Genomic DNA, 54,889 nt, shown 5'->3' on the forward strand with positions numbered 1-54,889 from the left:
CTGGGAGATATTGTCGATCGCCGTCTCGAACAGCTGGTTCTGTTCGGCGAGCCGGGCGTTGGTGGCGCGGAGCGCCTCAAGCGCCTCGGAGAGCTGGTCGCGCGCGTTCCGCTCGGCAGTGATATCCGAGCCGACACCGCGGTATCCCTTGAACGCGCCCGCGTCGTCGAACACCGGCTGGCCACTTGTCGAAAACCAGCGGACCTGACCGTCCTTGCGTTTATAGGGATAGACGAAGTTGCGAAACGTCCGCCGGTTCAGGAGATCGTCGACGTGCGGCTGCCAGAATGCCTCGATCTCGGCATTGGCGGAGATCTCGACGCGGCTCTTGCCGATCTCCTGTTGCGGGGAAACGCCGGTAGCCTGCTCCAGGCTGCCGGAGAAGTAAGAGAACCGATAGGTCTCGTCCATTTCCCAGAACCAGTCGGATGCGAGTTCGGCGAAATCTTCGAGAAGTCGACCTGCCAATGGGAGGAGTCCGTCATTTCGGTGCGGGGCCGAAAAACCCCGCTCTATTGCCAAGCTGGCATCTGACCACCGAGTGCCTAAACAAAAGCTAATCCGGTCTGCCGGATTTGGACAAGAATTCAGCCACTGATCCCGAGGCGACGGGTCAGGAGGGCAGCGGGCCGACCGTCGATCGCCGCCAGGCCGATACCGATGAGAGCCATGCCGAGAAAGTCGTCGGGCCGGACGGTTTCGCCCAGCAGCATCACACCGAAGGCAAGCGCGCTGATGGGAATCAGGAAGGTCACGAGCAGGAGATTGGTGGCCCCGGCGGCACGCAGGATGCGGAAATAGATCACGTAGGCGAGCGCGGTCGAGACGACAGCAAGGCCGAGGATCGACGCGACGGCCGTGCCCGACGGCATCGCCTGCCGCCATGGCATGTCGACGGCCAGAACGATCGGCAACAGCAGCACCGACGAGGCCGTCACCTGCCCCGCGGCCACCACCATCGGCGGCTGCCCGGAGAAGCGCCGCCCCCAGATGCCGGCGAAGGCGTAGGAGACGGCGGCAGCAACACAGGCGAGCTGGGCGAACACGGCGAGACCGACCCCGTCGAGGGCATCAACGCCGATCAGCACGGCCACGCCGGCAAGTCCGATCAGCACGCCGAAGAGCTTCGCCGCCGTCAGCCGCTCGTCGCGCGTCAGGACATGGGCGAGCAGGACGGTGAAGAGCGGCGTCGCCGCGTTGAGGATCGCGGCGAGCCCGCTCGAAACCTCGGTCAGGCCCCAGAAGATCAGCGAGAACGGCACGGCATTGTTGACCGCGCCCAGGACGAGGAACGGCCCCCATTCGGCACCGCGCGGCATCGTTAGCCCCATGGCGCGAACCAGGACATAGAGCGTCAGCGCGGCGATGGAGACGCGCAGGAAGGCGACCGTCACCGGCGGCACCTCGCCGACGGCCACCTTGGCGAACAGGAAGGATCCGCCCCAGAGCAGCGAGAGGATCAGGAGCAGCGACCATTCGGTGCCCCCCATGCGCGGCGACAGTGCTTGCATATCGAGATGAACCCCAAGGCGCGACGTGCGTTTCCCATTATAGGAGCCCGAGTACTTCGAGGCCCCGCGCCCGGCCACCCGGTTCTTGCAACCGGCGCGACCGCAAGGCATTTCGATGGAGATACGCGATGCCACACAAGGCGAAGCACGGCAGGACCGATCCGAAGACGGACAAGAACGCGCCCAAGTCCCGGGAGAAGCGCAAGGAAAATCGCGAGCTCGACCGCGAGCTCGACGACTCCTTCCCCGCGAGCGACCCGCCGTCGATCACCCAGCCGGTGCCGGATCACGAGGACTGAGCGCCGGAGATTGCCGGCCCGTGATTGCAGGCCGGCGCACCGGGTATTATCAAGGCACCGTGCCATTCAGAGGGCGTGTGCCATGGACTTCGAGCCGAGCGAAGAACACCGTCTGATCCGCGACACAGCGCGGCGTATCGCGGCGGACCGCCTGGCCCCGCTTGCGGGGACGCTGGACGATGGCGGCGGGCGGGCGCCGTTCCTGGAAAACCTGAAGGTTCTCGCCGAGAGCGGCTTCATGGGGCTGAACGTTTCCGGTCATTACGGCGGCAGCGAAGCCGGATCGGTCGGCTTCGCGCTGGCGCTCGAGGAGATCGCGCGCGGCTGCGCCTCCACGGCGGTGACGACATCGGTCACCAACATGGTCGCCGAGATCGTCGAGGTGTGCGGCACCGAGGAGCACCGCGCGGCCTACCTGCCGAAAATCTGCGACGGCACCTATCCGGCCGCCGGCTTCTGTCTGACCGAGGCCGGCGCCGGTTCCGATCCCGCCGGCATGCGGACGTCCGCGCGGATCGACGGCAACGAATGGGTGCTGAACGGCTCCAAGCTCTACATCACGTCAGCCGAGTATGCCGGGCTGTTCGTGGTCTGGGCGGTGACGGACCCCGACGCGCCGAAGGGCAAGGGAATCACCTGCTTCCTGGTCGAGGCGGATGCCGAGGGACTGATCGTCGGCCCGGCGGAAAAGAAGATGGGCCAGACCGGCTCGGCCACCAATCCCGTCACTTTCGAGAACTGCCGGATCCCCGCTTCGGCCGTACTTGGCGACGTGAACGGCGGGTTCCGCATCGCCGTCGGCGAGCTCGCCGGGGGTCGCATCGGCATTGCCGCGACCGCGCTGGGAATCGCGCGCGGCGCCATGGACCTCGCCATTCGCTATGTGCAGGAGCGCGAGCAGTTCGGCCGCAAGATCGCCGACAACCAGGGCATCCAATGGATGATCGCCGACCGGGAGACCGAACTGGAGGCCGCCCGTCTGCTGATCCTGCGGGCAGCGACCTTGAAGGCGGCCGGCGAACCCTACGCCCGGGAAGCCTCGATGGCCAAGCTCTATGCCAGCGAGGCGGCGCAGCGGGCGACCTACACAGCGCTGCAACTGCACGGCGGAGCCGGCTATATCCGGGAAACGGGGCTGGAGCGGCTTGCCCGCGATGCGCGCATCACCACGATCTACGAGGGCACCTCGGAGATCCAGCGGCTGATCATCGCCCGCGAAACCCTGCGCTCGGCCTGACGCCTACTCCTTCTTCGCCAGATAGACCGTCTGCGTGAACGGCTCGTCCTGCAGCGGATTGTCGAAGGTCACCTCCTCGGCGCGGGCATCATCGAAGACCTGCCGCAACCGCGCGGTGAAGCTCTCGTCCGGGCGGTCGTTCGACCACAGGCCGAAGACACCGCCGGACCGCAAATGGGCGGCAAAGCGCGCAAGTCCCGCTTCGCCGTAGAACGCGGCGTTGTCCGGATCGAGCAGGAAATCCGGCGAATGATCGATGTCCAGCAGGACAGCGTCGAATACCCGGCCGGAGGTTTCGGGATCGAAGCCGTCCGCGGACGCAGCAAGCGCGAAGAAATCACCGTGCACGAAGCGGCAGCGCGGATCCGCGGTCAGGTCCCGTCCCAGCGGGACCAGTCCCTCCTCGTGCCAGTCGATCACCGCCTGCAGCGCATCGACGACGACGAGCGAAGACACCCGCTCATCCTCCAGCACGGCCTTCGCGGTGTAGCCCAGCCCGAGGCCGCCGACGACGACGTCGAGCCCTTTTCCCGCGCGGTCCGTGTCCACTTCGGCAAGACCGAGCTTCGCCAGCGCGATCTCGGATGCCGTGAATTGGCTCGACATCAGGTACTCGTCGCCGAGCTTGATCTCGATGACGTCGACGCCGAGCCGCAGGTCCCGCCGCCGCCTCAGGCTGAGCGCGCCGATCGGGGTCGGGCGAAAGTCCAATTCCTCGAAGAATGCGCTCAAGTTCCTACTTTCGCTCCCCGGTCGCCCCCCGGTCGACATCGCAAACACGGATTATATGCCAACCAGTCGATACGACGGCGCTGACCTTTCATAAAGCGGCGATCCCAACATTTCGTGCAAGTCCCCCCCCCCCCCCGCATGCATGATCGTAGGGGCAGGCATGACACCATTCGTTCATGCCGTTGACCACGATCAAGGTTCCGGCGCACTCTCACACGCAAGATGCCGACGGGCTGGGGCTGAAAACTCTGGAGGCGTTTCGATGGTTCGCAAACTGGTGACCTGGATTCTCGTGGCGGACGGAGCGCATGCCCGCATTTTCGTCAATGACGGCGTGGGCAAGGGCGTGAGCGAGATTGGAGACCGCGCATTCCTCGGCGACCGGCTGCGCGATCGCGACATCCAGGCCGACAAACCGGGACGCGCCTTCGATAGCCATGGACAGGGCCGCCACGCGATGGAACCGCGGACCGACCCCCAGCAGCATCAGGAGCGCGAATTCCTGAGAGGCGTCGTCGAATGGGTCGCGGCCAAGCCGCAGGAAGAGCAGTTCGACCGGCTCGTGCTGATCGCCGCGCCGCAGGCACTCGGCGATCTGCGCGATCTCCTGCCCAAAGGGCTCTCCGCAAAGGTCACGGCGGAAATCCCGCGGAACCTGGTGAGATCAAGCGAAAAGGACGTCGAAAGCCATTTGGCCGACGTGTTGGCGGTCTAGCCTAAACCGGCACTATTCCTTAACGGTATTGGGCCTTAACAGAACGGTCGTCCGAGGCATGGGCGAAGAAGGGAAAACGGAGCAACCTCATGGCATTCAAGGATATTCTGGTGCACCTCGATTCCGAGGCGGGCAGCGGCGCGGGCGGGCGCAGGCAGGCCTTCGCGATATCGCTGGCAGCGGCTCATAACGCGCACCTGACCGGCCTCATCTTCGCCCTGGAGCCGACGATCCCGCCGATGATAATGGGCGAGGTGCCCGGCTCGTTGCTCGAATCCCAGCGCACCCGCGCCATAGAGGCCGCACAAGAAGCCGCCGACGCGTTCACCGAAGCGGCAAACCGCGCCGGCATCCAGTCGGAAGTACGCGTCGTCAACTGCACGGAAGCAGCGGCAGGCCCCACGCTTGCCATGCACGGGCACACGTCGGACCTGATCCTTGTCGGCCAGCCGGAGCCCGACGACGTCCTGGCGATCCGCGAACTGTTGGTCGAGGCGGCCCTGTTCGAGTCGGGCCGCGCCACCCTGGTCGTGCCCTATATCGGACCGGGCGAGGCGAAACTCGACCGCGTCATGGTCGCCTGGGACGGCCGCCGGCAGGCGAGCCGCGCCGCCAACGAGGCCATGCCGATCCTGAGGGCGGCGGAATCCGTCTCGGTCGTCATCGTCGGCGACAACGTACCGTCGGCCCATGGCGGCGAGCCGGGCGCCGATCTGGCGCTGCATCTCGCCCGGCACGGGCTGAGCGTCGACGTCAAACGGGTCGGCAGCGCCGGCATCGACGTCGGCAACGCGCTCCTGTCGCATGCCGCGGATTCCGAAGCCGACCTGCTCGTCATGGGTGGCTATGGCCATTCCCGTTTCCGCCAGTTCATGTTCGGAGGCACGACGAACTCGATCCTCGACAGCATGACGATCCCGGTGCTCATGGCGCACTGACCCCACGGTCGTTTCGGGCGGCTGCGACATGTGGCCGCCCTGTCATGGCCCCGTCGCTGCGGGTGCGATAGAAATAGGGATCTTTTCGCACCCGCAAAAACACATGGTGCCGCTATGACCGTCCGAAATCTCGAAGCCGCCTTTTCGCCGAAATCGATCGCGCTGGTCGGCGCGAGCCCGCGCGAAGAATCTGTGGCACACGTCGTCCTGCGCAACATGCGGGATGCGGGCTTCGCGGGGCCGGTCTACCTGGTCAACCCGAAATACACCGAAATCGAAGGCCAGCCCTGCTACCCCGGCGCCGCCGCGCTTCCCGGGCCTGTCGATCTCGCCATCATCGCCACGCCGCCGCAAACGGTGCCGGGCCTCGTCGCGGAGTTCGGCGCCCACGGCGCCCGCGCCGTCGTCGTGATCACCGCGGGTTTCGGAAACGGTCCCGGTTCGCTGCGCCAGCAGACGCTCGACGCCGCCCGGCCGCACACGCTGCGGGTCTTCGGTCCCAACACCGTCGGCCTGCTCGTGCCCGGCATCGGGCTGAACGGCAGCTTCGCGCACGCATCGCCCCTGAAGGGCGACCTGGCGCTTCTGTCGCAGTCGGGGGCGGTGATCGTCACCATGATCGACTGGGCGAACGACCGCGGCATTGGGTTCTCCTCGATGGTGTCGCTCGGCGACATGGCCGACGTCGATTTCGGCGACCTGCTCGACTGGTTCGCGGCCGACGTGCACACCCGCGCGATCCTGCTCTATGTCGAGGGCATCACCAATCCGAAGAAGTTCATGTCGGCGGCGCGCGCAGCGGCGCGGGTCAAACCCGTCGTCGTGGTGAAATCCGGCCGCCATGCCGAAGCCGCCAAGGCGGCGGCCTCGCATACCGGGGCGCTCGCCGGCGTCGACGCGGTCTATGACGCCGCCTTCCGCCGCGCCGGATTGCTCCGGGTCTTCGACCTCGACGAGCTGTTCGACTCCGTCGAAACGCTGAGCCGCGTCAAGCCGTTCCACGGCCGGCGGCTGTCGGTCTTGACCAATGGCGGCGGCCTGGGCGTGCTCGCCGTCGACCGGCTGGTCGACTTCGACGGGTCGCTGGCCCCGCTGTCGGAGCAGACCTTCCTCCGGCTCGACCAGAACCTGCCGCCGACCTGGTCGAAGAGCAATCCGGTCGACATCATCGGCGATGCCCCGCCGGAACGGTATTCGGCGGCGCTGGAAGCGCTGCTCGACGACGAGACCACGGACGCGGTGCTGGTGATGAACTGCCCGACCGCGCTGTCCTCGAGCGACGCGGCGGCCGCAAGCGTCGCCGAGACGGTCCGCAGTCACGAGAGCAAGGTCTGGCCGCGCAAGCCGGTCTTCGCCGCCTGGCTCGGCGGCGCGAAGGCGGCGGACGCGCGCAAGGTGTTCGATCCGGTCGCGGTTCCGGTGTTCTCGACGCCGACCGCGGCGGTGCGCGGCGTCAGCCATCTGGTCCGCTACTCGGAGGCGCAGGACATGCTGATGCAGACGCCGCCGAGCCTGCCGGCGGATTTCACGCCGGACGTCGAGACCGCCCGCGCCGTCGTCGCCGACGGCCTTGCCGCCGGCAAGACCTGGCTCGACCGGCCCGAGATCGCGAAGATGCTGACCGCCTACGGCATTACCGCCGTCGCGCCGGAAACGGCGGAAACGGCCGCGGGCGCACGCGAGATCGCCGCGCGGCTGCTGCCGGAGTTCGGGGCCTGCGCGGTGAAGATCAATTCGCCCGACATCCAGCACAAGAGCGACATCGGCGGCGTGCGCCTCAATATCGAGACGCCGCACGCCGCAGAGGAGGCGGCCCAGGAGGTCATCGCCGCAGCGCGCGCCGCGGTGCCGGACGCCAGGATTCTCGGCGTGACCGTGGAACCGATGATCCGACGGCCGGGAGCCCGCGAGCTGATCCTCGGTCTCGCCGACGACAAGCTGTTCGGTCCGGTGGTGCTGTTCGGACAGGGCGGCACCGCGGTCGAGGTGATCCGCGACAAGGCGCTGGCGCTGCCGCCGCTCGACCTGACGCTCGCCCACGACCTGATCGGGCGCACCCGCATATCGCGCCTGCTGAAAGCCTTCCGCAACGAGCCGGCCGCCGACATCGACGAGGTCGCGCTGACGCTCGTCAAGATCGCCCAGATGGCTGCAGACATCCCGGAGATCCGCGAGCTCGACCTCAATCCGCTGCTCGCCGACAAGGATGGCGTCGTGGCCGTGGACGCGCGCATCCGCATCGAAGTGGAAACCGGAACCGACCGGCACGGCCTCAACCCGCGCTTCGCCATCCGCCCCTACCCCAAGGAATGGGAGCGCGAACTCACCCTCAACGACGGCACGTCGGTGCTCGCCCGCCCCGTGCGTCCGGAGGACGAGGCGCTCTACAACGCCTTCTTCGCCAAGGTGGACAAGGAAGACCTGCGGCTGCGCTTCTTCACGCCGAAGCCCGACCTGTCGCACCGCTTCCTCGCCAGGCTGACGCAGATCGACTACGCCCGCGCCATGGCCTTCGTGGCGCTCGATCCGGACACAGGCGAACTCCTGGGCGTCGTCCGCATCCATGCCGATCCGGACCACGAAAAGGCCGAATACGCGATCCTGGTGCGCTCCGACCTGAAGGGACGGGGCCTGGGCTGGGCGCTGATGCAGCTCATCATCGACTATGCCCGCGAAGACGGGCTCAAGACGATCCACGGCGACGTGCTGGTCGGCAACCGGTCGATGCTGTCGATGTGTCGCCAGCTCGGCTTCGCCGAGGTCCTGACGGCCGCCGATCCCGACCTGGTCACGGTGACGCTGTCGCTCGACTGACCCCCCAGGGCGGACCGCTTGATTATGCCCGCCGCATGGGAGACCCTGACGGTTCCGATCGGACGGGGATGACGCGATGGCGCGGCCGGAAGTGCAGGCTTGGCAGTTCTGGGCGCTGCTGTCGGCGGCGTTCGCGGCGCTGACGGCGATCTTCGCCAAGGTCGGCGTCGCCAACGTCAATTCCGACTTCGCGACCCTGTTCCGCACCGCGGTCATCCTGCCGACGCTTGCCGTCCTCGTCCTCGCGACCGGCCAGATCCCGTCGCTCGCATCGGTCTCCGGACGGACCTACCTGTTCCTGACGCTGTCGGCGCTGGCGACCGGCGCGTCGTGGCTGTGCTACTTCCGCGCCCTGCAACTCGGCGACGCGGCGCAGGTCGCCCCGGTCGACAAGCTGAGCGTCGTGCTGGTCGCGGTGTTCGGCGTCGTCTTCCTCGGCGAAAGGCTGACCGGGCGGGGCTGGCTCGGCATCGCCTTCGTCACGCTCGGCGTGCTACTGATCGCCTGGAAGCGCTGACGACCCGACCGGGGACCACATTTCATGCTCGATACGACGACCCTGGTCATCGCCATCGCGCTCGCCTATCTCGGCGGCGGCATCATCAAGGGTGTCATCGGCGTCGGGCTGCCCACCATCTCGATCGGCGTCTTGAGCCTGTTCATCGCGCCGGGGCAGGCGGCGGCCTACATGGTGATCCCGGCCTATGTCACGAATATCTGGCAGGCCTGGCACGGCCCCTATCTCCGGGCCCTGCTGAAGCGGTTCTGGTCGCTCTACCTGGCCCTGTTCGCGGGGTCGTGGATCACCGCCGGTATCCTCGCCAACGAGAGTTCCGGGCTCGCCGCCGGCATCCTCGGCATCCTGCTGTCGATCTACGCGGTATTCGGCCTGACCAATCCCAGGATCCATATCTCGAAACGGGCGGAAACCTGGCTGTCGCCGCTGGTGGGCCTGACCATGGGCATGGTCGTCGGCGCGACCGGCATCTTCACCATGCCCTCGATGCCCTACATGCAGGCCCTCGATCTCGACCGCGACGAATTCGTCCAGTCGATCGGACTCCTGTTCACCTTCGCCACGGTCACCCTGACCAGCATCCTGCTCGTGCATGGCCTGCTGCCTACGCTGACGCTCGGAATGTCGGCCATGGCCGTCGTCCCCGCGATCATCGGCATGGTCCTCGGCCGGAAGCTGAGAGGCCGGATAGATCCGCCGCTGTTCAAGCGGATCTTTCTCGTCGGCATGCTGTTGATCGGCCTCAACCTGGCAGCCCGTTCGTTCCTGTACTGAAGCCGCGCCGGCCCGAAAAAGCGCCGGGCAGCCATAGGTAGCGCGGAGCCGGTAGTCCCGGCCTGCCGGGGCAGCATTTAGGGGAATTGCCGTCGCCGCCCGAACGCGCAATCATTTTGCCGCTTCAGCAACGGGAGGCGGCACTGGATCCGTTCGACCAGCCCATCGATACCGCACTTGCTTGGTACAGTCAGGTCGCACAGCTCGTCGCGCGGCCATCGACGCTGTTCCAGGCCGGTCTGATCGCCGCCGCGTTCGTTCTGGCCTTCCTGGGCGGGCGCCTGCTGGAGCCGCGACTGGAAGACAGGCTTCGGCAGGTGCGCGAACGACGCGGGCTTCTGCGGTTCCTGGCCATCCTGCTGCGGCGGCTGACGTGGCTGCTGTTCCCGGTGTTTCTCTGGATCGAATTCGCGGTGCTGCGGGTCGTCACATGGCCGAGCCGCAGCTATCTGATCGGTCTCGTCGCGACGCTGGCCACCGCCTGGATCGTGATCGCCGTCGCCGGACGGACGATCCGCAACCGCTTCCTGGCGCGGGTGACAACGGCGTTCGGACTGGCGCTGGCGACGATCCTGATCCTGGGGCTGTTCGACGAGACGACGACGTTCCTCGACTCGGTCGGCATCTCCATCGGCGACCTCAGGCTGACGCTGCTGTCGCTGGTCAAGGCGGCGATGCTGCTCGGGATCTTCCTGTGGGCGGCCAAACTCGCGGCCGGTCAGGCAGAGCGATGGATCGAAAGCAACGAGGACCTGACGCCTTCGTTGCAGGTTCTGCTGTCGAAGTTCGTGCGGATCATGCTCGTCACGGTCGCGCTGCTCGCGGTGCTCGGCTCGATCGGCATAGACCTGACCGCGCTCACCGTGTTCTCCGGCGCGGTCGGCGTCGGCATCGGCTTCGGCCTGCAGAAGGTCGTGTCGAACTTCGTCAGCGGCATCATCATCCTGATGGACAAGTCGATAAAGCCCGGCGACGTCATTTCGCTCGGCGAGACGTTCGGCTGGATCCGTCTGCTCAGGGGCCGCTATGTCTCGGTCGTTACCCGCGACGGGCGCGAGTACCTGATCCCCAACGACGATTTCATAACCGGTCAGGTGGTGAACTGGTCGTTCACCGACCGGCTGGTTCGGCTCGACGTACCCTTCGGCGTCAGCTACGGCAGCGATCCGCATGTCGTGCGCCGGATCGCGGTCGACGCCTGCAAGAATGTCGATCGCGTCTCGGTCGATCCGCTTCCGGTCTGCCACCTGACCGCGTTCGGGGACTCGTCCCTCGATTTCCTGCTGCGGTTCTGGATCGCCGATCCGGAGAAGGGGCTAACCAATATCCGTGGCGCGGTGATGCTCGCCCTGTGGGACGCCTTCCACGAGAACGGCATCAAGTTTCCCTTCCCGCACCGCCATCTCATCGTGGAGAATCCGGTTCCCGTGGAGATCCGCGAGGCAAAGAAGCCCGCGCAAAGGGGCGGGCGAAAGCGGGCGGAGCCCTAGCCTATCCCGCCAGCGCCTTTTCGCGAATTTCAGAAATCGTCGTCGTCGGCAGGATCGCCTCCGGGTCGACCTTCAGGTGGATCAACGCGGGCTTGCCCGAGGCCACCGCCCGCTCGAAGGCGGGCGCGAAGGCCGCGGTCTCCTCGACGGTTTCGCCGTGCCCCCCATAGGCGCGGGCCAGCGCGGCGAAATCCGGGTTGTCGAGCGGGGTGGCGATGACGCGGCCGGGATATTCCCGCTCCTGATGCATGCGTATGGTGCCGTACATGCCGTTGTCGACGACGATGACGAGGATCGGCAGCGCGTACTGGACGGCGGTGGCGAACTCCTGCCCGTTCATCAGGAAGCAGCCGTCGCCGGCAAACGCCAGAACCATCCTGTCCGGCTCTAGCCGCTTGGCCGCGACGGCGGCCGGCACGCCGTATCCCATCGAGCCCGACGTCGGGGCGAGTTGGGTGCCGAACCCGCGGTAGCGCAGGTAGCGGTGCAGCCAGGTCGCGTAGTTGCCGGCCCCGTTGCAGATGACGGCATCGGCGGGCAGCCTGTCGCGCAGCCAGGCGACGATGGCGCCATAGTCGCAGGCGCCCGGCAGCGGCGGCGGGGTGCCGCTCCAGGCGTGATAGGCGGCATTGGCCGCACGCGTCTCATCAGACCACGGACGGCGCGCCGGGGCGGGAAGCGCCGCGGCGGCGGCGGCGAACGACGCCACATCGGCGTGGATGCCGAGCGCCGGCGCGTAGACGCGGCCCAGCTCCTCGGCGCTGGCGTGGACGTGAACCAGCGTCTGCGCCGGCGTCGGTATGTCGATCAGCGTGTAGGAGGAGGACGGCATCTCGCTCATCCGTCCGCCGACGAGAAGCAGGACATCGGCCTCGCGCACGCGTTTGGCGAGCGCCGGATTGGGGCCGATGCCGACGTCGCCGGCATAGTTCGGGTGGGTGGAGTCGAACAGCATCTGGCGGCGGAACTGGCAGCCGACCGGAAGGTCGAATGTCTCGGCGAACGCACGGATGTCGTTCAGCGCCTGCGGGGTCCAGCGCGTGCCGCCGAGCACCATCATCGGCTTCTCGGCAGTGGCGAGCAGACCGGCGAGCCTGTCCATCGCGGAGGGGGCCGGCGCCGTCGGGATCGCCTCGGCATAGGGCGTGGCCGGCGCGATCGCGTCTCCCGCCAGCATGTCCTCAGGCAGGGCCAGCACGACGGGACCGGGACGGCCGTTCATCGCCGTCATGAAGGACCGGTGAACGAACTCGGGGATGCGCGCGGCGTCATCGATCTCGGCCGCCCACTTGGTCATGGAGCCGAACACGGCGGCGTAGTCGACCTCCTGGAAGGCCTCGCGGTGGCGCATGTCGCGGCCGACCTGGCCAATGAAGACGATCAGCGGGTTGGAATCCTGGCCGGCGATATGGATGGCGGGCGACACGTTGGTGGCACCGGGGCCGCGCGTGACGAAGCAAATGCCCGGGCGCCCGGTCAGGCGCGAATAGGCATCGGCCATCATCCCGGCTCCGCCTTCCTGGCGGCAGATGGTGATCTCGACATCGGTGTCGTAGAAGGCGTCGAGCGCGGCCAGGTAGCTTTCACCGGGGACGCAGAAAACGTGATCGACGCCCTGGGCGACAAGCGCGTCGACGAGGATCTGTCCACCGGTGCGGGCCGGCATGTTGGTAGCGTCCATTCGGCATCCCTCCAGAAGGCCGGCACATCTTAGCGGGTGCCACCGGCGGCGCCAGCCTCTGTCCCGCTGCGTTTCAGTACAACGGGTCGGCACAACGGGGCGGCATAGCGTGCCCGAAAAGTGAAGAAGCCCCCTCGCCTGCGCGGCGACGGGGCTTCGTCAACTCCGGACGAACCGCTACTTGGCGGTCTTGATCGCGATTTTCCTGGTCTTCTTCTTCGACTCGGCCGACTTGGGCAGGCTGATCTTGAGCACGCCTTTCTCGACCCGGGCCTCGACCTTGTTCGGGTCGACCTCGTAGGGCAGCGTGAACGAGCGCTGGAATGCGCCGTAGGAGCGCTCGGAGACCATACGGCCTTCCTCGCCTTCCTTGCGCTCGGACTTCTTCTCGCCCCTGATGGTGAGCAGGTTGTCGACGAGCGTCACCTCGACGTCCTTCTCGTCGACGCCGGGCACTTCGGCCGTTACCTCGAGGCCCTTGTCGGTCTCGTGAACGTCGATATTGGGCATCAGAAACCGCCCGGTCAGGGCACCGACGCTCGGCCAGGTCTTGGTAAAATCGTCGAAGACCTTCTCCACCTCGCGGTGCAGGGCGCCGAACGGGTCGTCCTTGTCACGACCCCAGAGTGCTGGAAGACGCATGATCAGACCTCCTTTCCCAAGGTGTCCGCCGCGTCTTCCGGCCCTCTGCCGGCTTCTTATGCGCGCGGCGGATCGTTCCGAACGAAGCTAAGAAGCCAATTCCGCTGTTTTGAGGGCATACCTCCTGCGACCTCAGTCCCGATGGCTCAGGCGGGCTCGACCGAAACCACCTGAAAGGTGTGCATGTCGCCGTCCTCGTCGCGGATCGACACGTACTCGCCAACGCGGAACGCGTGGCTGGCGAAGCGGTACCCGGCCTCGTCGTCATCGTCGGTGGTGTCGTCGTAGTCGAAGACCCAACGGGCATACTCAGCGCCACCGGGCTTGTGGACAAGCTTGCCGATCTCGTCCTGTTCGCCCGCCCAGAAGCGGCGGACGATGCAGCGATCCCGCGCCTTGCGCCAGACCTCGGCGTCGATATGGCCGTCCGAATCAAGGGGCGCGACGAATTCGTAGCCGTGATGGTCGCTGCCGTTCGGGTGATCGTGGCTGCGCGCGAGGTTGAGCCGGATGCGCTTGAGATGCAGCGAAGAGTTCGTCATTCGGTACCACTCCTTGAACCATTTCGTCCGGCGATAGCCTGCCCGCCCCTCGAGAGCAAGCGTCACGGCGATCATATCCGGGCAGCATACCATCGCCTATCTTGTCCGCGAAAAGCCATCTCGCGGCGTTGACAAAGCTCAACCGCATGGCCACTCCGGGACGGGAAACACGAAGGGCCGCAATGACCGCCACCACCGAAGACCAGGCCTGTCAGGCCGAAGTCACCGCGTTTCTGGCCGATCCGGCGACCTATGGAACCGGTCTTGCCGCGGTCGAGCGGATCGACACCCATGCGGCGATCGTCTTCCTGGCCGGTGACACGGTCTACAAGATCAAGCGTGCGGTGCGCTTCCCCTTCCTCGACTTCTCGACACTGGATCGCAGGAAGGCGGTCTGCGAGCGCGAAGTGGCCGTCAACCGGCTGACCGCGCCCGAGCTCTATCTCGGCACCGTGCCGATCACGCGCGAGGCGGACGGAACGCTGGCGCTCGGCGGACAGGGGGTGCCGGTCGAATGGGCGGTGCACATGCGCCGTTTCGACGAGACGAAGACGCTCGACAAGCTGACGGCGACGGGCGGCCTCGACAACCACCTGATCGACGAACTGGCCGAACGGGTCGCCGACCTGCACGCCAGGGCGCCGGTGGCGCATCCCGCCGATGCCGCCGGCGAGGTCGCCCGGGTCGCCCGGGAAAACTGCGCCGAACTCGCCGGGCATCCCGACCTGTTCGCCGCCGACGCCGTCGCCGATCTGCTCGAGCGCACCGACGACGCGCTCGCCCGGCTCACGCCCCTGATCCGGTCGCGGGCGGCGGCGGGGCAGGTGCGACGCTGCCACGGCGATCTGCATCTGGGCAACGTGGCGCTGATCGACGGCGCTCCGGTCATCTTCGATGCCATCGAGTTCGACGAAACGCTCGCCACCATCGATATCCTCTACGACCTCGCCTTCCTGATCATGGACCTGTGGCAGCGGGGCCTGCGCGCCCCGGCGAATCGGGTCTTCAACCGCTGGCTCACCGAACGGCGCGATCCGGACGATCTCGACGGACTGGCGCTGCTGCCGCTCTTCCTGTCCATGCGCGCGGCGATCCGCGCCAAGGTCGCGGCCCCGCGCGCGGCGCACCTGACGGGCGCGGCGCGGCGGGAAGCCGAAGAGGAAGCGCGCACTATGTTCGAGGTCGCACGCGGCTTTCTCGACCCGCCGCCGGCGCGGCTCGTCGCCATCGGCGGGCTGTCGGGCAGCGGAAAGACCACCGTCGCCTACGCCGTCGCGCCCCATATCGGCCCGGCGCCGGGCGCCGTGGTGGTGCGCAGCGACATCATGCGCAAGGTATTGTTCGACACCTCGGAAACCGAACGGCTGCCGGACGAGGCCTACGCGCCGGCGGTCGGCGCCCGGGTCTACGCCGAGATCGAGGCGTGGGCCGCCCGGGCGCTCGCCGCCGGCCACGGGGCGATCCTCGATGCCGTCCATTCCAAACCCGCCGAGCGCGATGCCGCCCGCGCCGTCGGAACCGCGGCCGGCGTGGCTTTCGACGGCCTGTGGCTTCAGGCAAATCCCGAAACCATGATGCGACGAGTCACGGACCGGACGGGAGACGCCTCCGACGCCACGGCCGAAATCGTCAAAAGGCAGCTCGCATACGAGACCGGTCCGATCGACTGGACAATCGTCGATGCCGGCGGCGGACGCGAGGATGCGATCGCCCGCGCCAGGCAGGCCCTTGCTATCGATTTATCAATACCCTCGAATTGACCATAGGACCCGTCGGATCCTCGAACCCCGTCGGGTCCACGAACAAGGAGACTTCCATGCCCCGCTTACCCCTCGTGCTCGCCGCTTTCGTCCTTCTCGCCGCTCCGCGGCTTGCCGGCGCCGAGGAGATCGAGGCCGTGTTCAACTGCGACGGCGATCTCACGCTGAACGTGGTCTTCGACAACGACGCCGAGCCAAACACCGCCGTCGTGACGATCGAAGGCCAGGATCCGATCACCCTGCCGATCGCCATATCGGGCTCGGGCTACTACTATACGAACGGCAAATACGGTCTGCGCGGAAAGGGCGACGAGGCGACCTGGGAAGTCGGCAGGATGGCGCCGATCAACTGCACGGCCGAAGAGTAACCACGCCAGCAACCGACCGGAGGACGGGATGGGACCAGTTCGACGTCTAGCGCTTGCGGTCGCAGGCACGGTGGCGTGCCTGGCCCCGGCGCAACCGGGCCAGGCCGGCCAGACCAGCGTGGTCTATGGCTGCGAGGGCCGGTTCAAGCTGCACGTCACCTTCGACAGCGACGCCGGCACCGCGACTGTGTCGGCGAGCCATCTGGGGACGCTGACCATGCAGGCCGTCCCGAGCGGCGATGGATTCCACTACAAGTCCGGCAAATACCAACTGCGCGGGCGCGGCAACCAGGCCTCCTGGCACGTCGGCATGAGCAAGCCGCTCCCCTGCGTTGCCGAATAGCACGGAAGCCGCAAAGCCGGGGCAGCCTCAGACATCGATCTGATACGCCAGGAACGGCGTCTTGCGACCGATGCGGTCGTAGAATGCCCGGGCACGGTAGTTGTCCTCCGCCGTCAACCAGCGAATGACCGCCCAGTCGCGCTGGCGGCATATCTCCTGCAGCGCCACCATCAGCGCTTCCGCGGCGCCGGACCCGCGCGCCTGCGGATCGACGAACAAGTCGTTCAGGAAGCAGGCCGTGTTGGCGCCGAGCGGCCGGGCGAAGGCCTGATAGTGGGCAAGCCCGATGGCCCGCCCGGCGTCGTCGAGGGCGACGATCGCCTCGGCTTCATGGTCGGGATCGAAGATCCAATGCCAAACGCGCTCGCGCATCTGCGGCGTCTGCGCGACCTTGTAGAACGCGGCGTATCCGGCGAACAGCCGTTCCCAGTCCTCGCGGTGCTCCGGGGCGAGAGGGACGACGTGGACATTGGACTTCGGCTGCATGGAGGGCTCCTCGATGTGGCAGGACGTTAACGCTACGCCATCGGCGCATCGAGGGCGAACGTCATTCCGCGCGGAAATGCCGTCTCCTCGGGCGAGGCACACGAAATGCTCTACGGCAGCAGCACCGCCGCGCCGGTGAGCCGCCCGTCCCGCAGGCGGGCCAGTGCATCGTTGGCCTGGTCCAGCGGGACCGCCTCGACGGTCGTCTCCACCGGGACCTCGGCAGCGATGCGGAGGAACGCGTCACCGTCGGCGCGGGTCAGGTTGGCGACGGAACGCACCACCCGCTCACCCCACAGGATCGAGTAGGGAAAGGACGGGATATCGCTCATGTGGATCCCGGCGCAGACGACGGTTCCACCCTTGCGAACGGCTTCGAGCGCCGCCGGCACCAGCGCGCCGACGGGCGCGAAGATCACGGCGAAATCGAGCGGCTCGGGCGCCGGCTTGTCGGAATCGCCGACCCATTCGGCGCCGAGCGCGGCGGCGAAGTCCTGGGCGGCGGTGTCGCCCGGCCGGGTGAAGGCAAAAACGCGCTGGCCGAGATGGCGGGCGACCTGGGCCATGATGTGGGCGGCGGCGCCGAAGCCGTAGATGCCGATCGTCTCCGCGTCCCCGGCCATGCGGTGGGCGCGATGGCCGATCAGACCGGCGCACAGGAGCGGCGCCGCGTGCCGATCGTCGAAGGTTGCGGGCAGCGGGAAGCAGAAGCGGGCATCGGCGAGCATGTGCGTGGCATAGCCGCCGTCGAGCTGATAGCCGGTGAACCGGGCCCGGTTGCACAGGTTCTCCTGTCCCGACCGGCAATAGCGGCACGCGCCGCAGGTCCAGCCGAGCCAGGGCACGCCGATGCGATCGCCGAGCGACAGGCCGGCGACGCCCTCGCCCAGCGCGGCCACCGTACCGACGACTTCGTGACCCGGCACGATCGGATAGGGAATGTCGGGCAATTCGTTGTCGACAACATGCAGGTCGGTGCGGCAGACGCCGCAGGCGTGCACAGCGATCAGCACCTGGCCGGCGCGGGGCGCCGGTATCGGCCGCTCTCGCATCACGAGCGGCGTACCCGGCGCCTCCAGAACCATTGCCTTCATCATGCCTTCAGGCGCCATGGCGACAATCCGTCTGCGTGTTCGGTTCCGTAACGGCGACATTTGAAGCAAAACCGCCCGGCAGTTGAAGCAATTCCGGACGAGTTCGTTCAACACCGGTTAGCGCAAGTGCCCTACGCTGTGCAATGGAGGGGCTGCGGGGTGTCCCGGTACTGCGTACCAGGGTTTCGAACCCAGACGGAGGGACCTCGCGATGCTGGACATGCGTCAATTCGCGCTTCTCGCCGTGCTTGTCGGCACCATGGTTGCCGCGCTCGGTCCGGTGAGCATCTAGACCCTTGGTATCGCGGGACCGACGGCTGCAGCCCCAGTCCCGCGATACCGCGACGATCGACGCGGGTACTATCGCTCATCTGTAGCAGGTGCATTCCGACATCCGCCCCGGAACGGTCGTCCGCCACTCTCCCTGCCAGCGCCGGTTATGGCTCGTGCAGACCGCCGGACAGACGGTCTTGGCCTGCTGGTCGCTCCAGATCGGGCCGGCATCGAAGCTGCGCCCCTCGCGCCGGCCGCTGCTGCCGCCGCCGAACCGGCAACTGCAAACCGACATCCGCCCCGGAGCCGTGGTGTGCCAGCTTCCGTTCCAGGCCCCGCCCGCCCCCGCGCAAACGGAAGGACACTTGTTTCGGGCGTCCTGATCGCTCCAGATCGGGCCGGCGTTGATGTCCCTGGCCAGGACCGGTGCGGCGGCAACGACGCCGACGACGAAAAATGCCGCAGCCATCGCTGCGGCCAGGCGGTGAATCATGAGCGGCTCTCGTATGAACGGGATTCCCGACACCCGGTGAATCCCTGGAAGCTTTGACCGGATCGGGTTACGAAAGACCGACTTCGACCGTTCCGATTGTCCGAATTCTTCATGAGCACCCCCGCGGCGTCCAAAGAGCAACCCGCGCTCAAGCGCGGCCTCGGCCTGTGGCTGACATCGTTCTACGGTCTTGGCGTCGTCGTCGGCGCGGGCATCTATGTGCTGATCGGGGCGCTGGCCGGTATCGCGGGGACGGCGGCGCCCGTCTCGTTCCTGATCGCCGGTATCGTCGCGGGCATGACGGCGCTCTCCTACATGGAGCTCACAGCGCGCCTGCCGGAAGCCGCCGGCGAAGCGGCCTATGTGGCCGAAGGGTTCGGCTCGCCGACCCTGACGCTGATCACCGGCCTTGCCGTCGTCGTCGTCGCGACGTTGGCCGCAGCGACGATCGGCGCAGGTGCCGCCACCTACATGACGACGATCGCCGCCTTGCCGAACTGGGCTCTGGTCGCGGTCATCGTCATCGCGCTCGGCGCCATATCCGCCTACGGCATCGTCGAGTCGGCCACCTTCGCCGCCATCCTGACGGTCATCGAGATCGCCGGCCTGGTGCTCGTCGCCGTCTCCGCCCTGCTTGCCGAACCAGACCTCCTGACCCGGATCGGCGAGATCGCGCCGCCGCCGACCTGGGCGGCCTGGTCGGGGATCCTCGCCGGCAGCGTGCTCGCCTTCTTCGCCTTCCTCGGCTTCGAGGACATGGTCAACGTCGCCGAGGAGGTGGTCGAGCCGGAGCGCACCCTGCCACGCGCCATCGCGATCGTGATGGTCGTGGCCACCCTCATCTATCTCGCGGTCGCCGCGATCTGCGTGCTCGCTGTTCCGGTCGCCGACCTTGCGGCCGCACCGGCCCCGCTCGCGCTCGTCGCCGCGCGCGGACTGCCGGGGGCGGCGACGATCGTCACGGTGATCGCGATTTCGGCCGCGCTGAACGGGGTTCTCGTCCAGTTCATCCTGGCGCCGCGCATGCTCTACGGGCTGGCCAGACGCGGGCGCCTGCCGGGCTGGTTCGGCCGCGTCTCGGCGCGCACGCGGACGCCGGTCAACGCCACCGTGTTCATCGTCGTCATTGCCGGGTTCCTCGCCGCGACGCTGCCGATCGCCGATCTGGCGGCCATGAGTTCCCGGTTGATCCTGACGATCTTCGTCGTCGTCAATCTGGCGCTGGTCAAGATCAAGCGGCGCGGCGGGGCCCGCCCCGCCGTCACCGTGCCGTTCGCGGTGCCGGTGCTCGGGGCGATCCTGTCGGCGGCCCTGCTCTTGACGAGCTTCCTGCTTTGATCGTCTGCTGCGGGTTCACTGCAAAGGCCCACCCCCAGGAATCGCCATGCTGCGCTTTGCCGCCAACCTGTCGATGATGTTCACCGAGCTACCTTTCCTCGACCGTTTCGCGACGGCACGGGAGGCGGGCTTCAAGGGCGTCGAGTTCCTGTTTCCCTATGACTTCGAGGCGGGAGAGATCGCCGCGCGGCTCGACGATAACGGCCTGACGCAGGCGCTGTTCAACCTGCCACCGGGAAACTGGGAGGCTGGCGAGCGCGGCCTCGCCGCCATGCCCGGCCGCGAGGCGGAGTTCGACGCCGCGCTGGACACGGCGCTTGCCTATGCCGAGGCGCTCGACTGCACGCTGCTGCATGCGATGGCCGGCATTCCGGGCCCGGACATCGACCCGGACGCGGCGATGGACACCTACGTCTCCAATCTGAAGAAGGCAGGCGACGCGGCGGCGGCGCGGGGCGTCACCATCCTGATCGAGCCGATCAACCAGCGCGACAATCCGGGCTACTTCCTCTCGGACCTGGAAGCGGGGCGGCGGGTGATCGAGGCGGTCGGATCGGCGCATGTCCGCCTGCAACTCGACCTCTATCACCGCCAGGTCACGCGCGGCGACCTGATCCACGCGATCCGCGACTATCTCGACATCAGCCGGCACGTCCAGGTCGCCAATCCGCCGGAGCGCGCCGATCCCGGCACCGGCGAGATCAACTATCCCCATGTGTTCGCCGAACTGGAAAGGCGCGGCTATGCCGGCTGGATCGGCTGCGAATACCGCCCGCCGGCCGGGACCGCGGAGAGCCTGAACTGGTTCGAGCCGTACCGGGCGTGATCGGCCCCAGGCGGATCGGTTCGCCCGCAGGCGCGCGCGTCTAGCGGATCAGCAGCAACAGCGCCGCATAGGCCGCAGCCCCGGCGGCAAAGGGCAGGAAGCGGCTGTCCTTGTCCTCGGGCAGCTCCTCCTTCAGCGTGTTCATGATGACACCGCCGGCGAGGAACGCGAACAGGAAGCCGATGAGGATCGGCGGCACCTCCGTATCAAGCGCGCCGACGAGCCAGCCGACGGACACGCCGGCGGCGAGGACCCAGCGCGTTTCCGAATCGTAGTCCTCCGGGTGCTCCTGGCGCTGCCCGAAATCGCTGGTCGAAAGATGCAGCAGCATGGCGACCACGTAGATCGCCAGCGACCAATAGCCCGCCTGCTCGCGGTGCAGGAGCAGGTAGCCGATCAGGAAGTTGAAGAAGAAGAACGAGGCCAGATGCAGCCCCTTCACCTCGCGCTCGAGCCGGCTCTCGCCGGTTGCGGCAAGACGGCGGCCACGGGAGCGACGGGCGGCATTGTCCAGCCCGAAGAAGAAGACGAGGCCTGCGAGCGCGATCAGGTAGACCCAGGCTTCCGCCGCGCTGTCGCTCAGGTGCAGCTCGCGGGCGAAGGTGTGCTGGTGGCCGGCGAGCTCCGGCAGCACGTGCAGGAAGACGTAGGTGACCGCCACCCCGCCGGCGAACGACAGCAGCGCGTGGCGCGGCCTGCCTTCGAGAAAGACCAGGCGGCCTATGAAGAGATGGGCGGCGATGAAGGCGAGCGCGGCAAGGCCGCTGAGAATCAGTATCGGCGTGGTCATGGCGACGGCTTAAACCACAATCGGTAAGGACCGTCGCTCCGACAACGTCTCCAGCACCACCTCGGAGCGCACCTGACTGACGCTTTCGTGCGGCAACAGGACGTCGTTGACGAAGCGGGCGAGATCGGGGAGCGACGCGACCACGACCTTCAGGAGATAGTCGGCCTCGCCGGTCAGCGCATAGGCTTCCTGGACCTCGGGCGTCATCGCGGCGAGATCGCGGAAGCGGCGGGCATTGGCCGCGTTGTGGCGCGACAGCGTGACATGGATGAAGACGACGGTCGACAGGCCCAGTCGCTCCCCGTCCAGTTCGGCGCGGTAACGGCGAATGACGCCGTCCTGCTCGAGCCGCGCGCGCCGGCGGGAGACCTGCGAGGCGGACAGATGCACCCGCTCGGCAAGCCCCTGATTGGTCAGGTCGCCCTTCTCCTGCAGCGCGTCGAGGATGCGCAGATCGATCGCGTCGATATCCATCCTTATGCGTACTTTCCCCTATTTATGCATGAACTGTGCATACAGTGCGTGATGCTCGTCGATTATGCAAACACCTCGCGCGAGGCATGCGCGATACTCGCTACAACATGCATCGGCCCGGCTGCTCCGCCAGCACAGGGCCGCGACAGCGAGAGGAGATCGCCATGGGTCCGTTTCCGCACGACGCACCGGCCGCCAGGATCGACGACACGAATCCGATGGGCACCGACGGCTTCGAGTTCGTCGAGTTCGCCCACCCCGACGCCGCGGTCCTGAAGGACCTGTTCGCGCGCATGGGCTTTTCGCCGGTGGCCAAGCACAAGACGCGCGACATCTGGGTCTACCGGCAGGGCGACATCAACTATGTCGTCAACGCCGATCCCGACAGCTTCCCGGCGCAGTTCGTCGCGGCGCACGGGCCGTGCGCGCCATCGATGGCCTGGCGCGTGGTCGACGCGCAGCACACCTTCAAGCGCGCGGTCGAACTCGGCGCGACGCCCTATGAGGGCGAGGAGGGTGCAAAGACGCTCGACGCCCCCGCGATCCGCGGCATCGGCGGCAGCCTCATCTATTTCGTCGACAGCTACGGCGAGAAAGGCTCGCCCTATTCGGCGGACTTCGCGTGGCTCGGCGCGGAGGATCCTAAGCCGGAAGGCCACGGCTTCTACTATCTCGACCACCTGACCCACAATGTCCGGCGCGGCAACATGGACACGTGGTTCGACTATTACGTCACGCTGTTCAACTTCCGCCAGATCCGCTTCTTCGACATCGAGGGCAAGCTGACCGGCCTGTTCTCGCGGGCGCTGACGAGCCCGTGCGGCAAGATCCGCATCCCGATCAACGAGTCGGCCGACGAGAACTCCCAGATCGAGGAATATCTCAAGGATTACAAGGGCGAAGGCATCCAGCACATCGCCGTGGGCACCGAGGACATCTATGCCGCGACCGACAGGCTCGCCGACAACGGCGTGACGTTCATGCCCGGCCCGCCGGATACCTATTACGAGAAGAGCCACGAGCGCGTGCACGGGCACCAGGAGCCGATCGAGGCCCTGAAGACGCACGGCATCCTGATCGACGGCGAGGGCGTGGTCGACGGCGGCGAGACCCGCATCCTGCTGCAGATCTTCTCCAAGACCGTGATCGGGCCGATCTTCTTCGAGTTCATCCAGCGCAAGGGCGACGACGGCTTCGGCGAAGGCAACTTCCGCGCCCTGTTCGAGTCGATCGAGGAAGACCAGATCCGCCGCGGCGTGCTGAAGGCCGACGCGGCGGAATAGGCGGCCGGCGCTATCGCCCCGTATAGACGGGCGCGCGGCGGGCGATCCATGCATCGAGCCCCTCGCGCGCATCGTCCGTCGCGGCCATCCGGGCAAACTGTTCGCGCTCGATCAACAGCCCCTCGTCGATCGTACCGTTGATGCCGCGTGTGACCGCGGTGATGATGCGCGCGGCGGCCAGCGACGAATGTCGCAGTATGCGGCCCGCCAGGGCGAAGGCTTCGGGCAGCAGGTCGTCGTGCGGCACGACGCGATTGACCAGCCCGATCTCGCGGGCCCGTTCAGGGCCGAACGGGTCGCCGGTCAGCAACAGTTCCAGCGCGCGCTTGCGACCGGCGAGACGCGGCAGCCGCTGAGTTCCGCCGAATGTCGGCGGAATGCCAATGTTGATTTCCGGCTTGGCGAACAGGGCACGCTCGCTGGCGACGGCCAGATGCGCCGCTTCGGTGATTTCGCATCCGCCGCCGTATGCGATGCCGTTGACCGCCGCGATCACCGGCTTCGGAAACGACTCCAGACGCGCCGTCATTGCCTGGCCCCGGCGGCAGAAGTCGCGGACGGCGACATCGACGCCCGCCGCCACGCTGCCGGCGAATTCGGGGATGTCGCCTCCGGCGGAAAAGGCCCGCTCGCCCGCCCCGGTCAGGATGACGGCCCTGACGGCCGGATCGGCTTCCAGACCGTCCAGCACCGCCATCAGCCGGTCGATCAGCGCGTAGTTAAGCGCGTTGAGCTTCTCCGGACGGTTCAGCGTCACAAGGGCCAGTTCATTTCGGGCTTCAACGGTCACAAGTTCGGACATGACATCTCCATCGTCTTCCAGGTCCTGACAAACTTGCCGGGAGGCTGGCGCCGGGATAGTGTCCTGTAAACTCACTAGTCGGTATACATACGATGCCACGCGACAGCGCCGAAACGAGGAAACGCATCCTCAATGCTGCCAATCGGCTCTTCTATGCGCAGGGCATCCGGGCGGTGAGCGTCGATGCGGTGGCGGAGAAGGCCGGCGTCACCAAGAAGACGCTCTATTACCACTTCAAGAGCAAGGACGATCTCGTCACCGAGTACCTGACATCGCGCGACCAGCCCAACCTGGACACCTTCCGGAAATGGTTCGACGAGACCGACGGCCCCCTATCGGACAAGGTGTTCGCGATCTTCGAGGGCGTCGCCAAGGGGGCAAGGCACCCGAAGTGGCGTGGCTGCGGCTTCCTGCGCACCGCCGGAGAACTGGCGGCCATGCCCGGACACCCCGCCGTCAAGGCCGGTGCCGCCCACAAGAAACGCTTCGAGCAATGGCTGGCGGACATGTTCGCCGCCGACGGCATCGCCGCGTCCGACACACTGGCGCGACGGGTGAGCCTGCTTATGGAAGGCGCCTTCGCCAGCGCGCTCATCCATCGCGACCCGGCCTATGTCATCGATGCCGGCGAGGCCGCGCGGGACCTGGTGTCGCACCGGCCGTAGCAGCGGCGGCGCAGGCGCCTTTACCGACTGTTAACCAACGAAGTTCACAGTCGAAACACCTAGGACTTTTCTCGATCGAGACGGGGACGCCGGAAACCGGCGGAGACAGGCGGTGCCAGCCGGCGCCGCCTGTTCTTTTTCGTGCCTTCGCCTGCTTGAGCGGTCCGGTTTGCCGCCCTACTCTCGCCGTGACACGACCGGGAGGGAGGACGTCCATGACGGTGGCGGCGACGATCGACAGCGGGCTCAAGGCCTACGGCAACATCATCGGCGGCGACACGGTGGCGGCCGCCGACGGGCGCACGATCGAGGTGCTGTGCCCCTCCGACGGCGTCGCCTTCGCGTCGATTGCGCGGTCGGGTCCGTCGGATGTCAGTCGGGCCGTGTCGGCTGCGCGGGCCGCCTTCGACGGCGCCTGGGGCACGATGCCCCCGCACGAGCGCGGACGCCTGCTGATGGCGCTCGCGCGCGCGATCCTCGACCACTTCGACGAACTCGCCGCGCTCGAATCCCGCGATACCGGCAAGCCGGCGCGCCAGGGCAAGGCCGACATCACCGCGGCGGCGCGCTACTTCGAATTCTACGCCGGCGCCTGCGACAAGCTGCACGGCGACACCCTGCCCTTCCTGCCCGGCCACATGGCGCTGACCCTGCGCGAGCCGCACGGCGTCACCGGCCACATCATCCCGTGGAACTATCCCGCCCAGATGTTCGGCCGCTCGGTCGGCGGGGCGCTGGCGATGGGCAACGCGGTGGTGATCAAGCCGGCGGAGGATGCCTGCATGACGCCGCTGCGCCTGACCGAACTGGCGCTCGAGGCCGGCTTCCCGGCCGGCGCGATCAACGTGGTGACCGGCTATGGCGAGGAGGCCGGCGCGGCGCTGGCGGGCCATCCGGACATCGACTTCCTGTCGTTCACCGGCTCGCCGGAGGTCGGCACGCTGGTGCAGGCGGCGGCGGCGAAGAACCATATCGGCGCGACGCTGGAGCTCGGCGGCAAGTCGCCGCAGATCCTGTTCGCCGACGCCGATCTCGACGCGGCTCTGCCGATCGTCGTTTCGGCGATCATCCAGAACGGCGGCCAGACCTGCTCGGCCGGCAGCCGCGTGCTGATCGAAAAGGGCATCTATGATGTTGTCACCGCGGACCTCGCCGCGCGGTTCTCGACCCTGCGGGCCGGGCCGCACCAGGCCGATCTCGACGTCGGTCCGCTGATCAACGCGGGCCAGCGCGACCGGGTGGCCGGCTTCGTCGCCCAGGCGAAATCGGACGGCGTCCCTCTCCTGGCCGAGGGCGGCATCGCCCCGGACGCGCCGGCCGGCGGCTTCTATGCCGCGCCCGCCCTGTTCGGCCCGGTGCCGCGCGAGAACCGGCTTGCCTGCGAAGAGGTGTTCGGCCCGGTGCTGTCGGCGATCCCGTTCGACGACGAGGCCGATGCGATCCAGCTCGCCAATGCCTCCGACTACGGCCTCGTCGCCGGCGTGTGGACGGCGGATGGCGGCCGCCAGATGCGCGTCGCCAAGGCGCTTCAGGTGGGCCAGGTCTTCGTCAACTGCTACGGCGCCGGCGGCGGCATCGAGCTGCCCTTCGGCGGGCGCAAGAAATCCGGCCACGGCCGCGAAAAGGGCTTCGACGCGCTCTACGAGTTCTCGACCACCAAAACCGTGGTGTTCAAGCACGATTAGAGGCGCCGTCGTGGCGCCATCGGCAGCGAAAGCCGTGCTTTTGCAAGGGCTAAGCCGCCCGCGCCCTGCCACCGCGCGCGATCAGCGGGACCAGCACCGCGCCGACCGCGCAGGTGATCAACAGGTACCACATGGCGCCGTGATAGCCGGCCATGAAGGCGTCGCGGAACAGCGGCAGGATCTTCTCCTCCAGGCCCGGCGTCAGCGCCCCCAGCGCCGTCGTCGCCTGGCTCGGATCGGACAGGAGGCTCGCCACCACGTGACGGTCGGCATCGGTCAGGGTGATGGCTTCGGCCGCGAGAGCGGCATCGAGGCTCGCCTTGTCGAGCACTTCGAAGATCAGCCCGCCGATGGCCAGGGCAAGGCTCGAGCCGACATTCCAGATCGAATAGAGCACGCCGATGACGACACTCGCGCGCGCCGTCGGAAACGGCGCGGTCGCGGCGAGCGTCGCGGTCGCCTGCTGCAGCCCCCAGCCGAGACCGAACAGGCCGAGGCCGAACAAGACGAACGGCACGGCGCTATCCGGCGCGAAGAAGATCTGCGCCAGCGCCGACAGAACGAGCCCCACCTGACCGAGGGCAATGAAGCGCATCGGGCCGTGCTCGTCGGCCAGCCTGCCGATGAGCGGCGGCACGACCACCACCAGTGCGGAGATCGGCAGAAGCATCAGGCCGGCGACATAGGGCGCCTCGCCGCGCACGGTCTGCAGGTATTGCGGCGCCATGAAGCTGCCGAGCCCGATGAAGCCGCCGAGCGTCAGGGCCACCACCGTGCAGGCCAGAAACACGCGGTTGCCGAACAGCGCGAAATCGATGATCGGGAACGCCACCCGCCGCTCGACGACGAAAAAGACGGCGAGCAACACGATGGCCGCCGCCGCCGTCGCCAGGAACAGCGGTGAGGCCCAGCCCCATTCGTTGGCCTTCATGATGGCGACGACGAGCCCCGCCATGCCCGGCGTCAGGAAGGCGAGGCCGAGCCAATCCACCTTTTCCCCGGTCTGCGGCGGCGTCTCGATCACCGCATCGAAAGCGACGAGGAAGCCGACGACCACCACCGGCACGTTGACGTAGAAGGCCCAGCGCCACGAGAGCGCCGACATCAGGACGCCCCCGATCAGCGGGCCGACGGCCATGCCGAAGCCCGTGACGCTCATGAACACCGCCAACGCGCGGCCCCGCTCGGCCTCGGGGAAATGGTGGTTCACCAGGCCGATCGAACAGGTCAGAAGGGCGGCCCCGCAGATGCCTTGCACGAAGCGGCAGGCGATCAGAACCTCCGCGCTCGGCGCGGCCCCGGCCACGAACGAGGCGATGGCGAAGACGACGACGCCGATATAGAGCGCCTTGCGCCGTCCGTAGATGTCGCCGAGCCGCCCGTTCGTGACCATGAACACCACCAGCATCAGGAAGAAGGCGTTCATCACCCACTGGAGCTGGTCGTTGGTTGTCCGCAGGTCGCGCTGGATGCCGGGCAGGATCGTGTTGACGACGGTGAAATCGACGAACACGACGAAGCACAGGATCGAGATCCCGACGAGCGCCCGCCACCGCTTTTCGTAAGGCTGGTCCGGCACAGCCGCCATAGTACGCCGCCTTCCGATCTTTGATGCCGCACCGTAACCGGGCTACCCTGCCCCCACAAGGCAAGCGGCGAGAGGAGGCTGCCATGATGGACGCGCCCAAGTCCCTTGTGGGGCTCAGCATCGAATGGACCGGCGTGCACCATTCCGAGCACGGCGACTTCACCGACATCTCCGTGCACACCGTCACCTACGAGACCGAAGACCACTGCTATGTAACGGCGGGCGGCCAGCGCGTCGGCGAAGCGGCCTATGTCTACAAGCGGCTGGATCAGCGCATGGGCATCGTCATCTACCGGCCGCGCGCCTATCAGGGCCGCGACGACGTCGTGCTCAACGCGATGTTCGACTTCCACGAAGGCACCGACCGCGCGGTGCTCACGGCGGGCGGGGCGCCGTTCGCGGTGGCGGTGGGAACGATGCGGGTGGTGGATACGGCGGCGCGGCCGTGAGGGGCGGCGCGCTTCGTCACGCCCGCAGCTTGCGCCGGATCACCAGGAAGGCGCGGCGGTAGTTGAACAGGCCGCCGAGCAGGAACAGCGCGCTGCCGATAACGAACTGGGCGGCGAGAAAGGTGAGCGTCCGCGTCTCGTCGGCAGACGCCGCGAAGCGCCACAGATAGGGCACCGAGGCGACGGCGAAGAGCACCGAGCCGATGACGTAGGTCACCGCCGTCAGGTTCATGAGCTGCATCGTGACCAGGCTCTCGGCCTCGACGATCTGCAGGATGTTGACCGAAGCACCGACGACGAACAGCAGGCTGCCGACGATGAAGCACCAGGCGCCGCCGACGACCCAGTCGATCGCGGAGAGAAACAACACGCTGCCGACGATGAACAGCAGCGAGCCGAGGACATAGGCGCCGACCGCAAGCGCCTCGAGCGTCAGCTTGGCGACCGTCCAGTTCAGTCCGGTGCGCTGCGGCGTGTGCCGTGTCTCGCGACGGTGGCGCACCACCTCGGCGACGTCGTGGAGGTTGACGGCGAGATACATCAGCGAGCCGACGACGAAGAGCCAGGCGCCGACATCCGCCCAGGCCTCAAGCTGCGGAAAGAACATCACGCTGCCGACGATGAAGACGACCCCGCCGAGCTTGTAGGTGACGGCGTTGATCGTTTCCCAGCGGAACTGGTCGCGCGCGCTCGGATGCGCCCGGGTCAGATCGTACAGGCGCGGCCGGTTGGCGATGAGATGGGGCATGGAACGCGATGCCTCCGGCGAACGGGATCGCGAGGCAGGCTAGCGCGCCCCGGCCGCCGGGGCAAAACGCCCGGCCGATCCCGCACAGGATCGGCCACCACGCGGCACCACGGAAGACCCGACCGCCGTTGCGGCGGCCGGGGGCTTCCGATTGCGGGCCTTTGGGTTGAGGCGCCGGGCCGGCATTTCCGATTGCGGCCGCGCCGCGGCCTCAGGCGCCGCCGTTTCTCTGGATCGCCCTGACGTCGTCGGCGGTGATGCCCTTGCCGCCGATGCCCCATTCGCCGCTGGCGACCTCGTGCACCCGCACCCAGGTGACGCCGCGCATGGCCTCGCCTTCAATCTCGACCATCGCCTCGGTGACCTTGGCAATCATCTCCTGCTTCTGGGCCTTGTCGAAAACGCCTTCGATCAGCTGGATATCGACGAGCGGCATGGTGTTTCCTTTCCTCTTGCGTCCTCGCGCCGGGAGGATCCGCGGCGCCTGGACGAAACCTCTCCCACCGATCGGCCGCCGCCGGCCAGTTCACGAACTGAATCGACCCGGTACAGAAACTGAACTGGCCGAAGAAAAGCCGGCGCACTAGGCTTCGACGACAGAGGCAGGCAGACACGCCGCATCAAGGGAGATGAGCATGGCGGAAGGCAGCTACAACCAGTTTTGCCCGGTCGCGATGGCCGCGGAAATCCTGTGCACCCGCTGGACCATGGTGCTGCTGCGCGAGCTGGTGGCCGGATCGTCGCGGTTCAACGAGCTGCGCCGCGGGGTGCCGCGCATGTCGCCGGCGCTGCTGTCGAAGCGCCTGAAGGACCTGGAGGACGCCGGCATCGTCGAGCGGCGGCCGGTGCGCGGCGGCGAGGCCATCTCGGAATACGCCCTGACGCCGGCCGGGCGCGACCTGCAGCCGGTGATCGAGGCCGTCGGCGTGTGGGGGCAGAAATGGGTCGAGACGAACGCCTCGCTGGAGAAGCTCGACCCCAGCCTGCTGATGTGGGACATGCGCCGCAACATCGATCCCTCGCCGATGCCCGATAGCCGAAGCACCATCCAGGTGATCTTCAGCGACCAGCCGGAGGCACGGCGCAACTGGTGGCTGATCGTGCAGCAGGGCGCAGACGTCGACCTGTGCTCCGTCGATCCGGGCTTCGACGTGGACCTGTATCTGGCCACCGACCTGCGCACCATGACCGAGATCTGGATGGGCTATGTCGGCGCCGACGCGGCGAAGGCCGACGGCCGGCTCATGGTCACCGGCAGCCGCCGGCTGGAGCGCGATCTCAAGACCTGGTTCGGCCTCAGCCCGTTCGCCAAGGTGGACAAGCTGGTGGCCTGAACGCCCGGCCCGCAAGACCGCGCCCGCACTGCGCCCCCCGCGAAGACCGGCCCGGCGACCGGTGCGGCGGGCTACATCTCCGCCTTGATGTAGGCCACGAGCTGGTCGACCATCGTGCCCCAGCCCTCTTGGAATCCCATCTCCTCGTGCTGCTTGCGGGATTCCGGATTGCCGTGGATGGCGAGCGCCTTGTAGTGCGTGCCGGTATTCGTCGGGCTGAGCAGCAGGGCCCCGGTGAAGAAGGGCTTCGGCGAGGGACGAAAGCCGGCCAGCAGCGCATCGGTGAAAATCAGCTGCTCCTGCGGAACGACGTCGAGAAAGCAGCCGAAGTTCGGGAATTCCTCGCCTTCGGGAGATCGCATGACGGAGTTGAAGGCGCCGCCGGGCCTAAGGTCGATCTCGCAGGAGGCGAGCGACCAGGGCTTCGGGACGAACCAGTGCTTCAGGTGGGCCGGCGTCGTCCAGGCCTTCCAGACGAGGGCGACCGGCACGTCGATATCGCGCTCCAGAACGAGATCGCGTTCGGGATCGGGGGCCAACAAGGGGGACGTCATTCGCTGTTCTCCTGCTGCATCCGCAATGCGTAGGCATCGAAGCGACCGGGACCGCGTTCGCGCATGGTACGCGGCCTGCCTCGCCCGCCCTAGCCCCGCTTCATCCGGTCCAGGTACGTCCGGATCATCTCGCGCGAATACAGCGCCATGTGGCGCGGCGGGAAGCCCATGTCGTCGGGATAGTCGCGCAGGGAGAGGATCGGCGCATCGAAACCGAACGGGGCCTTGCGGAAATCGAGCCGGCGGAAGTTGCCGTCGAAGATATCCTTGTTCGTGAAGCCGTCTTCGGTCGGATAGGTCGTCATCAGGACGTAGGGCACGGTCGAGGCGGCGAAGTTCTCCAGCGAGCGGACGATGTTGTCGAAGGAGAGATGGATGTGGCAGTCGCGCACGTGCCAGATATCGGCCTCGACGAAGGCGTCGCGGGTGATGTCGAAGACCAGCAGGTCGACGTCGCGGCCGGCATACTTGCGCTGCAGCGCCGCCATCAGGTCGGGAACGATGTCGCCGCCGCTGTAGCGGATGCCCGGCGCGAAGGCGATCGGCTCGATCCACTGCATGTCGCCGCAGGGGGCATCGAAGATGCGGATGTCGCCGTCGGCCCCGACGATCTCGCGGGCGGGGCCGGACAGGAAGCGGCGCAGCTCCTCGACGTAGATCGGGGTGTACCACGACGACGAGCCGCTTCCCGACACCGAGTCGATGCCCTTGCCGGTCCGGGCCGCGACACCCTGATACTTGTCGTCCTGCCAGAACTGCCCGGCATAGATCGTCGAGAACTTGTCCTGCAGGCTGTCCTTGCGGCGGATCTCGCCGAGTTCGCGCCTGAGCCGGCGCTTGCGCGCGATCGTCTCGATCCGCCCGCGCAGGGCGGCGGCGAGGCCGGCGAACCCGGCCTCGCGCCAGGCCCGCCGCGCGGCGTCATAGTCCTTGGCCAATCCCATGTCGGTCCCGCATTCGTCGGCGGACGCGCGATTGCGTCCGCCAGCCCCCTTTAGCGGGCGACGGCGGCAAACGCCAGACGGGCCGGCAGGCGCCGGCATGACGGCCGCCAGATCAGAGCGCGTCGCGCTATAGTAATTCCAGAGACTATCTCGCCGCCTCCGCGAAGCGGCAACGTTGGGGTTTCCACAGGCCAAAGTGGGTCGCGATTTGACGATCACGACGCCAAGGTCCACGCTTAGATATCCCCAACCGCGCTGATTTCTTTCATCGCTCCGGAGTCCTTCCGGGACGGCAAGGAAGGCGGCCAGACTTGTCGGCCACAGTGAATCAACATCGAGAGGACGCGCGTCATGTATAAGAAGATCATGGTGCCGGTGGACCTTGCCCATGTCGAAGTGCTCGGCAAGGCGATCGATACGGCAACCGACCTGGCCAAGCTCTACGCGATCCCGGTCTGCTTCGTCGGCGTCACCGCGGAGACACCGACGTCGGTGGCGCATACGCCGGAGGAATTCGCCCGGCGGCTGAAGGCGTTCGGCGAAAAGCAGGCCGCCGCGCACGGTCTCACCATCGAGACGGCGGCCTATCCCAGCCACGACCCGTCGGTCGACCTCGACAAGACGCTGATCGCCGCCGCGCACGAAACCGGCGCCGACCTCGTCGTCATGGCAACGCACGTACCCGGCGTGCTCAAGCACATCTTCTCGACACAGGGCGCCCAGGTGGCCTCGCACGCCGACGTGTCGGTGTTTCTCGTGCGCTAACCGGGACAGGAGACGAACATGAGTGACGAAGGCATCGCCGCGCCCGAAGGCGCAGCCGACATCATCGACACCGACTATACGGTCGGACAGGACAACATCCAGGCGCAGGTCGGCCCGTTCGGCCTCGACATCCACAACCCCGTGTTCCTGATCTCGGGGCTGTCGATCGTCGCCATCGTGTTCCTGACGCTGGCGCTGCCGGATCAGGCAGGCACCTTCTTCGGCTGGCTCAGGCCCGCCATCACCTCGACCTTCGACTGGGTGTTCCTGCTGGCCGGCGACATCTTCGTGGTGGTCGCGCTGGCGCTGATCGTCACGCCGCTGGGCAGCGTGCGCATCGGCGGGCAGGAGGCCACGCCCGACTATTCCTATACGGGCTGGTTCGCCATGCTGTTCGCCGCCGGCATGGGCATCGGGCTGATGTTCTACGGCGTGTCCGAGCCGATCTCGCACTACACCACCTCGCTCGCCGAGGACGCGGGTTCGCCCGACAGCTGGGCGCCGCTGGCCGGCGCCGCCGGCGACGAGGCGGAAGCGCTCCGGCTCGGCATGGCCGCGACCATCTTCCACTGGGGCCTGCACCCGTGGGCGATCTACGCCATCGTCGGCCTGTCGCTGGCGCTGTTCGCCTACAACAAGGGCCTGCCGCTCTCGATCCGCTCGATGTTCTATCCCGTCTTCGGCGACCGGGTGTGGGGCTGGACCGGCCACGTCATCGACACGCTGGCCGTCTTCGCCACGCTGTTCGGTCTGGCGACGTCGCTGGGCTTCGGTGCAGAGCAGGCCAATGCCGGCCTGGAATTCCTGTTCGGGGTGCCGGTCAACGACGTCTCCAAGGTGATCCTGATCACGGCGATCACCGGCGTCGCGCTGATCTCGGTGATCGCGGGCCTCGATGCCGGCGTCAAGCGGCTGTCTGAGATCAACATGGTGCTCGCCGCGCTCCTCTTGCTCTTCGTCATCGTGATCGGTCCGACGGCGGCGATCCTCAGCGGCTTCTTCGGCAACCTCGTCGCCTATGCCGAGTACCTGCCGGCGCTGTCCAATCCGTTCGGCCGCACCGACACCAACTTCAGCCAGGGCTGGACGTCGTTCTACTGGGCCTGGTGGATCTCCTGGTCGCCGTTCGTGGGCATGTTCATCGCCCGCGTCAGCCGCGGCCGCACCGTGCGCGAGTTCGTGGTCTGCGTGCTGCTGATCCCCTCGCTGGTGTCGGTCCTGTGGATGACGGCCTTCGGCGGCACGGCGATCACGATGCTGAGCGCCGGCGCGCAGGAGATCGCCGACGCCTCGCTGGAGCTGAAGCTGTTCACCATGCTCGACGAGCTGCCGCTGGCGGCGATCACCTCGTTCATCGCCATCGTGCTGGTGATCGTGTTCTTCGTCACCTCGTCGGACTCCGGCTCGCTGGTCATCGACACGATCACGGCCGGCGGCAAGATCGACGCACCGCTGCCGCAGCGCGTGTTCTGGGCGACGTTCGAGGGCCTGGTGGCGATCGCGCTGCTGCTCGGTGGCGGCCTGGGGGCGCTACAGGCGGCCTCGGTGTCGACCGGGCTGCCCTTCACCCTCGTGTTGCTGGTCGGCTGCTACGCCCTGATCAAGGGGCTGATGTCCGAACCGCGCGGCAAGAAGACGTAGCGTTCCGCAAGACCGCGGCCCGGCGTTCGCGCGCCGGGCCGCTCTTTGCCCTCGACTAGGGTCTCGGGCGCCACTGCGACGCATTCGAACGCGTCGCGTCTACGCCCTTCGGAAGCAATGCTTCCGCTGCCGGCGTCGCCGGCACCGGGCTGCGACCATCGCTCGAAATGCGGTGCATTTCGTCCGGCTGCGCCGGGCCGCTCTTTGCCCTCGACTAGGGTCTCGGGCGTTCGTCACTCGAAATGCGGTGCATTTCGTCCGGCTGCGCCGGGCCGCTCCTCACTCCTCCGGCTCAGTCGTGAACATCAGCGGGAAGCCGGCGCGCTTGCCCAGGTCCGTGGCCTCCGTCGCCTTGGTCTCGGCAACGTCGCGGGGGAAGACGGCGACGACGCAGACGCCCTTCTGGTGGGCCGTCAGCATCACCCGCTCCGCCTGGGTGTCGCCCATGCGGAACACCGCCCTCAGCACCATCACCACGAATTCGCGCGGCGTGAAGTCGTCGTTGAGCAGCAGCACCTTGTGCAGGCGCGGCCGCTCGGTCTTCAGCCTGGTCTTCGTGCGCCCCTTCGGGCGCGGCTTCACCGTGATATCGCTCATCGGGGCCTCCTGTGAGGCGGACCTCCCTTGAGGCGAGCCTCCCGAGAGGCGGGGCCTCCTGTGGGGCTCGAACCCGGTGACCTCAGAAAATAGCACCCGAAACCGCGCTGTCAGCCCCCGACGTCAAGTCGGAGCTGTGACGGGCCTTTAGGCCCCAGGGCCGCGCCTAAAGGCTTCGCCTCAGGGTCGCGCCGGCCTGCCGAGCCGCCACTGCAGCGCCAGCAGGGCCAGGCCGAACAGCGGGATCAGGATATCGGTCCAGAAGATGATGCCGGCGTTGCCGGGCGCGAAGTTGTGCGCCTCGACCATCTGCCGGACATGGCCGACGGCGGCGCCGAGGGTGAAGATCGACGGCGCGAGGATCGCGGCGAGCCGCAGGTCGAAGCTGCCGAACGCGGCGATGAAGGCGACCACGGCGAAGCCCAGGCTCGCCGTACCGACCTCGAACTGGAACGGGCTGTCGGCCCAGCCGATGAAGGCGGCCGCCATCTTGCCGAAGAAGACGTGCATGACGAAGTTGTAGAGGTAGGACACGCCGATCGCGAAGAAGATGTGCCAGGACAGCAGCTTCTCGACGACGACCGCCGTGCTCACCGGCTTCGGCGCCCGGGCAATCGCCACGAACGAGAAAACGAGCCCGAGGACCAGAAAGGTCAGGGTGAAATTGGACAGTACAAACGTGATGATCGCCGCAATCATGCCGCCCCCCAATAAGCGCGAATCAATCCCGCAGGAGATCTTAGCCGGTCAATCGAGGGTGCGCCGATAGCGGAGCAGCGCCACCAGCCCGACCGCGAACCAGAAGGCGGTGATCGCCCAGAGCTCCGTCACGATGTCGGGGAACCCGTTGCCCTTGAGCACGATGCCGCGGACGATGCGCAGGAAATGGGTGAGCGGCAGCACCTCGCCGATCCATTGCGCCCAGACCGGCATGCCCCGGAACGGGAACATGAAGCCCGACAGCAGGATCGAGGGCAGGAAGAAGAAGAACGTCATCTGCATCGCCTGCATCTGCGTGCGCGACACCGTGGAGAAGGTGTAGCCCAGCGTGACGTTGGCGGCGATGAAGATGAGGAGCGCGAACAAGAGAACCGTCAGCGAGCCGAGCATCGGCACCTCGAAGATCGTCCAGGCGGCAGCCAGAATGACGAAGACCTGGATGAAGCCGAGGCCGATATAGGGCACGATCTTGCCGACCATGATCTCGACGGGCTTCGCCGGCATCGCCAGCAGGTTCTCCATGGTGCCGCGCTCGAGCTCGCGGGTGAGCGCCATCGCCGTCATCAGGATCGTCGTCATGGTGAGCACCACGCCGAGCAGGCCCGGCACGATGTTGTACTGGGTGATGATCTCCGGATTGAACATGCGGTGGATCACGACCTCGACCGGCGGGCGGCCCTGCTTCAGCGGCTCCAGCGGACCGCGCAGGTCGTGCTCCAGCCCCGAGTTTACGATCTGCGCGATCGCCCCGACCGCGCCGGACGCCGCCGCCGGATCGGTCGCGTCGGCCTCGAGCAGCAGCGAGGGCGTGTCGCCGCGCATCAGGTCGCGGCCGAAATCCACCGGTACGGTGACGACGAAGGAGACGTCGCCGCGCGCCAGCATCTCGCGGGCCTGCGCCTCGCTCTGCGCGGTCTCGACGAACTCGAAGTAGCCGGAGTTCTGCATCGCCGCGAAGACGGAGCGGCCGAAGCGGCTCGTATCCTGGACGATCGCCGCCGTCGGCAGGTCCTTCGGATCGGTGTTGATGGCAAAGCCGAACAGGATGAGCTGGATGATCGGGATGCCGACCATCATGGCGAAGGTCAGCCGGTCCCGGCGCATCTGGATCATCTCCTTCATCAGGATGGCGCCGATGCGGGAGAGCGAGAGGGCGGTCATTGCGCGACACCGTTGTCGCGGCCGGGTTTCCGGCCGGGGTCGCGGCTGGAGGCGATCGCGCGGGACCGCGAGCGTTCGTCGGGCGGCCGTCGCGAGGCGGGCTCGAACCCGCCCGGCGCGGCGCGCCGGGCAACCCCTCTCCCCATCCCTCCCCCACACGGGGGGAGGGAGGAGCAAGCGGCACGTCCCGGCGTCGATCCGATGGTCTGCGGTTCATCCGCTGGCCGGACCATCGCGAACCGGCACGGGCCGTCGCGGCGAATGGCCCCCTCCCCCCTTGTGGGGGAGGGATGGAGAGAGGGGGCGCGGGCCGAAGGCGCGCGGAGCGGCACACCGACGATGCCGCCATCGGGAGCGCCACAGGGCGCCCCGCCCGAACGGGACTGCCGAAGATCGAGAGGAAGCGCCGCGGTCATTGTTCCAGCGCCTGGGCGTCGGTCATCAGCTTGATGAAGACGTCTTCCAGGCTCGTCTCGCCGGGCTCCGCCTTCAGGTTGCGCTCCCGGGCGACCGCCGTGACGCCCTTCTCCAGCGCGCCGCCGTCCGAGCCGACGACGTGGATATCGGTGCCGAAGGGCGCGACCTGCTCGACGCCGGGCAGCGTCCGCAGCTCGTTCATCAGCCGGCCGGACCCGTCGCCGTGGATGACCCAGGTCTTCAGGCCGGATTCGGCGACCACCTGCGCGACGGTGCCACGGGCGACGATGGTGCCGTAGGCGATGTAGACGATGCGATGGCAGCGCTCGGCCTCGTCCATGTAATGGGTGGAGACGAGAACGGTCAGCCCCTCGTCTGCGAGCGCGTGAATCTCGTCCCAGAATTCGCGCCGCGCCTTCGGGTCGACGCCGGCCGTCGGCTCGTCGAGGAGCAGGAGCTTGGGCTGGTGCATGACGCAGGCGGCAAGCGCCAGGCGCTGCTTCCAGCCGCCCGACAGGGTGCCGGCAAGCTGGTTCTGGCGGTCGGCCAGACCGAGCCGCTCCAGCGTCCTGTCGATCGTTTCGCCGCGCGGCCTCAGGTCGTAGAGCCGGGCGACGAAATCGAGGTTCTCGCGGATGGTCAGGTCTTCGTAATAGGAGAAGCGCTGCGTCATGTAGCCGGTCTGCAGCTTGATCGCGGCGGACTCCGTGCGGATGTCGTGGCCGAGCGCGGTGCCCTCGCCCTCGTCTGCCTTGAGCAGGCCGCAGATCATGCGGATCGTCGTGGTCTTGCCGGAGCCGTTCGGCCCGAGGAAACCGACGATCTCGCCGCGCTTGACGTTGAGGTCGACATTGTCGACCACCGTCTTGGTGCCGAAGCGCTTGGTGAGGCCGCGAACGGCGATCACCTCGTCTGATGTAGCGGCGAAAGGCTGGTCGGAGGCGGGTGGCGCGGTCATGGCGCGAACCTCACGTCGACCGGCTGGCCGACATTCAGGCCGGCGGTGTCGTCCGGGTGGGCCTCGACCATGTAGACGAGCTTCTGGCGGGCGTGGACCGAATAGATCACCGGCGGGGTGAATTCCGCCGAGTCCGAGATGAAGGTGATCTTCGCCGGGATCGGCGCGGCGCAGCCGTCGCAGGAAACCGACACCGCCCCGCCGAGCGCCGCCTCGGCCAACCGGTCCTGGGGCACGAAGAAGCGGACCTTGAGATTTTCCGGCGGCAGCACCGAGACCACCGCGCGGCCGGCCGGCACCACCTCGCCGGGTTCGTAATAGGTATCCTGGACGCTGCCGGCCATCGGCGCGGCGCCGGTCAGCCGGGCAATTCGGGCGTCGATCCGGGCGACCGCCTGCGACGCGGCGTCGACGGCATCCTGCGCCGCCTTGATGGCGTCGGGGCGGGCGGCGAGCTTGGCGACATCGATCTGGGCGGCCATCGAGGCCAGCCGCGATTGCAGCGTCTTAAGGCGTTCCTCGGCGTTCTCGGCGTTCGCGTCGGAGACGACGCTGGCCTCGTGGAGGGTGCGGTAGCGCTGATACTCCCGGCGCGCGTATTCCAGGCTGGCCTCGATCTCGTCGTGCTGGGCCTGGAGCACGTCGAGCTCTTCCTTGCGCCGCCCCTTCTCCAGATCGGCGAGCTGGGCCTTGGCCTGGGCGAGCCGGGCCTCGGCCTCGGCGCGCGCGGCGCGGGCGTCGGTATCGTCGATGCGGAACAGTTCGGCGCCGGCCGTCACGGCGTCGCCGCGCCGCACGTCGAGGGCGACGAGCCGGCCGGTCTCCTCGGCGCCGACATCGAGGAAATCGCCCTCGACATAGCCCTGCAGGACATCGCTCTTTTCCTGCCAGAAGCAGCCGGACAGGCCGACCGCCACGAGCAGGAGGACCGGAAGCCGCAGGGGGCGCATCACGCCCTCCCCGCCTCGATCGTCGCGTCGAGGTGCTTGCGCAGCACCTCCCGGACAAGGCCGATTTCGGGCTCGCCGTAGCCCTTCCAGCCGAGGCGGCGATCGACCATGGCGCGGCCCATGCGGAAGATGACGAGCTGACCGAACAGCATGAACACCGCGGCGATGCTCTCGGGGGCGGATTCGGACTGACCGGTGGCACGGGCGTAGAGCGCGGTCATGGTCTTGTGCATGCGCTCCAGGAAGCCGTCGTAGATCACGTCGAAGGTCGGCGAGGGATCTATCTGCTCGCGCAGCACGAACGGCGCCCAGCGCGACGCCTCCGGATGGCCGAGGATGACCTCGACGGCATTGCCGGTGACCATCTGCAGCATGTCCCGCGCCTGCCCCGGGTCCACCTCCCCCCGGTCGAGCGCGGTCGCCACCGCGTCCACCGCCGGGCCGATGCGGCCGGCGACCTCGTCGACGATGTGCTGCGCCACCGCCTTGTGCAGCCCGTCCTTGCCGCCGAAGTGATAGGGGATCGCGGCCAGGTTGACGCCGGCGCGCCGGGCGATCTCGCGGGTCGAGGCACCATCGAAGCCGAAGCGGCCGAAAGTATCGAGCGCGGCATCGATCAGGCGCTGCTTGGTGTCCTCCGCCGGCCCGCGGGCAGGCTCGTCGCGGCCGGCCATGTTCGCGGGCGGCTTCTGTTTCCTACCTGGGCTCGATTGCGTCATCACGTCGATCCGAATGCTGATTGTCCGAGATAATTAGTTCATTCGAACGATTAAGTCAATCGATTGAATTATTCGGTATGACCTCACCGGCACCGCGCGCCGCCCGTCGAAAACGGGTCGACGGGCGGCTTTCCTCGAAAACCCGGACAGGCTAGTGCTGGAGAAACGGCATAGGCCGACAGCAAGAAACGCAAACGAGGGAGATACGCGATGGCAGGCAGGCTCGAGGGCAAGGTGGCGGTGGTCACCGGCGGAGCGTCGGGGTTCGGCGAGGGCATCGCCAGACGCTTCGCCGAGGAAGGCGCGAGGGTGGTCGTCGCCGACCTGAACGGCGACGGCGCCAAGGCAGTGGCCGACGACATCGGCGCTAAGGCCGTCGCGGTGAAGGCCGACGTCACCAGCGGCGCCGACGTCAAGGCGATGATCGCCGCGGCGACCGACGGCTTCGGCGGCCTCGACATCCTGGTCAACAATGCCGGCTACACCCATCGCAACAAGCCGATGACCGAGGTCTCGGAGGCGGAGTTCGACCGCATCCTCGCGGTCAACGCCAAGGCGATCTATCTGGCCGCGCAGGACGCCGTTCCAGCGATGGAAGCGAAGGGCGGCGTGATCATCACCACCGCCTCGACGGCCGGCCTGAGGCCGCGGCCGGGGCTGACCTGGTACAACGCCTCGAAGGGCTTCGCGATCACCGCGACGAAGTCGATGGCGGTCGAACTGGCGCCGAAGAAGATCCGCGTCAACTGCCTGTGCCCCGTCGCCGGCGAGACCGGCATGCTGCATCTGTTCATGGGCGAGGACACGCCGCAGATGCGCGAGAAGTTCATCTCGACGATCCCGCTCGGGCGGCTGTCGACGCCGCTGGACATCGCCAACGCGGCGCTGTGGCTCGCCTCCGACGAGGCCCAGTTCATCACCGGAGTCGCGCTGGAGGTGGACGGTGGCCGCTGCATCTGAGTGTGAGGGTACGATGTTCGACATGTTTCGGTTCCGCCGCCTCGTCCCGTTCGCCGGGCTCGTCATGATCCTGGCGGCGATCCTGATGGGGGCTGCCGGCGCGGGGGCCCAGGAGACGCCCGCGCCGCTGTCCGAAGCCGAGCTGTTCGGCGACGTCTTCGTGCATCCGCGCGACCGCTTCTACATGCCGGGCAAGGCGCCGAGCCGGGCGATCCTGGAATCCGAAACGGTGGTCCAGGACGTCCGCGGCCAGGTGAACCGGTACGAGTACAGCCGCGGCAACAGCTTCATCGCGCGGGAGACCTGGCAGGACGACCGCGGCGAGAGCCAGGGCCGCATCGGCATCGGCCGCAAGTTCTGAGGGATCAGCCGAAGGCCCGCCTGAGCGCGGCGACGTGCTCGGGCCCGATGCCGCAGCAGCCGCCGATGATGGTGGCGCCGCGCCGTACCCAGCCGCGGGCGAAGTCGAGATAGGCCGGCGGGTCCAGCTCCGGCCGCAGGATCGCGGTGTCGGTGTTCGATTCGGTGTCGTCCGTCATCGGCACATAGGCGTTGGCATAGACGCCGACGGGCAGGTCGCCGCCGAGATCGCGCAGCGTCTGGCAGGCGAGGCTCACGGCCGCGCCCATCACCTCGGGCTGGCTGCAGTTGAACAGGACCGCGCCGGCGCCGAGCCGCACGGCGGCGCGCACGGCGTCGTCCACCGTTTCGTGCGAGCGCAGGCGCGGATCGGCGAGATCGGGATGATCGTCCTTCAGGGTGAAGGCCAGCCACAGCGGGCGCCCATCGTCCTTCAGCGCCGTGCGCACGGCCTCGACTTCGGCGATCGACCCCATGGTCTCGGCGAGCCACAGATCGACATACGGCGCCTGCGCGCCGATCAGAACGGCGAGCAGTTCGGGCGCGCGCGCGGGATCGAACAAGTCGGGGCGATAGGAGCCGAACAACGGCGGCAGGCAGCCGGCCACGCGCACCCTGCCCTCGCCTGCCGCGTCGGCGGCCTCGCGCGCCAGACGGCCGGCGAGCGCGGCGAGCCGCGCGGCATCCGCGGCGAAGCGCGCCTCTCCGATATGATAGGGCACCAGGGCATAGGCGTTGGTGGTGAGTATCTCGGCGCCGGCGGCGACATAGGCGTCATGGGCGCGGCGCACGTGGTCGGGGCCCTCCATCAGCGCCAGCGCCGACCATTCGGGCCTGCGGAAGGGCGCGCCCGCCGTCTCGAGCTCCTGGCCCATACTGCCGTCGAGGATGACGATCGATCCGCTCATGGCCACCAGCCTGACCGATCGGCGGGCGAACTACAATCGGTCGCGAAGCGCGAACCAGGTCATGGCGGCGACCAGCGTCGGCGTGCGCAGCCACTTGCCGCCCGGAAACGGCGGGCAGGACATCGACGCGAAGTCGTCGAGCCGGTCCGGCGCATCGGTCAGCGCGTCGGCCAGCAGCTTGCCGCCGAGCGGGGCGATGGTGACGCCCTGGCCGGAATAACCGGCGCCGACATAGACGCCGGTCCTGATCTTGCGGATATAGGGCAGACGGTTGACGGTGACCGCCAGCGTGCCGCCCCAGGCATGGTCGATCCGCGCGTCCCTGAACTGCGGATAGATGTTCAGCATGTGCTTGCGCACGAAGGCGCGGACGTCGGCGGGGAAGGTCCGCGTGTAGGTCTCGCCGCCGCCGAACAGCAGGCGGCCGTCCGGCGTCGGGCGCCAGTAGTAGATGACGAAGCGGGAATCGGAGGCCGCCTCGCCGCCCTTCAGGATCCCGCCCGGCGCGCCGGCACCGATGGGCTCGGTGGTCAGGACGTAGTTGTTGATCGGCATGACGCGCGACTCGACGTCGGGTTCGACGCCGTCGAGATAGCCGTTGCCGGCAAGGATCACGGTATCGGCCGATACGCGGCCGCGCGGCGTCACCAGCACCGGCGTGGCGCCGCCCTCTAGTCCGGTGACGACGGTTGCCTCGTGGATGCGCGCGCCGGCCGCGGCGGCGGCGCGGGCGAGCCCGAGTGCGAAGTTCAGCGGGTGCAGATGGCCCGCGCCGGCATCGCGCATGCCGCCGAAATAGACGTCGGTGCCGAGCGCTTCGGCGAGGTCGTCGCGCCCGACCCATTCGATCTGGTCGTAGCCGTACTCGCCGCGCAGCTTGTCGACGTAGCGCCGTTCGCCGGCGACGTAGCGCTGCTTGTGGGCGGTGCCGAAAAGGCCGTCGCGCAGGTCGCAATCGATACCGTGACGATCGATCAGGCCGCGCACAAGCGCCTTCGCCTCCTCGGCCAGCGCCCACAGCCGCTTCGAACGCTCGACGCCGAACTGCGCCTCGGTCCATTCGACGTCGCGGCGCTGGCCGGAGTGGATCTGGCCGCCATTGCGGCCCGACGCGCCCCAGCCGACGCGGTTCGCCTCGAGCAGGACGACGTCGACGCCGCGCTCGGCCAGATGCAGCGCCGCCGACAGGCCGGTGAAGCCGCCGCCGACGATGGCGACGTCGGCCCGGATGTCGCCGTCGATCGCCGGGAACGGGTCGAGCGCGTGCGCCGTCTCCGTGTACCAGGAATCGACGGGATACGGTTCCCCCGGCCTTTCCATCGCGGTCTCCGCGCCTAGCCGATACGACCCTGCTTCTTCAGCTCGGCATAAGTGTCGTCGAGAGTCTTCCCGATGAGCTTGGCCATCTGGTCGATCTCCTCGCGGGTCATCACCAGCGGCGGCGAGATGATCAGGGCATCGCGGACGCCGCGCATGATCAGGCCGTTGCCGAAGGAAAAATCGCGGGCCATGGTGCCGACCTGGCCGACATTGTCGAACCGCTCGGCGCGGTTCGGCTTGTTGGGCACCAGCTCCAGCGCGCCGACCAGGCCCTTCATGCGCGCCTCGCCGACCAGCGGGTGCTCGCCGAACTCCGCCCACTTCTGCTGCAGATAGGGCGCGGCCTCGTTGGCGCAGTGCTCGACCACCTTCTCGTCGCGCATGATGCGCAGGTTCTCCAGCGCCGCGGCGCAGGCGGCCGGATGCCCCGAGTAGGTGTAGCCGTGGTAGAACTCGCCGCCCTTTTCGATGACCACCTCGGCGACGCGGTCGCTGACCATGACGCCGCCGATCGGCAGGTAGCCGGACGACAGGCCCTTGGCGATCGGCATCAGGTCGGGCTTCAGGTCGTAGGTGTCGGAGCCGAACCAGTTTCCGGTGCGTCCGAAGCCGCAGATGACCTCGTCGACGACGAGCAGGATGTCGCGCTCGGAGCAGATGCGCCGGATTTCCGGCCAGTAGGTCTCCGGCGGGATCAGCACGCCGCCGGCGCCCTGGATCGGCTCGGCGATGAAGGCGGCGACATTGTCCTCGCCGAGTTCGTCGATCGCGCGCTCGAGCTCCCGCGCCGCCCAGACGCCGAATTCCTCGGGCGACATGTCGCCACCGTAGTCGAACCAATAGGGCGGCGTGATGTGATGCACGCCGGGAACCATGCCGGCCTGGGCATGCATGCCGGCCATGCCGCCGAGCGCCGAGGCGGCCACGGTCGAGCCGTGGTAGCCGTAGTTGCGGCCGATGATCACCTGCTTCGACGGCTTGCCGAGAAGCTGCCAGTAGTAGCGCACCATGCGGAACACGGTGTCGTTGGCCTCGGACCCGGAATTGGTGAAGAAGACGTGGTTGAGGCCCTCGGGCGTCAGCTCGGCCAGCACCTCCGACAGCTTCGCCGCGGCGGGATGCGTCGTCTTGAAGAAGGTGTTGTAGTACTCGAGCTCGGTCATCTGCCGGTGCACGGCGTCGGCGATCTCGCGGCGGCCGTGGCCGATCTGGGTGCACCACAGGCCGGCCATGCCGTCGAGAAAGCGGTTGCCATCCGTATCCCACAGCCAGATGCCGTCGCCGCGGGCGATGACGCGGCTCTTCTCCGCGTTCAGCGCCTTGTAGTCGGTGAACGGGTGGAGGTGATGGGCGGCGTCGACGCGCTGAATGTCGGCGGTCGAGAGATTGGGGGCATGGTTCATGATGGCTCCTGTCGGAAGTGTCGCCTTGCCCCCGACGATCGGCCGGGGCGGCGACGGGCTCGTCATACGTTCAACAGCAGATACTCGCGTTCCCACGGGCTGATCACCCGCATGAAGGTCTCGAACTCCTCCTGCTTGAGGGCGGAGTAGACCGACACGAAGGTCTCGCCGAACACCTCCCGCATCGGCTCGCATTCCTGGAACGCGGCGACCGCCTCGAGCAGGCCGCGCGGCAGGTCGTAGGGCAGATCGCGGGCCGACCCCTTGATCGGATCGGAGGGTGTCAGCCCCTTCTGGATACCGAGCCAGCCGCAGGCGAGCGAGGCGGCGATCGCCAGATAGGGATTGGCGTCGGAGGACGGCACCCGGTTCTCGACGCGGCGGGCGTCCGGCTTGGAGCGCGGAATGCGCAGGCCGACGGTGCGGTTGTCGTGGCCCCACTGGATATTGATCGGGGCGGCGGTATAGCGCGCCAGCCGCCGGTAGGAATTCACATACGGGGCGAGCATGCACATCGCTGCCGGCAGGTATTCCTGCAGACCGGCGATGAACGAGAAGAACTCGGTGGTCGGCTCGCCGTCCGCGTCGGAGAAGATGTTCCGGCCCGTCTTCGCATCGACGATCGACTGGTGGATGTGCATGGCGCTGCCGGGCTCCTGGGCGATCGGCTTGGCCATGAAGGTGGCGTAGGTGTTGTGCTTGAGCGCCGCCTCGCGGATCGTCCGCTTGAACAGGAACACCTGGTCGGCGAGCTCCAGCGGGTCGCCATGGCGCAGGTTGATCTCCATCTGCGCGGCGCCTTCCTCGTGGATCAGCGTGTCGATCTCGAGGCCCTGGGCTTCCGAATAGTCGTAGATGTCGTCGAACAGCGGGTCGAATTCGTTGACCGCCGAGATCGAGAACGACTTGCGCCCCGTCTCGGGGCGGCCCGAACGGCCGATCGGCGGCTCCAGCGGATAGTCCGGATCGGTGTTGGGGCGGACCAGGTAGAACTCCACCTCGGGCGCCACCACCGGCTTCCAGCCGCGGTTCTCGAACAGCTTGATCACCCGCCGCAGCACCTGCCGCGGGGCGAGCTCGACCACGCGCCCGTCGGAGTGATAGGCGTCGTGGATGACCTGCGCGGTCGGCTCCTCCTCCCAGGGCACGATGCACAGCGTGGCGAAATCCGGCCTGAACAGGAGGTCGCCGTCGGCCGGGTCGAGGCCGGCGAGGCCGTCCAGTTTGGGATAGTCGCCGCTTATCGTCTGGTAGAAGATCGACTCCGGCATGTTCATGACGCGGCCCTCGAAGAACTTCGAGGCGGGCATCAGCTTGCCGCGTGCGACCCCGGACTGATCCGGCACGATGCACTCGACGTCATCGATGTTCCGGGTGGCCACCCACGCTTTCGCTTCGTCGAAAGAAGCAACCCCGCGCGGGGACTCCAGGGTCTCTTGTGACACTTTTTTGCGTGGCATCCTTGCGCAGCCCGCGACCATTGCGCGAACGTCTAATAGCCGCGCCGGCCGCCTGATGTTTCGGATGCCCCAATTTTGTGATCACAAATCCCGAAAGTCAATCCACCGACCGACTTCAGGCACAAAGGGCGGGCGCGACGATCAGCTCGCCCCGGCGTGGCGCGGCGACGGCTCGTCGCTTTCGAAGACGCTGTTGCCGATGTGCTGCATGCCGTCGCGGATGTCGGACCGGATGGCGTCGGCCAGCGCTTCGGCGTCGCGGGCCAGGATCGCGGCGAGCGCCTGCTCGTGATAGTCGACGAGCCAGCTGGTGCCGACCCGGCCGTAGACGAGGCGCATGAACGGCCCGAACTGCATCCACAGGCTCTCGATCAGCGGAACCAGCACCTCGGAGGGCGCGGCGCTGTAGATGTGGAAATGGAAGGCGTGGTTGGCGGCGACATAGCCCTCGACGTTTCCGGTCTTGAGCTGCTCTTCCAACCCGTCATCGATCTTGCGCAGCGCGGCGACGTCGCGGCGCTGGAGGTACGGCAGGGCGCGGCTGGCGGCGGCCGGCTCGAGCCGTTCGCGGGCCGTCACCAGCTCTTCGAAGCGCTGCCGCGTCATCTCGGGAACCGCGATGCGCCGGCTCGGCGTCATCGCCAGGGCGCGCTCGGCGACCAGCCGGCTGACGGCCTCGCGGACCGGCATCGGGCTCACCCCGAGTTCCGAGGCCAGACCCCGCAAGGTCACCGGCCGGCCGGGAACGACGCGGCCGCAAATCAGGCGAGCGCGCAGCTCCCGATAGACGCGCTCGTGCATGGTCTCCCGCACACCTTCCGACTCTCGTCCGGCACCCAAGTTGACAGCCCTCTCGAAGCGTGATCACATTTGCCGATAATAATTCCAGAAAGCCCTTCTAGACGCAACCGACGGCATATCCATGGCCCACCCGGTGGTGGAACAACCCATACCCAGGATCGCGGACGAAGCCGCACGCTTCACCTCGGCCAATCCCGACATCGAAATCGTCGAACTGCTGCTGCCGGACTCCAACGGGGTGTTCCGCGGCAAGTGGATGCCGGCCAATCACATCGACGGGCTGTTCCGCGATGGGCTGGCGCTGGCGAAATCGGTGTTCGCGCTGGATGCCTGGGGATCCGACGTGCTGGCGACCGGCCTGTATCACGAGACCGGCGACCGCGACGGGATGTGCCGGCCGGTGCCGGGCAGCCTGCGGCGCGTGCCCTGGGCGGAGCGGCCGACGGCCCAGGTGATGCTCAGGATGGACGACGAGGACGGCGGGCCGTTCTTCGCCGACCCGCGAACGCTGCTGGAGAAAGCCGTCGCACGGCTGGCCGCGCGGGGCCTGCGCCCGGTCACCGCGTTCGAGCTGGAATTCTACCTGTTCGCGGACGCCGACGCCGGCACGGTGCCATCGGCCGTCAACGAGGGCATCGGCCCGGACCGCACCAACATCTATTCGGTATCGGACCTGCGGGCCTACAGCGACCTGTTCGCCGAGATCGAGGCGGCCGCCGAGGCGCTGGACGTGGCCACCGACACCATCATCTCGGAAGCCGCTCCGGGGCAGTTCGAGATCAACCTCCTGCATGTCGGCGATCCGTTCGCCGCAGCCGACCAGGCGCTGATGCTGCGGCGGATCATCCGGCAGGTCGCGCGCAAGCACGGGCTGAAGGCCTCGTTCATGGCCAAGCCGTTCGCCGAGCGCTCGGGCAACGGCATGCACGCCCATGTCAGCCTCGTCGACCAGGACGGGCGCAACGTGTTCGGCACCGGCCCCGACGGCGAGGCGCTGCTGCGGCGCTGCGTCGCCGGCCTGCTCGACACCATGCACGAGGCGACGCTGCTGTTCGTGTCGACCTATAACGGCTTCCGCCGGCTTTCCGGCGCCTATTCGCCGTCGAAGGCGCTGTGGGCGGAGAACAACCGCTACGTCGCCGTGCGGCTGCCGCGCGCCAGCGGGCCGGCGCGGCGGTTCGAACACCGGGTCGCCGGCGCCGACGCCAATCCGCATCTCGTGCTGGCCGCCATCCTGGCCGGCGCGGAGCGGGGGCTGGCCGAGGACCTGCCGTTGCCGCTGCCCGTCGAGGGCGACGTCAGCGCGGTCGCCACCGACCGGCTGCCGCCGACCATGCGCCATGCGCTGGACCGCTTCGAGACGTCCGACTGGATCGCCGATACGTTCGGCGCCGAATGGCGGGACTTCTACGGCAAGATCAAGCGCCAGGAACTCGAGGGTTTCGAGGCTTACGTGTCACCGCTCGAATACGAGACGTATCTGTGACGCGGCAGCGCGTCAGACGCGTGTTGCGCGCCGGTGGAATCGGCGCTATGGCGAGTTTTCGCGGCAGGGTGAAGCGCCCGGAACCCAAGGGTTTCGCGGCTTAGAATTTGCCGCTCGGATTCGTAACCTAAATATGTGCCGCGGGAACGCGAGGGACGGTGTTGCACGCCAGTGAAATCGGCGTTTTGATGCGACGCAGAGAGACGGGACCGCGCAAGACGGTCCGAAGTCAAAAGCCAACGGAGAACAGGAGAACAGAATGATCGTCAACCGTATCGCCACCGCCCTGGCCGTGAGCGCCGCGATGACCGTCGCGGCCACGGCCCAGGACAAGGTGGTGCACGTCTACAACTGGTCGGACTACATCGGCGAAGACGTCCTCGACGAGTTCACCGAGGAGACCGGCATCAAGGTCGTCTACGACGTGTTCGACTCCAACGACATCCTCGAGACCAAGCTGCTGGCCGGCAGCACGGGCTACGACGTGGTGGTGCCGTCCGGCACCTTCCTGGCCCGCCAGATCCAGGCCGGCGTGTTCCAGCCGCTCGACAAGTCGAAGCTGCCGAACATCACGCATCAGTGGGATGCGATCGCCGAGCGCATCGCCAAGTTCGACCCCGGCAACGAGCATGCCGTCAACTACATGTGGGGGACGACCGGCATCGGCTACAACGTCGGCATGATCGAGGAACGCATGCCCGACGCGCCGGTGGATTCCTGGGCGATGATCTTCGATCCGGAGGTGGTCTCCAAGTTCGCCGACTGCGGCATCCACATGCTCGACGCCGCCGACGAGATGATCCCGGCCGCACTCAACTACCTGGGCAAGGACCCGGACTCCAAGGACCCGGCCGAGATCGAGGAAGCCGCCAAGCTGATCGAGACGATCCGTCCGCACGTCCAGAAGTTCCACTCCTCGGAGTACATCGAGGCGCTGGCCAACGGGAACATCTGCCTGGCGGTCGGCTGGTCGGGCGACATCCTGCAGTCGCGCGACCGCGCCGCGGAAGCCGATACCGGCATCGAGATCGCCTATGCGATCCCGAAGGAAGGCGCGATGATGTGGTTCGACAACCTGGCGATCCCCGCCGACGCGCCGCACCCCGAAGAGGCGCTCGCCTTCATCAACTTCATGATGAAGCCCGAGATCGCGGCTGAGAACTCGAACTACATCTACTACGCCAACGGCAACAAGGACTCCCAGCCGTTGCTGGAAGAGGACGTGATCGGCGACACGGCGATCTATCCCGACGAGGAGACCGTCGGACGGCTGTACACGACCACGCCCTACGACCCGAAAGTCCAGCGGGTGGTCACCCGCGCATGGACCCGGATCAAGTCGGGCACCTGAATGCAGAAGCCGATCCGGGCCGGGGAAATTCCCCGGCCCGTTTCCTGTCCGGATCGGTTTTCTGTCTTTTGCTAGTGTCGCATCGGCACGGGGGGGGGTTGAATGGCGGCCAAGGCATCCGGGCCCATCAAGCGCAAGTTCGCGCCATGGGAAGACCCGTCGGCGAAAGCGTTTATCCGCTTCGACAACGTAACCAAGCGCTTCGGCGACTTCGTCGCCGTCGACAATCTCAGCCTCGACGTCTACGAGCGCGAGTTCTTCTCGCTGCTGGGGCCGTCCGGTTGCGGCAAGACGACCCTGCTGCGAATGCTCGCGGGCTTCGAGAAGCCGAGCGAGGGGCGCATCCTGCTCGACGGCCAGGACATCTCCGGCGTGCCGCCACACCGGCGGCCGGTCAACATGATGTTCCAGTCCTACGCCCTGTTTCCGCACATGACGGTGGAGGGCAACATCGCCTTCGGCCTCAAGCAGGACGGCATGGCCAAGGCCGACATCGCGGCGCGGGTCAACGAGATGCTGCGGCTCACCAAGCTTGAGCCCTTCGCCAAGCGCAAGCCGCACCAGCTCTCCGGCGGCCAGCGCCAGCGCGTCGCGCTCGCCCGCTCGATCGCCAAGCGGCCGAAGGTGCTGCTCCTCGACGAGCCGCTCGGCGCGCTCGACCGCAAGCTGCGCGAGGAAACCCAGTTCGAGCTGATGGACCTGCAACAGGAGCTCGGCCTGACCTTCGTGATCGTCACCCACGACCAGGAAGAAGCGATGACGGTGTCGGACCGCATCGCCGTCATGGACCACGGCAAGATCATCCAGGTGGCCTCGCCCGCGGTCATCTACGAGTTCCCGAGCACGCGCTATGTCGCCGACTTCATCGGCGACGTGAATTTCCTGAGCGGCAAGATCGCCGCGCTCGACGACGCGGGCGTGCGTATCAGGAGCGACGAGATCGCCTGCACCATCGTCGCCAGCCAGGACGACGTCGATGCGACGGTTGGCGCCGACGCCTGGCTCGCCATCCGGCCGGAGAAGATGCGCATCTCGCTCGACGAACCGGCCGACACGGCGACCAACTGCGTCAGCGGCGAGGTCTGGGATATCGGCTATCTCGGCGACGTCTCCGTCTATCACGTCAAGCTCGACAACGGGAACGTCATCAAGTCGACGGTGACCAACCAGACGCGCCTGGTGGAACGGCCGATCGGCTGGGACGACAAGGTGTGGCTCACCTGGCCGCGCGACGCCGGCGTCGTCCTGACGACGTGAGGAGGTGAAGCGATGGCCGCGCCGACCCGCAAACCGTTGATCAAGTCGAAGAGCCTGGTGGTTCTCGTCCCCTACCTGTGGCTGCTTGCCTTCTTCCTGGCGCCGTTCCTGATCGTCCTGAAGATATCGCTGTCGCAGACGGCTATCGCCATGCCGCCGTACCTGCCGACCTTCGACCTGTCGGCGGGAATAGGCGCGTTCCTGGAGAGCCTGCGCGAGCTGTCGCTCGACAACTACGCCTTCCTGGCGTCGGACTCGCTCTACATCAAGTCCTACCTGTCGAGCCTGCAGATCGCCCTGGTCTCGACCTTCATCGTTCTGCTCATCGGCTACCCCATCGCCTATGGCATGGCACGCTCGCCGAAGGCGTGGCGGCCGACGCTGGTGATGCTGGTCATCCTGCCGTTCTGGACGAGCTTCCTGATCCGCGTCTACGCCTGGATCGGCATCCTGAGCCGCGAGGGGCTGCTCAACACGTTCCTGAGCTGGATCGGACTGATCGACTCGCCGCTGACCATCCTGTCGACCAACATCGCCGTCTATATCGGCATCGTCTATTCGTACCTGCCGTTCATGGTGCTGCCGCTCTATGCCGCGCTCGAGAAGATGGACGAGTCGCTCCTGGAGGCGGCGTCCGATCTGGGCTGCCCGCCGTACAAGACGTTCTGGGTCGTCACCTTCCCGCTGTCGCTGCCCGGCGTCATCGCCGGCTGCTTCCTGGTGTTCATCCCGGCGGTCGGCGAGTTCGTGATCCCGGATCTGCTCGGCGGATCGGAGACGCTGATGATCGGCAAGACGCTGTGGGCGGAGTTCTTCTCAAACCGCGACTGGCCGCTGGCCTCCTCGGTGGCGGTGATCCTGCTCCTGATCCTGGTCATCCCCATCGTGATCTTCCAGAACCTGCAGCAGCGCCAGCAGGAGCGGAACACATGAGGAAAGGCCCCAGCCTCTTCAACATCGTCTCGGTGACGCTCGGCTTCGCCTTCCTCTACCTCCCGATCGTTCTGCTGGTCATCTACTCGTTCAATGCCGGTCGAAACGTCGCCATCTGGGCCGGCTGGTCGACCAAGTGGTATGTGGCGATGCTCCAGAACCAGCAGCTGCTGGACGCGGCCTGGGTGACGTTGCGCGTCGGCCTCCTGTCGGCGACGGTCGCCACCGTGTTCGGCACGCTGGCGGCGCTGGCGCTGGTGCGGCACGGCCGGTTCTACGGGCGCACGCTGTTCTCCGGCATGGTCTACGCGCCGCTGGTCATGCCCGAGGTCATCACCGGCCTGTCGCTGCTGCTGCTGTTCGTGGCGGTCAATTTCGACCGCGGCTTCTGGACGGTGACCATCGCCCACGTCACCTTCTCGCTGTGCTTCGTCGCGGTGGTGGTGCAGTCGCGCCTCGTCACCTTCGACCGCTCGCTGGAAGAGGCGGCGATGGATCTCGGCTGCCCGCCGTTCAAGACCTTCTTCGTGGTGACGCTACCGATCATCCTGCCGGCGATCATCGCGGGATGGATGCTGGCCTTCACGTTGTCGCTCGACGACCTGGTGATCGCCAGCTTCACCACGGGCCCCGGCGCGACGACCCTGCCGATGCGCATCTATTCCGCCGTCCGCCTCGGCGTCACGCCGGAGATCAACGCGGTCTCCACCGTGCTGATCACCATCGTCACCTTCGGCGTGATCACCGCCTCGCTGATCACCAAGCGGCAGGAAGTGGAACGGCAGAAGGCCGAGCGCATGGCGGCCGCGGCGCCGTAGCCGGCGTCCCGCTGTTTGGGGTCGAAGGCCGGAGCGATCCGGGCCCGATACGGCTCGGCCTTTCGGCCGCGCTCTACGAGCCGCAGGTGCAGGTGGTGTCGTGCGCCTCGCGGATGGCGTCGAGCGTGCCGGTGAAGCCGTCTGCGACGGCCGCTGCCCGGTCGAAGGCCAGATCGAGATACCAGAGCCGTTCGAGCGCGGCGAACGCCCTGGACAGGTCGTCGCGGCGCTCGGGCGTCAGCGTAGTTCCGGCCGCCTCCACGCCATCGCGGGCGGCAGCGAAGATGGCGGCGCCGGCCGGCGGTGCGTCGGCGGGGGCGATCGACGACAAAAGCGACGCCGCGACGTTCCTCGGCTCGATGCCGCCGTCCACACCCAGGCTGCCGTAACCCGCCGTGACGACCGCGGCACGCGCGGCCTGCTGCAGGCTGGCGCGATAGGCGCCGATCTCGTCCGCCCGCTTGGTGAAGCGGCCGATATAGTCCTGCAGGATCGCGGTCCATTCCGCCACGCCCGTGCACAGGCCCGGATAGCGGTCCTGGCCGAGATAGACGCCGATGTCGTTGATCAGCCGGCCGGAGATCCAGCGGATGTCCTCGGTGGTGTAGTAGCTGTCGAGGCCGCGCGCCTTGGCGATCCGTTCGGAAAACCGGACCGCGGAGGCGGCCTCGCGCCCGCCATCCGGCCTGAACGTGAAGACGGTACGCCCCGGCAGCGATGTGTCGGCCTCCCGCGACGCATCGACCGCAGCGCGCAGAGCGGCGAAGGTGCCGTAGCGGATCCGCCGCAGCGCCGCGTGGTAGGCGTCGGCGCAACTGGCGATCGGCCACTCGGCCTCGGCGACCAGCGTCTCGCCGCTGGCCGGGACGCTTGCGCGGATCCGCGCCTCGCCGCCGGTGCCGCGTGCCCCGCGCTCGGTGCCGTCGGCAAGCTCGACGACCAGGGGCAGTTCGATCGAGCCGCCGGGCGCCAGCGTGCCGACGGTCGCGCGGACCGTGTTGCCGTCCCGCGTCCAGGTGCTGGCGCCGGTCACCGCCGGCCAGGCGCCGGCCAGCTCTACCTCGACCCGGATCGCTTCCAGCGGCGCCTCGCCCCGGTTCTCGAAGATCAGCCGCGCCACCGCCCGCGAGCCCGGCGAATAGGATACCGGGCCCGGCTCCGACGTCATCGGCGGCTCGGTGACCACGAACAGCGTCAGCCCCCCTTCCTGCGCCGCGGCAATGGACGGCAGGGCGACTCCAGCTGCCACAAGAACGGCGGCGACGGAGACGGCGAGGAGAGGAAAACGCTCCCGAAAGCGACGAAACAACACGGACGACATGCGCCGACGGACCCGGATCAAAAGCGACTGCGCGATTCGCCCGTCAGGATACACAACGACACCGGCCCTCGCGACGACCCTGGTCGCGGGGGCTGGTCCCCGGGGGCGGATCGCGGGTTCGGAGCTCTACTGCCTCGGCGCCATCGGTTGCTCTTCGCTCGGCGCGGGCTTGGGCGGCATGTCGCGGCCACGCTGGACCAGGTCCTCGACCACGTCCTCGGGCTGGCTCTGCTGCAGATCCTTACGCAGCTGCTCGATCTCCTCGGGCGCCGCGGTCGGTCGATTCAACAGCCAGACCGGATCGGGATAGAGGGTCGGGTTGGCGATCGGTCCTTCGATCACGAACGGCACCGAGAAAATGCCTGCAGACCCGTTGATCGCCGATTCCGACGCC

Annotated in this window: 57 protein-coding genes (2 of these 57 only partly in view); 27 read left to right on the plus strand and 30 right to left on the minus strand. The window is 67.5% G+C overall.

Annotated features, from left to right (window positions below; genetic code table 11):
• On the minus strand, positions 1 to 468 hold the beginning of the coding sequence (locus MUB46_RS01110) for a putative bifunctional diguanylate cyclase/phosphodiesterase (protein ID WP_261614016.1). Its footprint begins 1,629 nt before the window's first position; 468 of the gene's 2,097 nt are visible here — the first part of the coding sequence; it begins with the start codon at positions 466 to 468; its stop codon lies beyond the left edge, outside the window.
• Positions 469 to 587: 119 nt separating this feature from the next.
• Positions 588 to 1,511: a DMT family transporter gene (locus MUB46_RS01115; RefSeq protein WP_261614017.1), complete on the minus strand. Its 924-nt coding sequence runs from the start codon at positions 1,509 to 1,511 to the stop codon at positions 588 to 590.
• 128 nt (positions 1,512 to 1,639) lie between these two features.
• Between MUB46_RS01115 and MUB46_RS01120 the strand changes: the two genes are divergently transcribed.
• A complete protein-coding gene (locus MUB46_RS01120) occupies positions 1,640 to 1,810 on the plus strand; it encodes a hypothetical protein (protein ID WP_261614018.1) in 171 nt (56 codons plus the stop codon).
• A gap of 82 nt (positions 1,811 to 1,892) precedes the next feature.
• Positions 1,893 to 3,047, plus strand: coding sequence for an acyl-CoA dehydrogenase family protein (locus MUB46_RS01125; protein ID WP_261614019.1), 1,155 nt, complete (start codon positions 1,893 to 1,895; stop codon positions 3,045 to 3,047).
• Positions 3,048 to 3,050: 3 nt separating this feature from the next.
• Here MUB46_RS01125 and MUB46_RS01130 read toward each other — a convergent pair whose 3' ends face one another.
• Positions 3,051 to 3,779, minus strand: a complete 729-nt coding sequence (locus MUB46_RS01130) for a spermidine synthase family protein (RefSeq protein ID WP_261614020.1) — start codon at positions 3,777 to 3,779, stop codon at positions 3,051 to 3,053.
• Between the two features lie 160 nt (positions 3,780 to 3,939).
• Between MUB46_RS01130 and MUB46_RS01135 the strand changes: the two genes are divergently transcribed.
• The 6 genes from MUB46_RS01135 (at position 3,940) to MUB46_RS01160 (ending at position 11,027) form a co-directional block, all read left to right on the plus strand.
• A complete protein-coding gene (locus tag MUB46_RS01135) occupies positions 3,940 to 4,494 on the plus strand; it encodes a baeRF12 domain-containing protein (RefSeq protein WP_261614021.1) in 555 nt (184 codons plus the stop codon).
• Positions 4,495 to 4,583: 89 nt separating this feature from the next.
• Positions 4,584 to 5,432: a universal stress protein gene (locus MUB46_RS01140; protein ID WP_261614022.1), complete on the plus strand. Its 849-nt coding sequence runs from the start codon at positions 4,584 to 4,586 to the stop codon at positions 5,430 to 5,432.
• Positions 5,433 to 5,546: 114 nt separating this feature from the next.
• Positions 5,547 to 8,246, plus strand: coding sequence for a bifunctional acetate--CoA ligase family protein/GNAT family N-acetyltransferase (locus tag MUB46_RS01145; RefSeq protein ID WP_261614023.1), 2,700 nt, complete (start codon positions 5,547 to 5,549; stop codon positions 8,244 to 8,246).
• Between the two features lie 76 nt (positions 8,247 to 8,322).
• Complete coding sequence (locus MUB46_RS01150; protein WP_261614024.1) at positions 8,323 to 8,763, plus strand: EamA family transporter; 441 nt, start codon at positions 8,323 to 8,325, stop codon at positions 8,761 to 8,763.
• 24 nt (positions 8,764 to 8,787) lie between these two features.
• Positions 8,788 to 9,537, plus strand: coding sequence for a sulfite exporter TauE/SafE family protein (locus MUB46_RS01155; protein ID WP_261614025.1), 750 nt, complete (start codon positions 8,788 to 8,790; stop codon positions 9,535 to 9,537).
• Between the two features lie 116 nt (positions 9,538 to 9,653).
• The gene (locus MUB46_RS01160) at positions 9,654 to 11,027 is read left to right on the plus strand and encodes a mechanosensitive ion channel family protein (RefSeq protein WP_261614026.1); all 1,374 of its coding nucleotides are present in this window, start codon (positions 9,654 to 9,656) and stop codon (positions 11,025 to 11,027) included.
• Between the two features lies 1 nt (position 11,028).
• On the opposite strand, the gene MUB46_RS01165 is transcribed toward MUB46_RS01160, so the two are convergent.
• From MUB46_RS01165 to MUB46_RS01175, 3 genes are all read right to left on the minus strand, one after another.
• On the minus strand, positions 11,029 to 12,708 hold the full coding sequence (locus MUB46_RS01165; RefSeq protein WP_261614027.1) for a thiamine pyrophosphate-binding protein: 1,680 nt from the start codon (positions 12,706 to 12,708) through the stop codon (positions 11,029 to 11,031).
• Between the two features lie 177 nt (positions 12,709 to 12,885).
• Positions 12,886 to 13,350: an Hsp20/alpha crystallin family protein gene (locus tag MUB46_RS01170; RefSeq protein ID WP_261614028.1), complete on the minus strand. Its 465-nt coding sequence runs from the start codon at positions 13,348 to 13,350 to the stop codon at positions 12,886 to 12,888.
• Between the two features lie 146 nt (positions 13,351 to 13,496).
• Complete coding sequence (locus MUB46_RS01175; RefSeq protein ID WP_261614029.1) at positions 13,497 to 13,892, minus strand: hypothetical protein; 396 nt, start codon at positions 13,890 to 13,892, stop codon at positions 13,497 to 13,499.
• Positions 13,893 to 14,074: 182 nt separating this feature from the next.
• On the opposite strand from MUB46_RS01175, the gene MUB46_RS01180 reads away from it, so the two are divergent.
• From MUB46_RS01180 to MUB46_RS01190, 3 genes are read left to right on the plus strand one after another with little or no spacing between them, the layout of a single operon-like run.
• Complete coding sequence (locus tag MUB46_RS01180; RefSeq protein WP_261614030.1) at positions 14,075 to 15,652, plus strand: bifunctional aminoglycoside phosphotransferase/ATP-binding protein; 1,578 nt, start codon at positions 14,075 to 14,077, stop codon at positions 15,650 to 15,652.
• A 56-nt stretch (positions 15,653 to 15,708) separates the two neighbouring features.
• Complete coding sequence (locus MUB46_RS01185) at positions 15,709 to 16,020, plus strand: MliC family protein (RefSeq protein ID WP_261614031.1); 312 nt, start codon at positions 15,709 to 15,711, stop codon at positions 16,018 to 16,020.
• 28 nt (positions 16,021 to 16,048) lie between these two features.
• Positions 16,049 to 16,363 carry an MliC family protein gene (locus MUB46_RS01190; RefSeq protein ID WP_261614032.1) on the plus strand — a complete coding sequence of 105 codons (315 nt, stop codon included), beginning with the start codon at positions 16,049 to 16,051 and terminating at the stop codon, positions 16,361 to 16,363.
• A 27-nt stretch (positions 16,364 to 16,390) separates the two neighbouring features.
• On the opposite strand, the gene MUB46_RS01195 is transcribed toward MUB46_RS01190, so the two are convergent.
• The 3 genes from MUB46_RS01195 to MUB46_RS01205 form a co-directional block, all read right to left on the minus strand.
• On the minus strand, positions 16,391 to 16,849 hold the full coding sequence (locus tag MUB46_RS01195) for a GNAT family N-acetyltransferase (protein WP_261614033.1): 459 nt from the start codon (positions 16,847 to 16,849) through the stop codon (positions 16,391 to 16,393).
• Positions 16,850 to 16,959: 110 nt separating this feature from the next.
• Positions 16,960 to 17,943 carry a zinc-dependent alcohol dehydrogenase family protein gene (locus tag MUB46_RS01200; protein WP_261614428.1) on the minus strand — a complete coding sequence of 328 codons (984 nt, stop codon included), beginning with the start codon at positions 17,941 to 17,943 and terminating at the stop codon, positions 16,960 to 16,962.
• 367 nt (positions 17,944 to 18,310) lie between these two features.
• A complete protein-coding gene (locus tag MUB46_RS01205; protein WP_261614034.1) occupies positions 18,311 to 18,709 on the minus strand; it encodes a mannan-binding lectin in 399 nt (132 codons plus the stop codon).
• Positions 18,710 to 18,820: 111 nt separating this feature from the next.
• Here MUB46_RS01205 and MUB46_RS01210 point away from each other — a divergent pair, with 111 nt between their 5' ends.
• Both MUB46_RS01210 and otnI read left to right on the plus strand, forming a co-directional pair.
• Entirely contained in the window at positions 18,821 to 20,047 is a 1,227-nt protein-coding gene (locus MUB46_RS01210) for an APC family permease (protein ID WP_261614035.1), read from the plus strand.
• 46 nt (positions 20,048 to 20,093) lie between these two features.
• On the plus strand, positions 20,094 to 20,873 hold the full coding sequence (gene otnI, locus MUB46_RS01215) for a 2-oxo-tetronate isomerase (RefSeq protein ID WP_261614036.1): 780 nt from the start codon (positions 20,094 to 20,096) through the stop codon (positions 20,871 to 20,873).
• Positions 20,874 to 20,913: 40 nt separating this feature from the next.
• Here the strand turns inward: otnI and MUB46_RS01220 are convergent, their stop codons facing one another.
• A complete protein-coding gene (locus MUB46_RS01220) occupies positions 20,914 to 21,663 on the minus strand; it encodes a hypothetical protein (protein WP_261614037.1) in 750 nt (249 codons plus the stop codon).
• A 9-nt stretch (positions 21,664 to 21,672) separates the two neighbouring features.
• On the minus strand, positions 21,673 to 22,137 hold the full coding sequence (locus MUB46_RS01225; protein WP_261614038.1) for an Lrp/AsnC family transcriptional regulator: 465 nt from the start codon (positions 22,135 to 22,137) through the stop codon (positions 21,673 to 21,675).
• Between the two features lie 164 nt (positions 22,138 to 22,301).
• On the opposite strand from MUB46_RS01225, the gene hppD reads away from it, so the two are divergent.
• Positions 22,302 to 23,420, plus strand: a complete 1,119-nt coding sequence (hppD, locus tag MUB46_RS01230; RefSeq protein ID WP_261614039.1) for a 4-hydroxyphenylpyruvate dioxygenase — start codon at positions 22,302 to 22,304, stop codon at positions 23,418 to 23,420.
• Positions 23,421 to 23,430: 10 nt separating this feature from the next.
• On the opposite strand, the gene MUB46_RS01235 is transcribed toward hppD, so the two are convergent.
• The gene (locus MUB46_RS01235; RefSeq protein WP_261614040.1) at positions 23,431 to 24,222 is read right to left on the minus strand and encodes a crotonase/enoyl-CoA hydratase family protein; all 792 of its coding nucleotides are present in this window, start codon (positions 24,220 to 24,222) and stop codon (positions 23,431 to 23,433) included.
• Positions 24,223 to 24,314: 92 nt separating this feature from the next.
• On the opposite strand from MUB46_RS01235, the gene MUB46_RS01240 reads away from it, so the two are divergent.
• Together MUB46_RS01240 and MUB46_RS01245 are read left to right on the plus strand one after the other, a co-directional pair.
• Positions 24,315 to 24,887, plus strand: coding sequence for a TetR/AcrR family transcriptional regulator (locus MUB46_RS01240; RefSeq protein ID WP_261614041.1), 573 nt, complete (start codon positions 24,315 to 24,317; stop codon positions 24,885 to 24,887).
• A gap of 215 nt (positions 24,888 to 25,102) precedes the next feature.
• Positions 25,103 to 26,572, plus strand: a complete 1,470-nt coding sequence (locus tag MUB46_RS01245; RefSeq protein WP_261614042.1) for an aldehyde dehydrogenase family protein — start codon at positions 25,103 to 25,105, stop codon at positions 26,570 to 26,572.
• Positions 26,573 to 26,621: 49 nt separating this feature from the next.
• Here MUB46_RS01245 and MUB46_RS01250 read toward each other — a convergent pair whose 3' ends face one another.
• Positions 26,622 to 28,160: an MFS transporter gene (locus tag MUB46_RS01250; RefSeq protein WP_261614043.1), complete on the minus strand. Its 1,539-nt coding sequence runs from the start codon at positions 28,158 to 28,160 to the stop codon at positions 26,622 to 26,624.
• Between the two features lie 83 nt (positions 28,161 to 28,243).
• Here MUB46_RS01250 and MUB46_RS01255 point away from each other — a divergent pair, with 83 nt between their 5' ends.
• A complete protein-coding gene (locus MUB46_RS01255) occupies positions 28,244 to 28,609 on the plus strand; it encodes a hypothetical protein (protein WP_261614044.1) in 366 nt (121 codons plus the stop codon).
• Positions 28,610 to 28,625: 16 nt separating this feature from the next.
• On the opposite strand, the gene MUB46_RS01260 is transcribed toward MUB46_RS01255, so the two are convergent.
• Positions 28,626 to 29,357 carry a YrhK family protein gene (locus MUB46_RS01260; protein ID WP_261614045.1) on the minus strand — a complete coding sequence of 244 codons (732 nt, stop codon included), beginning with the start codon at positions 29,355 to 29,357 and terminating at the stop codon, positions 28,626 to 28,628.
• A 211-nt stretch (positions 29,358 to 29,568) separates the two neighbouring features.
• Entirely contained in the window at positions 29,569 to 29,793 is a 225-nt protein-coding gene (locus MUB46_RS01265; RefSeq protein WP_261614046.1) for a tautomerase family protein, read from the minus strand.
• 199 nt (positions 29,794 to 29,992) lie between these two features.
• Between MUB46_RS01265 and MUB46_RS01270 the strand changes: the two genes are divergently transcribed.
• Entirely contained in the window at positions 29,993 to 30,691 is a 699-nt protein-coding gene (locus MUB46_RS01270) for a winged helix-turn-helix transcriptional regulator (RefSeq protein ID WP_261614047.1), read from the plus strand.
• Between the two features lie 71 nt (positions 30,692 to 30,762).
• Here the strand turns inward: MUB46_RS01270 and MUB46_RS01275 are convergent, their stop codons facing one another.
• Together MUB46_RS01275 and MUB46_RS01280 are read right to left on the minus strand one after the other, a co-directional pair.
• Entirely contained in the window at positions 30,763 to 31,245 is a 483-nt protein-coding gene (locus tag MUB46_RS01275) for an SRPBCC family protein (RefSeq protein WP_261614048.1), read from the minus strand.
• A gap of 89 nt (positions 31,246 to 31,334) precedes the next feature.
• Positions 31,335 to 32,189: a hypothetical protein gene (locus MUB46_RS01280; RefSeq protein ID WP_261614049.1), complete on the minus strand. Its 855-nt coding sequence runs from the start codon at positions 32,187 to 32,189 to the stop codon at positions 31,335 to 31,337.
• A gap of 351 nt (positions 32,190 to 32,540) precedes the next feature.
• On the opposite strand from MUB46_RS01280, the gene MUB46_RS01285 reads away from it, so the two are divergent.
• Together MUB46_RS01285 and MUB46_RS01290 are read left to right on the plus strand one after the other, a co-directional pair.
• Entirely contained in the window at positions 32,541 to 32,954 is a 414-nt protein-coding gene (locus tag MUB46_RS01285) for a universal stress protein (protein WP_261614050.1), read from the plus strand.
• Positions 32,955 to 32,972: 18 nt separating this feature from the next.
• Positions 32,973 to 34,595 (plus strand): BCCT family transporter, encoded by a 1,623-nt coding sequence (locus MUB46_RS01290; protein ID WP_261614051.1) that lies wholly within the window; start codon positions 32,973 to 32,975, stop codon positions 34,593 to 34,595.
• Positions 34,596 to 34,874: 279 nt separating this feature from the next.
• Here MUB46_RS01290 and clpS read toward each other — a convergent pair whose 3' ends face one another.
• From clpS to MUB46_RS01320, 6 genes are all read right to left on the minus strand, one after another.
• On the minus strand, positions 34,875 to 35,192 hold the full coding sequence (gene clpS, locus MUB46_RS01295) for an ATP-dependent Clp protease adapter ClpS (protein ID WP_261614052.1): 318 nt from the start codon (positions 35,190 to 35,192) through the stop codon (positions 34,875 to 34,877).
• 180 nt (positions 35,193 to 35,372) lie between these two features.
• On the minus strand, positions 35,373 to 35,891 hold the full coding sequence (locus tag MUB46_RS01300; RefSeq protein ID WP_261614053.1) for a DUF6790 family protein: 519 nt from the start codon (positions 35,889 to 35,891) through the stop codon (positions 35,373 to 35,375).
• 48 nt (positions 35,892 to 35,939) lie between these two features.
• Positions 35,940 to 37,073, minus strand: coding sequence for an ABC transporter permease (locus MUB46_RS01305; protein ID WP_261614054.1), 1,134 nt, complete (start codon positions 37,071 to 37,073; stop codon positions 35,940 to 35,942).
• Between the two features lie 412 nt (positions 37,074 to 37,485).
• Positions 37,486 to 38,448, minus strand: coding sequence for an ABC transporter ATP-binding protein (locus MUB46_RS01310; RefSeq protein WP_261614055.1), 963 nt, complete (start codon positions 38,446 to 38,448; stop codon positions 37,486 to 37,488).
• Positions 38,445 to 39,398: an HlyD family secretion protein gene (locus MUB46_RS01315; protein ID WP_261614056.1), complete on the minus strand. Its 954-nt coding sequence runs from the start codon at positions 39,396 to 39,398 to the stop codon at positions 38,445 to 38,447. Before MUB46_RS01315 ends, MUB46_RS01310 begins: the two co-directional genes overlap by 4 nt.
• Positions 39,398 to 40,117, minus strand: a complete 720-nt coding sequence (locus tag MUB46_RS01320) for a CerR family C-terminal domain-containing protein (RefSeq protein ID WP_261614057.1) — start codon at positions 40,115 to 40,117, stop codon at positions 39,398 to 39,400. The genes MUB46_RS01315 and MUB46_RS01320 overlap by 1 nt, the downstream gene beginning before the upstream one ends.
• Positions 40,118 to 40,327: 210 nt before the next feature.
• On the opposite strand from MUB46_RS01320, the gene MUB46_RS01325 reads away from it, so the two are divergent.
• Together MUB46_RS01325 and MUB46_RS01330 are read left to right on the plus strand one after the other, a co-directional pair.
• On the plus strand, positions 40,328 to 41,077 hold the full coding sequence (locus MUB46_RS01325) for an SDR family oxidoreductase (RefSeq protein ID WP_261614058.1): 750 nt from the start codon (positions 40,328 to 40,330) through the stop codon (positions 41,075 to 41,077).
• A gap of 13 nt (positions 41,078 to 41,090) precedes the next feature.
• Entirely contained in the window at positions 41,091 to 41,438 is a 348-nt protein-coding gene (locus MUB46_RS01330; protein ID WP_261614059.1) for a hypothetical protein, read from the plus strand.
• Positions 41,439 to 41,442: 4 nt separating this feature from the next.
• Here the strand turns inward: MUB46_RS01330 and MUB46_RS01335 are convergent, their stop codons facing one another.
• From MUB46_RS01335 to MUB46_RS01355, 5 genes are all read right to left on the minus strand, one after another.
• Positions 41,443 to 42,345 (minus strand): homocysteine S-methyltransferase family protein, encoded by a 903-nt coding sequence (locus MUB46_RS01335; RefSeq protein WP_261614060.1) that lies wholly within the window; start codon positions 42,343 to 42,345, stop codon positions 41,443 to 41,445.
• Positions 42,346 to 42,375: 30 nt separating this feature from the next.
• Positions 42,376 to 43,665: an NAD(P)/FAD-dependent oxidoreductase gene (locus MUB46_RS01340; protein ID WP_261614061.1), complete on the minus strand. Its 1,290-nt coding sequence runs from the start codon at positions 43,663 to 43,665 to the stop codon at positions 42,376 to 42,378.
• Positions 43,666 to 43,679: 14 nt separating this feature from the next.
• On the minus strand, positions 43,680 to 45,068 hold the full coding sequence (locus MUB46_RS01345; protein ID WP_261614062.1) for an aspartate aminotransferase family protein: 1,389 nt from the start codon (positions 45,066 to 45,068) through the stop codon (positions 43,680 to 43,682).
• A gap of 62 nt (positions 45,069 to 45,130) precedes the next feature.
• Positions 45,131 to 46,528 carry a glutamine synthetase family protein gene (locus MUB46_RS01350; protein ID WP_261614063.1) on the minus strand — a complete coding sequence of 466 codons (1,398 nt, stop codon included), beginning with the start codon at positions 46,526 to 46,528 and terminating at the stop codon, positions 45,131 to 45,133.
• A gap of 141 nt (positions 46,529 to 46,669) precedes the next feature.
• On the minus strand, positions 46,670 to 47,341 hold the full coding sequence (locus MUB46_RS01355) for a GntR family transcriptional regulator (protein WP_261614064.1): 672 nt from the start codon (positions 47,339 to 47,341) through the stop codon (positions 46,670 to 46,672).
• A 109-nt stretch (positions 47,342 to 47,450) separates the two neighbouring features.
• Between MUB46_RS01355 and MUB46_RS01360 the strand changes: the two genes are divergently transcribed.
• The 5 genes from MUB46_RS01360 to MUB46_RS01380 all read left to right on the plus strand — a co-directional run bounded on the left by MUB46_RS01360 (position 47,451) and on the right by MUB46_RS01380 (position 53,174).
• The gene (locus MUB46_RS01360) at positions 47,451 to 48,815 is read left to right on the plus strand and encodes a glutamine synthetase family protein (RefSeq protein WP_261614065.1); all 1,365 of its coding nucleotides are present in this window, start codon (positions 47,451 to 47,453) and stop codon (positions 48,813 to 48,815) included.
• Positions 48,816 to 49,074: 259 nt separating this feature from the next.
• Complete coding sequence (locus tag MUB46_RS01365; RefSeq protein ID WP_261614066.1) at positions 49,075 to 50,166, plus strand: polyamine ABC transporter substrate-binding protein; 1,092 nt, start codon at positions 49,075 to 49,077, stop codon at positions 50,164 to 50,166.
• A 102-nt stretch (positions 50,167 to 50,268) separates the two neighbouring features.
• Positions 50,269 to 51,423: an ABC transporter ATP-binding protein gene (locus MUB46_RS01370; RefSeq protein WP_261614067.1), complete on the plus strand. Its 1,155-nt coding sequence runs from the start codon at positions 50,269 to 50,271 to the stop codon at positions 51,421 to 51,423.
• Between the two features lie 12 nt (positions 51,424 to 51,435).
• The gene (locus MUB46_RS01375; protein ID WP_261614068.1) at positions 51,436 to 52,356 is read left to right on the plus strand and encodes an ABC transporter permease subunit; all 921 of its coding nucleotides are present in this window, start codon (positions 51,436 to 51,438) and stop codon (positions 52,354 to 52,356) included.
• Positions 52,353 to 53,174: an ABC transporter permease gene (locus MUB46_RS01380; RefSeq protein ID WP_261614069.1), complete on the plus strand. Its 822-nt coding sequence runs from the start codon at positions 52,353 to 52,355 to the stop codon at positions 53,172 to 53,174. The genes MUB46_RS01375 and MUB46_RS01380 overlap by 4 nt, the downstream gene beginning before the upstream one ends.
• Before the next feature lie 73 nt (positions 53,175 to 53,247).
• Here MUB46_RS01380 and MUB46_RS01385 read toward each other — a convergent pair whose 3' ends face one another.
• Entirely contained in the window at positions 53,248 to 54,423 is a 1,176-nt protein-coding gene (locus MUB46_RS01385; RefSeq protein WP_261614070.1) for a hypothetical protein, read from the minus strand.
• 198 nt (positions 54,424 to 54,621) lie between these two features.
• On the minus strand, positions 54,622 to 54,889 hold the 3' portion of the coding sequence (locus MUB46_RS01390) for an AsmA family protein (RefSeq protein ID WP_261614071.1). Its footprint extends 1,688 nt past the window's final position; only the last 268 of its 1,956 coding nucleotides appear in the window; its start codon lies beyond the right edge, outside the window — the gene reads right to left on this strand; the stop codon is at positions 54,622 to 54,624.

Source organism: Microbaculum marinisediminis (assembly GCF_025397915.1).
Classification (GTDB): Bacteria; Pseudomonadota; Alphaproteobacteria; order Rhizobiales; family Tepidamorphaceae; genus Microbaculum; species Microbaculum marinisediminis.

Excerpts from the sequence above, each read along its gene's own strand:
- MUB46_RS01350 (WP_261614063.1), bottom strand. The coding sequence starts at position 46,528 with ATGCCACGCAAAAAAGTGTCACAAGAGACCCTGGAGTCCCCGCGCGGG.
- MUB46_RS01155 (WP_261614025.1), top strand. The coding sequence starts at position 8,788 with ATGCTCGATACGACGACCCTGGTCATCGCCATCGCGCTCGCCTATCTC.
- MUB46_RS01145 (WP_261614023.1), top strand. The coding sequence starts at position 5,547 with ATGACCGTCCGAAATCTCGAAGCCGCCTTTTCGCCGAAATCGATCGCG.
- MUB46_RS01265 (WP_261614046.1), bottom strand. The coding sequence starts at position 29,793 with ATGCCGCTCGTCGATATCCAGCTGATCGAAGGCGTTTTCGACAAGGCC.
- MUB46_RS01205 (WP_261614034.1), bottom strand. The coding sequence starts at position 18,709 with ATGATTCACCGCCTGGCCGCAGCGATGGCTGCGGCATTTTTCGTCGTC.
- MUB46_RS01195 (WP_261614033.1), bottom strand. The coding sequence starts at position 16,849 with ATGCAGCCGAAGTCCAATGTCCACGTCGTCCCTCTCGCCCCGGAGCAC.
- MUB46_RS01370 (WP_261614067.1), top strand. The coding sequence starts at position 50,269 with ATGGCGGCCAAGGCATCCGGGCCCATCAAGCGCAAGTTCGCGCCATGG.
- MUB46_RS01250 (WP_261614043.1), bottom strand. The coding sequence starts at position 28,160 with ATGGCGGCTGTGCCGGACCAGCCTTACGAAAAGCGGTGGCGGGCGCTC.
- MUB46_RS01125 (WP_261614019.1), top strand. The coding sequence starts at position 1,893 with ATGGACTTCGAGCCGAGCGAAGAACACCGTCTGATCCGCGACACAGCG.
- MUB46_RS01325 (WP_261614058.1), top strand. The coding sequence starts at position 40,328 with ATGGCAGGCAGGCTCGAGGGCAAGGTGGCGGTGGTCACCGGCGGAGCG.
- MUB46_RS01120 (WP_261614018.1), top strand. The coding sequence starts at position 1,640 with ATGCCACACAAGGCGAAGCACGGCAGGACCGATCCGAAGACGGACAAG.
- MUB46_RS01380 (WP_261614069.1), top strand. The coding sequence starts at position 52,353 with ATGAGGAAAGGCCCCAGCCTCTTCAACATCGTCTCGGTGACGCTCGGC.
- MUB46_RS01225 (WP_261614038.1), bottom strand. The coding sequence starts at position 22,137 with ATGGATATCGACGCGATCGATCTGCGCATCCTCGACGCGCTGCAGGAG.
- clpS (WP_261614052.1), bottom strand. The coding sequence starts at position 35,192 with ATGAGCGATATCACGGTGAAGCCGCGCCCGAAGGGGCGCACGAAGACC.
- MUB46_RS01165 (WP_261614027.1), bottom strand. The coding sequence starts at position 12,708 with ATGGACGCTACCAACATGCCGGCCCGCACCGGTGGACAGATCCTCGTC.
- MUB46_RS01360 (WP_261614065.1), top strand. The coding sequence starts at position 47,451 with ATGGCCCACCCGGTGGTGGAACAACCCATACCCAGGATCGCGGACGAA.
- MUB46_RS01255 (WP_261614044.1), top strand. The coding sequence starts at position 28,244 with ATGATGGACGCGCCCAAGTCCCTTGTGGGGCTCAGCATCGAATGGACC.
- MUB46_RS01190 (WP_261614032.1), top strand. The coding sequence starts at position 16,049 with ATGGGACCAGTTCGACGTCTAGCGCTTGCGGTCGCAGGCACGGTGGCG.
- MUB46_RS01220 (WP_261614037.1), bottom strand. The coding sequence starts at position 21,663 with ATGACCACGCCGATACTGATTCTCAGCGGCCTTGCCGCGCTCGCCTTC.
- MUB46_RS01315 (WP_261614056.1), bottom strand. The coding sequence starts at position 39,398 with ATGCGCCCCCTGCGGCTTCCGGTCCTCCTGCTCGTGGCGGTCGGCCTG.
- MUB46_RS01310 (WP_261614055.1), bottom strand. The coding sequence starts at position 38,448 with ATGACCGCGCCACCCGCCTCCGACCAGCCTTTCGCCGCTACATCAGAC.
- otnI (WP_261614036.1), top strand. The coding sequence starts at position 20,094 with ATGCTGCGCTTTGCCGCCAACCTGTCGATGATGTTCACCGAGCTACCT.
- MUB46_RS01320 (WP_261614057.1), bottom strand. The coding sequence starts at position 40,117 with ATGACGCAATCGAGCCCAGGTAGGAAACAGAAGCCGCCCGCGAACATG.
- MUB46_RS01245 (WP_261614042.1), top strand. The coding sequence starts at position 25,103 with ATGACGGTGGCGGCGACGATCGACAGCGGGCTCAAGGCCTACGGCAAC.
- MUB46_RS01185 (WP_261614031.1), top strand. The coding sequence starts at position 15,709 with ATGCCCCGCTTACCCCTCGTGCTCGCCGCTTTCGTCCTTCTCGCCGCT.
- MUB46_RS01340 (WP_261614061.1), bottom strand. The coding sequence starts at position 43,665 with ATGGAAAGGCCGGGGGAACCGTATCCCGTCGATTCCTGGTACACGGAG.
- MUB46_RS01135 (WP_261614021.1), top strand. The coding sequence starts at position 3,940 with ATGACACCATTCGTTCATGCCGTTGACCACGATCAAGGTTCCGGCGCA.
- MUB46_RS01180 (WP_261614030.1), top strand. The coding sequence starts at position 14,075 with ATGACCGCCACCACCGAAGACCAGGCCTGTCAGGCCGAAGTCACCGCG.
- MUB46_RS01365 (WP_261614066.1), top strand. The coding sequence starts at position 49,075 with ATGATCGTCAACCGTATCGCCACCGCCCTGGCCGTGAGCGCCGCGATG.
- MUB46_RS01305 (WP_261614054.1), bottom strand. The coding sequence starts at position 37,073 with ATGACCGCCCTCTCGCTCTCCCGCATCGGCGCCATCCTGATGAAGGAG.
- MUB46_RS01285 (WP_261614050.1), top strand. The coding sequence starts at position 32,541 with ATGTATAAGAAGATCATGGTGCCGGTGGACCTTGCCCATGTCGAAGTG.
- MUB46_RS01275 (WP_261614048.1), bottom strand. The coding sequence starts at position 31,245 with ATGACGTCCCCCTTGTTGGCCCCCGATCCCGAACGCGATCTCGTTCTG.
- MUB46_RS01210 (WP_261614035.1), top strand. The coding sequence starts at position 18,821 with ATGAGCACCCCCGCGGCGTCCAAAGAGCAACCCGCGCTCAAGCGCGGC.
- MUB46_RS01335 (WP_261614060.1), bottom strand. The coding sequence starts at position 42,345 with ATGAGCGGATCGATCGTCATCCTCGACGGCAGTATGGGCCAGGAGCTC.
- MUB46_RS01175 (WP_261614029.1), bottom strand. The coding sequence starts at position 13,892 with ATGACGAACTCTTCGCTGCATCTCAAGCGCATCCGGCTCAACCTCGCG.
- MUB46_RS01270 (WP_261614047.1), top strand. The coding sequence starts at position 29,993 with ATGGCGGAAGGCAGCTACAACCAGTTTTGCCCGGTCGCGATGGCCGCG.
- hppD (WP_261614039.1), top strand. The coding sequence starts at position 22,302 with ATGGGTCCGTTTCCGCACGACGCACCGGCCGCCAGGATCGACGACACG.
- MUB46_RS01235 (WP_261614040.1), bottom strand. The coding sequence starts at position 24,222 with ATGTCCGAACTTGTGACCGTTGAAGCCCGAAATGAACTGGCCCTTGTG.
- MUB46_RS01115 (WP_261614017.1), bottom strand. The coding sequence starts at position 1,511 with ATGCAAGCACTGTCGCCGCGCATGGGGGGCACCGAATGGTCGCTGCTC.
- MUB46_RS01260 (WP_261614045.1), bottom strand. The coding sequence starts at position 29,357 with ATGCCCCATCTCATCGCCAACCGGCCGCGCCTGTACGATCTGACCCGG.
- MUB46_RS01240 (WP_261614041.1), top strand. The coding sequence starts at position 24,315 with ATGCCACGCGACAGCGCCGAAACGAGGAAACGCATCCTCAATGCTGCC.
- MUB46_RS01290 (WP_261614051.1), top strand. The coding sequence starts at position 32,973 with ATGAGTGACGAAGGCATCGCCGCGCCCGAAGGCGCAGCCGACATCATC.
- MUB46_RS01280 (WP_261614049.1), bottom strand. The coding sequence starts at position 32,189 with ATGGGATTGGCCAAGGACTATGACGCCGCGCGGCGGGCCTGGCGCGAG.
- MUB46_RS01345 (WP_261614062.1), bottom strand. The coding sequence starts at position 45,068 with ATGAACCATGCCCCCAATCTCTCGACCGCCGACATTCAGCGCGTCGAC.
- MUB46_RS01300 (WP_261614053.1), bottom strand. The coding sequence starts at position 35,891 with ATGATTGCGGCGATCATCACGTTTGTACTGTCCAATTTCACCCTGACC.
- MUB46_RS01140 (WP_261614022.1), top strand. The coding sequence starts at position 4,584 with ATGGCATTCAAGGATATTCTGGTGCACCTCGATTCCGAGGCGGGCAGC.
- MUB46_RS01150 (WP_261614024.1), top strand. The coding sequence starts at position 8,323 with ATGGCGCGGCCGGAAGTGCAGGCTTGGCAGTTCTGGGCGCTGCTGTCG.
- MUB46_RS01375 (WP_261614068.1), top strand. The coding sequence starts at position 51,436 with ATGGCCGCGCCGACCCGCAAACCGTTGATCAAGTCGAAGAGCCTGGTG.
- MUB46_RS01200 (WP_261614428.1), bottom strand. The coding sequence starts at position 17,943 with ATGAAGGCAATGGTTCTGGAGGCGCCGGGTACGCCGCTCGTGATGCGA.
- MUB46_RS01330 (WP_261614059.1), top strand. The coding sequence starts at position 41,091 with ATGTTCGACATGTTTCGGTTCCGCCGCCTCGTCCCGTTCGCCGGGCTC.
- MUB46_RS01170 (WP_261614028.1), bottom strand. The coding sequence starts at position 13,350 with ATGCGTCTTCCAGCACTCTGGGGTCGTGACAAGGACGACCCGTTCGGC.